General features: G+C 66.2%; 57 protein-coding genes (1 of these 57 running past the window's edge). 17 read left to right on the top strand and 40 right to left on the bottom strand.

What is annotated here, in order from left to right; all coding sequences use genetic code 11:
• Positions 1 to 81 precede the first annotated feature (81 nt).
• Entirely contained in the window at positions 82 to 438 is a 357-nt protein-coding gene (locus tag BN996_RS17630) for a hypothetical protein (RefSeq protein ID WP_089781251.1), read from the bottom strand.
• Positions 439 to 528: 90 nt separating this feature from the next.
• Positions 529 to 1,308 (bottom strand): DICT sensory domain-containing protein, encoded by a 780-nt coding sequence (locus BN996_RS17625; RefSeq protein WP_089781249.1) that lies wholly within the window; start codon positions 1,306 to 1,308, stop codon positions 529 to 531.
• Between the two features lie 164 nt (positions 1,309 to 1,472).
• Between BN996_RS17625 and BN996_RS17620 the strand changes: the two genes are divergently transcribed.
• On the top strand, positions 1,473 to 1,703 hold the full coding sequence (locus tag BN996_RS17620; RefSeq protein ID WP_089781247.1) for a harpin-binding protein: 231 nt from the start codon (positions 1,473 to 1,475) through the stop codon (positions 1,701 to 1,703).
• Positions 1,704 to 1,742: 39 nt separating this feature from the next.
• Here BN996_RS17620 and BN996_RS17615 read toward each other — a convergent pair whose 3' ends face one another.
• From BN996_RS17615 to BN996_RS17595, 5 genes are all read right to left on the bottom strand, one after another.
• Entirely contained in the window at positions 1,743 to 2,300 is a 558-nt protein-coding gene (locus BN996_RS17615) for a helix-turn-helix domain-containing protein (RefSeq protein WP_089781245.1), read from the bottom strand.
• 188 nt (positions 2,301 to 2,488) lie between these two features.
• Positions 2,489 to 4,306 (bottom strand): glutamine--fructose-6-phosphate transaminase (isomerizing), encoded by a 1,818-nt coding sequence (gene glmS / locus BN996_RS17610; protein WP_089781244.1) that lies wholly within the window; start codon positions 4,304 to 4,306, stop codon positions 2,489 to 2,491.
• The gene (locus BN996_RS17605) at positions 4,306 to 5,475 is read right to left on the bottom strand and encodes a sugar phosphate nucleotidyltransferase (protein WP_004967814.1); all 1,170 of its coding nucleotides are present in this window, start codon (positions 5,473 to 5,475) and stop codon (positions 4,306 to 4,308) included. The genes glmS and BN996_RS17605 overlap by 1 nt, the downstream gene beginning before the upstream one ends.
• Positions 5,476 to 5,941: 466 nt before the next feature.
• The gene (locus BN996_RS17600; protein WP_089781242.1) at positions 5,942 to 6,589 is read right to left on the bottom strand and encodes a DUF7344 domain-containing protein; all 648 of its coding nucleotides are present in this window, start codon (positions 6,587 to 6,589) and stop codon (positions 5,942 to 5,944) included.
• A 471-nt stretch (positions 6,590 to 7,060) separates the two neighbouring features.
• Positions 7,061 to 7,594: a DUF7344 domain-containing protein gene (locus BN996_RS17595; protein WP_007276256.1), complete on the bottom strand. Its 534-nt coding sequence runs from the start codon at positions 7,592 to 7,594 to the stop codon at positions 7,061 to 7,063.
• 346 nt (positions 7,595 to 7,940) lie between these two features.
• Here BN996_RS17595 and BN996_RS17590 point away from each other — a divergent pair, with 346 nt between their 5' ends.
• A complete protein-coding gene (locus BN996_RS17590; protein ID WP_089781238.1) occupies positions 7,941 to 8,219 on the top strand; it encodes a PadR family transcriptional regulator in 279 nt (92 codons plus the stop codon).
• A 645-nt stretch (positions 8,220 to 8,864) separates the two neighbouring features.
• Positions 8,865 to 9,284 carry a lactonase family protein gene (locus BN996_RS17580; RefSeq protein ID WP_089781234.1) on the top strand — a complete coding sequence of 140 codons (420 nt, stop codon included), beginning with the start codon at positions 8,865 to 8,867 and terminating at the stop codon, positions 9,282 to 9,284.
• A gap of 81 nt (positions 9,285 to 9,365) precedes the next feature.
• Here BN996_RS17580 and glmM read toward each other — a convergent pair whose 3' ends face one another.
• From glmM to BN996_RS17530, 10 genes are all read right to left on the bottom strand, one after another.
• Positions 9,366 to 10,691: a phosphoglucosamine mutase gene (glmM, locus tag BN996_RS17575; RefSeq protein ID WP_089781232.1), complete on the bottom strand. Its 1,326-nt coding sequence runs from the start codon at positions 10,689 to 10,691 to the stop codon at positions 9,366 to 9,368.
• Between the two features lie 183 nt (positions 10,692 to 10,874).
• A complete protein-coding gene (locus BN996_RS17570) occupies positions 10,875 to 11,189 on the bottom strand; it encodes a HalOD1 output domain-containing protein (RefSeq protein ID WP_089781229.1) in 315 nt (104 codons plus the stop codon).
• Between the two features lie 176 nt (positions 11,190 to 11,365).
• A complete protein-coding gene (locus BN996_RS17565) occupies positions 11,366 to 12,007 on the bottom strand; it encodes an NADPH-dependent F420 reductase (RefSeq protein ID WP_089781227.1) in 642 nt (213 codons plus the stop codon).
• A gap of 323 nt (positions 12,008 to 12,330) precedes the next feature.
• Positions 12,331 to 13,641: an MFS transporter gene (locus BN996_RS17560; protein WP_089781225.1), complete on the bottom strand. Its 1,311-nt coding sequence runs from the start codon at positions 13,639 to 13,641 to the stop codon at positions 12,331 to 12,333.
• Positions 13,642 to 13,689: 48 nt separating this feature from the next.
• Entirely contained in the window at positions 13,690 to 14,127 is a 438-nt protein-coding gene (locus BN996_RS17555) for a chemotaxis protein CheW (RefSeq protein WP_089781223.1), read from the bottom strand.
• Complete coding sequence (locus tag BN996_RS17550; protein ID WP_089781220.1) at positions 14,128 to 15,168, bottom strand: methyl-accepting chemotaxis protein; 1,041 nt, start codon at positions 15,166 to 15,168, stop codon at positions 14,128 to 14,130.
• A gap of 261 nt (positions 15,169 to 15,429) precedes the next feature.
• The gene (locus BN996_RS17545; RefSeq protein WP_089781218.1) at positions 15,430 to 16,416 is read right to left on the bottom strand and encodes a metal ABC transporter permease; all 987 of its coding nucleotides are present in this window, start codon (positions 16,414 to 16,416) and stop codon (positions 15,430 to 15,432) included.
• Positions 16,413 to 17,210, bottom strand: a complete 798-nt coding sequence (locus BN996_RS17540; RefSeq protein ID WP_089781217.1) for a metal ABC transporter ATP-binding protein — start codon at positions 17,208 to 17,210, stop codon at positions 16,413 to 16,415. The genes BN996_RS17545 and BN996_RS17540 overlap by 4 nt, the downstream gene beginning before the upstream one ends.
• Positions 17,207 to 18,325, bottom strand: a complete 1,119-nt coding sequence (locus BN996_RS17535) for a metal ABC transporter substrate-binding protein (protein ID WP_089781214.1) — start codon at positions 18,323 to 18,325, stop codon at positions 17,207 to 17,209. The genes BN996_RS17540 and BN996_RS17535 overlap by 4 nt, the downstream gene beginning before the upstream one ends.
• A gap of 251 nt (positions 18,326 to 18,576) precedes the next feature.
• Positions 18,577 to 18,783 (bottom strand): cold-shock protein, encoded by a 207-nt coding sequence (locus BN996_RS17530; RefSeq protein ID WP_004040969.1) that lies wholly within the window; start codon positions 18,781 to 18,783, stop codon positions 18,577 to 18,579.
• 285 nt (positions 18,784 to 19,068) lie between these two features.
• On the opposite strand from BN996_RS17530, the gene BN996_RS17525 reads away from it, so the two are divergent.
• Together BN996_RS17525 and BN996_RS17520 are read left to right on the top strand one after the other, a co-directional pair.
• Positions 19,069 to 19,365 (top strand): hypothetical protein, encoded by a 297-nt coding sequence (locus tag BN996_RS17525; RefSeq protein WP_089781296.1) that lies wholly within the window; start codon positions 19,069 to 19,071, stop codon positions 19,363 to 19,365.
• A 3-nt stretch (positions 19,366 to 19,368) separates the two neighbouring features.
• A complete protein-coding gene (locus tag BN996_RS17520) occupies positions 19,369 to 19,884 on the top strand; it encodes a winged helix-turn-helix transcriptional regulator (RefSeq protein ID WP_089781212.1) in 516 nt (171 codons plus the stop codon).
• Positions 19,885 to 19,917: 33 nt separating this feature from the next.
• Here the strand turns inward: BN996_RS17520 and BN996_RS17515 are convergent, their stop codons facing one another.
• From BN996_RS17515 to BN996_RS17480, 8 genes are all read right to left on the bottom strand, one after another.
• Entirely contained in the window at positions 19,918 to 20,457 is a 540-nt protein-coding gene (locus BN996_RS17515) for a hypothetical protein (RefSeq protein WP_089781210.1), read from the bottom strand.
• Positions 20,457 to 20,771: a hypothetical protein gene (locus BN996_RS17510; RefSeq protein ID WP_089781208.1), complete on the bottom strand. Its 315-nt coding sequence runs from the start codon at positions 20,769 to 20,771 to the stop codon at positions 20,457 to 20,459. The genes BN996_RS17515 and BN996_RS17510 overlap by 1 nt, the downstream gene beginning before the upstream one ends.
• Positions 20,761 to 21,636, bottom strand: coding sequence for an FAD:protein FMN transferase (locus BN996_RS17505; protein ID WP_089781206.1), 876 nt, complete (start codon positions 21,634 to 21,636; stop codon positions 20,761 to 20,763). The genes BN996_RS17510 and BN996_RS17505 overlap by 11 nt, the downstream gene beginning before the upstream one ends.
• Positions 21,626 to 21,961 (bottom strand): hypothetical protein, encoded by a 336-nt coding sequence (locus BN996_RS17500; RefSeq protein WP_089781204.1) that lies wholly within the window; start codon positions 21,959 to 21,961, stop codon positions 21,626 to 21,628. The genes BN996_RS17505 and BN996_RS17500 overlap by 11 nt, the downstream gene beginning before the upstream one ends.
• 155 nt (positions 21,962 to 22,116) lie before the next feature.
• Entirely contained in the window at positions 22,117 to 23,034 is a 918-nt protein-coding gene (locus tag BN996_RS17495; protein ID WP_089781202.1) for a DMT family transporter, read from the bottom strand.
• Between the two features lie 185 nt (positions 23,035 to 23,219).
• A complete protein-coding gene (locus tag BN996_RS17490; RefSeq protein WP_089781200.1) occupies positions 23,220 to 24,647 on the bottom strand; it encodes an FAD-dependent oxidoreductase in 1,428 nt (475 codons plus the stop codon).
• Between the two features lie 111 nt (positions 24,648 to 24,758).
• Positions 24,759 to 26,114 carry a hypothetical protein gene (locus BN996_RS17485; protein ID WP_089781198.1) on the bottom strand — a complete coding sequence of 452 codons (1,356 nt, stop codon included), beginning with the start codon at positions 26,112 to 26,114 and terminating at the stop codon, positions 24,759 to 24,761.
• 1 nt (position 26,115) lies between these two features.
• Positions 26,116 to 26,727, bottom strand: coding sequence for a hypothetical protein (locus BN996_RS17480; RefSeq protein ID WP_089781196.1), 612 nt, complete (start codon positions 26,725 to 26,727; stop codon positions 26,116 to 26,118).
• A 110-nt stretch (positions 26,728 to 26,837) separates the two neighbouring features.
• On the opposite strand from BN996_RS17480, the gene BN996_RS17475 reads away from it, so the two are divergent.
• Entirely contained in the window at positions 26,838 to 27,410 is a 573-nt protein-coding gene (locus BN996_RS17475; protein ID WP_089781194.1) for a hypothetical protein, read from the top strand.
• Positions 27,411 to 27,448: 38 nt separating this feature from the next.
• On the top strand, positions 27,449 to 27,907 hold the full coding sequence (locus BN996_RS17470; protein WP_089781192.1) for a hypothetical protein: 459 nt from the start codon (positions 27,449 to 27,451) through the stop codon (positions 27,905 to 27,907).
• Positions 27,908 to 27,931: 24 nt separating this feature from the next.
• On the opposite strand, the gene BN996_RS19860 is transcribed toward BN996_RS17470, so the two are convergent.
• The 6 genes from BN996_RS19860 to BN996_RS17440 all read right to left on the bottom strand — a co-directional run bounded on the left by BN996_RS19860 (position 27,932) and on the right by BN996_RS17440 (position 35,781).
• Complete coding sequence (locus BN996_RS19860) at positions 27,932 to 29,314, bottom strand: ApeA N-terminal domain 1-containing protein (protein ID WP_139043142.1); 1,383 nt, start codon at positions 29,312 to 29,314, stop codon at positions 27,932 to 27,934.
• A gap of 218 nt (positions 29,315 to 29,532) precedes the next feature.
• Positions 29,533 to 30,021: a high-potential iron-sulfur protein gene (locus BN996_RS17460; RefSeq protein WP_089781188.1), complete on the bottom strand. Its 489-nt coding sequence runs from the start codon at positions 30,019 to 30,021 to the stop codon at positions 29,533 to 29,535.
• 165 nt (positions 30,022 to 30,186) lie between these two features.
• Positions 30,187 to 32,862 carry a heavy metal translocating P-type ATPase gene (locus tag BN996_RS17455; protein WP_089781186.1) on the bottom strand — a complete coding sequence of 892 codons (2,676 nt, stop codon included), beginning with the start codon at positions 32,860 to 32,862 and terminating at the stop codon, positions 30,187 to 30,189.
• A gap of 95 nt (positions 32,863 to 32,957) precedes the next feature.
• Positions 32,958 to 34,367, bottom strand: coding sequence for a hypothetical protein (locus tag BN996_RS17450; RefSeq protein ID WP_089781184.1), 1,410 nt, complete (start codon positions 34,365 to 34,367; stop codon positions 32,958 to 32,960).
• Complete coding sequence (locus BN996_RS17445) at positions 34,364 to 34,621, bottom strand: hypothetical protein (protein ID WP_042662007.1); 258 nt, start codon at positions 34,619 to 34,621, stop codon at positions 34,364 to 34,366. Before BN996_RS17445 ends, BN996_RS17450 begins: the two co-directional genes overlap by 4 nt.
• A 95-nt stretch (positions 34,622 to 34,716) precedes the next feature.
• A complete protein-coding gene (locus BN996_RS17440; protein WP_089781182.1) occupies positions 34,717 to 35,781 on the bottom strand; it encodes a DUF7350 domain-containing protein in 1,065 nt (354 codons plus the stop codon).
• 190 nt (positions 35,782 to 35,971) lie between these two features.
• Between BN996_RS17440 and BN996_RS17435 the strand changes: the two genes are divergently transcribed.
• A complete protein-coding gene (locus BN996_RS17435) occupies positions 35,972 to 37,618 on the top strand; it encodes a PAS domain-containing sensor histidine kinase (RefSeq protein ID WP_089781179.1) in 1,647 nt (548 codons plus the stop codon).
• Between the two features lie 78 nt (positions 37,619 to 37,696).
• Here BN996_RS17435 and BN996_RS17430 read toward each other — a convergent pair whose 3' ends face one another.
• Entirely contained in the window at positions 37,697 to 38,113 is a 417-nt protein-coding gene (locus tag BN996_RS17430; RefSeq protein WP_089781177.1) for a VOC family protein, read from the bottom strand.
• A 189-nt stretch (positions 38,114 to 38,302) separates the two neighbouring features.
• Here BN996_RS17430 and BN996_RS17425 point away from each other — a divergent pair, with 189 nt between their 5' ends.
• From BN996_RS17425 to BN996_RS17400, 6 genes are all read left to right on the top strand, one after another.
• Positions 38,303 to 38,671, top strand: coding sequence for a DUF7964 domain-containing protein (locus tag BN996_RS17425; protein ID WP_042662003.1), 369 nt, complete (start codon positions 38,303 to 38,305; stop codon positions 38,669 to 38,671).
• Positions 38,672 to 39,086: 415 nt separating this feature from the next.
• On the top strand, positions 39,087 to 39,518 hold the full coding sequence (locus BN996_RS17420; protein ID WP_089781175.1) for a type IV pilin domain-containing protein: 432 nt from the start codon (positions 39,087 to 39,089) through the stop codon (positions 39,516 to 39,518).
• A 238-nt stretch (positions 39,519 to 39,756) separates the two neighbouring features.
• The gene (locus tag BN996_RS17415) at positions 39,757 to 40,197 is read left to right on the top strand and encodes a type IV pilin domain-containing protein (RefSeq protein ID WP_089781173.1); all 441 of its coding nucleotides are present in this window, start codon (positions 39,757 to 39,759) and stop codon (positions 40,195 to 40,197) included.
• Between the two features lie 161 nt (positions 40,198 to 40,358).
• Positions 40,359 to 41,702, top strand: coding sequence for a M20 family metallopeptidase (locus BN996_RS17410; protein WP_089781171.1), 1,344 nt, complete (start codon positions 40,359 to 40,361; stop codon positions 41,700 to 41,702).
• Between the two features lie 38 nt (positions 41,703 to 41,740).
• Positions 41,741 to 42,856 carry an aminotransferase class V-fold PLP-dependent enzyme gene (locus BN996_RS17405; RefSeq protein ID WP_089781169.1) on the top strand — a complete coding sequence of 372 codons (1,116 nt, stop codon included), beginning with the start codon at positions 41,741 to 41,743 and terminating at the stop codon, positions 42,854 to 42,856.
• Positions 42,857 to 42,973: 117 nt separating this feature from the next.
• Positions 42,974 to 43,450, top strand: a complete 477-nt coding sequence (locus BN996_RS17400) for a YbaK/EbsC family protein (RefSeq protein WP_089781167.1) — start codon at positions 42,974 to 42,976, stop codon at positions 43,448 to 43,450.
• A gap of 204 nt (positions 43,451 to 43,654) precedes the next feature.
• Here the strand turns inward: BN996_RS17400 and eif1A are convergent, their stop codons facing one another.
• Positions 43,655 to 43,939: a translation initiation factor eIF-1A gene (gene eif1A / locus BN996_RS17395; protein WP_013035036.1), complete on the bottom strand. Its 285-nt coding sequence runs from the start codon at positions 43,937 to 43,939 to the stop codon at positions 43,655 to 43,657.
• 940 nt (positions 43,940 to 44,879) lie between these two features.
• On the opposite strand from eif1A, the gene BN996_RS17390 reads away from it, so the two are divergent.
• Positions 44,880 to 46,130 (top strand): orc1/cdc6 family replication initiation protein, encoded by a 1,251-nt coding sequence (locus BN996_RS17390; RefSeq protein WP_042661998.1) that lies wholly within the window; start codon positions 44,880 to 44,882, stop codon positions 46,128 to 46,130.
• 580 nt (positions 46,131 to 46,710) lie between these two features.
• On the opposite strand, the gene BN996_RS17385 is transcribed toward BN996_RS17390, so the two are convergent.
• The 3 genes from BN996_RS17385 to msrA all read right to left on the bottom strand — a co-directional run bounded on the left by BN996_RS17385 (position 46,711) and on the right by msrA (position 49,394).
• Entirely contained in the window at positions 46,711 to 47,280 is a 570-nt protein-coding gene (locus BN996_RS17385) for a DUF7970 domain-containing protein (protein ID WP_089781165.1), read from the bottom strand.
• Entirely contained in the window at positions 47,273 to 48,097 is an 825-nt protein-coding gene (locus BN996_RS17380) for a ParA family protein (protein WP_089781162.1), read from the bottom strand. Before BN996_RS17380 ends, BN996_RS17385 begins: the two co-directional genes overlap by 8 nt.
• 763 nt (positions 48,098 to 48,860) lie before the next feature.
• Positions 48,861 to 49,394 (bottom strand): peptide-methionine (S)-S-oxide reductase MsrA, encoded by a 534-nt coding sequence (gene msrA, locus BN996_RS17375; RefSeq protein WP_089781160.1) that lies wholly within the window; start codon positions 49,392 to 49,394, stop codon positions 48,861 to 48,863.
• A gap of 208 nt (positions 49,395 to 49,602) precedes the next feature.
• Here msrA and BN996_RS17370 point away from each other — a divergent pair, with 208 nt between their 5' ends.
• Complete coding sequence (locus BN996_RS17370) at positions 49,603 to 50,007, top strand: CBS domain-containing protein (RefSeq protein ID WP_042661993.1); 405 nt, start codon at positions 49,603 to 49,605, stop codon at positions 50,005 to 50,007.
• A 26-nt stretch (positions 50,008 to 50,033) separates the two neighbouring features.
• Here the strand turns inward: BN996_RS17370 and surE are convergent, their stop codons facing one another.
• Both surE and BN996_RS17360 read right to left on the bottom strand, forming a co-directional pair.
• Entirely contained in the window at positions 50,034 to 50,909 is an 876-nt protein-coding gene (gene surE / locus BN996_RS17365) for a 5'/3'-nucleotidase SurE (protein ID WP_089781158.1), read from the bottom strand.
• Between the two features lie 30 nt (positions 50,910 to 50,939).
• On the bottom strand, positions 50,940 to 51,875 hold the full coding sequence (locus tag BN996_RS17360) for a DUF6920 family protein (RefSeq protein ID WP_089781155.1): 936 nt from the start codon (positions 51,873 to 51,875) through the stop codon (positions 50,940 to 50,942).
• 442 nt (positions 51,876 to 52,317) lie between these two features.
• Between BN996_RS17360 and BN996_RS17350 the strand changes: the two genes are divergently transcribed.
• Entirely contained in the window at positions 52,318 to 52,614 is a 297-nt protein-coding gene (locus tag BN996_RS17350; protein ID WP_089781153.1) for a winged helix-turn-helix domain-containing protein, read from the top strand.
• A 40-nt stretch (positions 52,615 to 52,654) separates the two neighbouring features.
• Here the strand turns inward: BN996_RS17350 and BN996_RS17345 are convergent, their stop codons facing one another.
• Complete coding sequence (locus BN996_RS17345; RefSeq protein WP_089781151.1) at positions 52,655 to 53,692, bottom strand: lipid II:glycine glycyltransferase FemX; 1,038 nt, start codon at positions 53,690 to 53,692, stop codon at positions 52,655 to 52,657.
• A gap of 52 nt (positions 53,693 to 53,744) precedes the next feature.
• Positions 53,745 to 54,766 carry the 3' portion of a lipid II:glycine glycyltransferase FemX gene (locus tag BN996_RS17340; protein WP_042661988.1) on the bottom strand. The gene runs 67 nt beyond the window's last position, so the window shows 1,022 of its 1,089 coding nt (coding positions 68-1,089); the start codon falls outside the window, past its right edge; the stop codon is at positions 53,745 to 53,747.

The raw sequence follows: 54,766 nt of genomic DNA, 5'->3' as shown, positions 1-54,766 counted from the left end.
CCTGCTTTCGAAACGTTACCTGATTCGGCTTCGGACCGACAGGCTGACCGGCTGACCGGTTCGACCGGAGCGCCGGTCGGCTCAGGCGAGCAGACGCGAGAGGAGGAGGAACACGCGCTTGAGGTTCTTCGAGAGGCTCGTCTGGTTCTCCGAGAAGAGCGTCACTCCGTCGTCCGGCCCGTGAATCTGTAGACAGCGGCCCCGGTCCGAGAGGTCCTTCAGTTCGATGCCCCGGACCGAGTCGAGGGGGACGACGAGATAGCGGAACTCCTCGTCTTGGATGTCGGCGTTACAGTGGTCGCCGTAGACGTGGATACTCCGTTCCGTGACCGCGAGTTCGTAGCCGATGTAGCTCATCCCGGCGATTTCGGCCCCGGCGCGACCGCCCTTGACCTTGCCTTTCAGGTGCGAGGCGTCGAGGAGGATTCCGTCAACCATACCGCCCGGTTCCGGGCGGGCGGCCCTAAGTATTCGCGCCCAGTTCTCCGAATTGATTCTGCGAACGGGGCGCGAACCGGCGCGGTCGAGTCAGCGCCGGGGGTTCGGTCGAGCGGTCATCTGCCGACGGCCGTCAGCGCCGTCGCCGGAGCCGTCGGATTCGATAATCGAGTACGACGAGACGAGGTGGTTGACGATGTAGTCGACCGTCGAGGGGTCGTACGTCCAGAAGCCGGTGAAGCCGAACCCCGGTTCGGTCTCCTCGGCGACGAGCGCGCACTTGTAGTCGCCGACGCCGTTGCCGTCGTAGGCGACGAACCAGGAGTTCCGAATCTCGTCGGTGCGCGCGAGGTGGAGTTGGAACTGGTCCGCCTGCGGGACCTCGCCGTTCGGGTAGATGTACGCGTGGACCGAGAGGTCGTCGCGGCCGCCGAGACGGCGGTACGTGTCGAGTTGCGGGCGGAGGTTGCCGCCCGACTGGAAGCCAGAGTGAAGTTCGCCCGCGCCGACGCGCCACGCGCGGTCCTCGATTTCGCGGGTGGCGTTGAGCATCTGCTGACGGTCGTACGAGGTAAACAGCGTCTCGTCGAGATGGTCGAGAATCGGCGCGTACGAGTCGCGTTCGAAGCCCGGTTCGACGTTCTCGGGGGGCCTGAGGAGGTCGTCGACCGAGACGGCCGTGTGGAATTTGTCGCCGGTCCCCAGCACGGCGTAGTTCGAGGGGCCCTCGTCGGAACTCGCGGACTCCACCGAGACGTTTCGGTCCGAAAAATGCTCGGCGAGTCGCTCGGCGACGCCGGGGGCCGGATTGAACACCGTCAGAGTTCGCTCCGCGGCGGCGACGCCGGAGATGAGTTCGCTGAGAGACATTACCGGTCCAAGGAACGCTACAACAGGTTATGATTCTTTGCAATAATGTGGCATGAGAGACTCAATGAGAGAGTACGCGAAGCCGAGTGACTCCCGGCGGGTTACGAGGCCGTTACCGGGGCGCACAGATTCCTAACTATCCCCCGCGAGCGTGTACATTCAGTATGATTTCCGACGCGCCCCGATCTCGGTCGTCCGCGGAAGTCGGCGACGGACCCGGCACGGACGTTGACTCGTGGTTCACGACCGAAGTACCCAACATCGTCGACGGACTCGCGTCCTCGCAGTCCATCGGCCCGCTCACCGCCGCGGCCGCCCGCGAACTCATCGCGGTCGGCCGAGCGAAGGACGCGCTCGCGCTCGTCCTCGGCGAAGTCGACGGGTCGTGGCGGTGAGCGGACGACGGTCGAACAACCCGTATCGCGGCCGGCCGACTACTTCTCGCGCGAACTCGTGTCTCTGACGTACAGTTCCACGAGCGAGTCCAGCAGATGCGGGGCCAGTCGGAACCGAACGTCCACGCTGTTTTGCTCGCGGTCGTACGCGAGCTGTTGGACGTCGATGGCGGTCAGAAGCGTGCGCATCGCGTCGACGACGTAGTTGCTCGGTCCCGCCTCGACGCGGAGGCTGTCGCCGAGGTGAATCGAGAGGCCGTCGACGACCGTCTCGTAGCACGTCTTGCTCGGCGCGTCGACCCGCTGGGTCCGCTCGACCAGCCCGAGGCCCGAAAGCGTTTCGAGCCGACGGTAGATGGTCGATTCGGAGACCTCGCAGCTCTCGGCGAGTTCCTCCGCGGTCATCGGCGCGCGATTGCACGCCAACAGCACGCCCCGGGAGACGTCGTCTCCGAGCGCGTCGAGGAGGTCGTCGTCGGACGACTCCGGGGGGATGTCGGTCTCGTCCGTCGCGGCGGCGTCGCTCTCGTCAGTCAGCGGTCCGGGGGGCTCGTCCGAGGCCGAAAGAACGTCGTCCACGAGGTCGCGTCTGGTCATCGCGTGTTACCTGACGCGGGCGGGTAATATGTAATCGGTGCCTACAGTCGAGATAATCTCCGCTTATCTCCGGACGGTCTCGAACACCTGAGAATAACTGAGGGGCCGCCGAAATCGGACGTCGGCGGCGGATTAATGGGAGTGAAACGCGGGTGCGCGGCGGCACCCGCCGCACCGCTCGCCGACGCTCACTCGACGGTGACGCACTTGGCGAGGTTGCGCGGCTTGTCGATGGGTCGTTCGAGCAGGTCCGCCGCGTGGTACGCGACGAGCTGGAGCTGGACGTTGGCGAGGACGCCGGCGATGTCGGGGTGGGTGTCCGGGATTCTGAGCACGTGGTCGGCGAACTCGGTCACCTCGCCCGAGCGGTCGCTCGTGATGGCGATGACCGGCGCGCCGCGGGCCTGTACCTCTTTGACGTTGCTCAGCGTCGCCTCGTCTTCGTGGCCGGTGAAGATGGCGAACACCGGCGACAGCGGCGTGACGAGCGCCAGCGGGCCGTGTTTGAGCTCCGAGGCGGCGAAGCCCTCGGCGTGCTCGTAGGATATCTCCTTGAACTTCAGCGCGCCTTCGAGGGCGACGGGGTGGGCGACCCCGCGGCCGATGAAGAAGTACGCGTCGCTGCCCTCGTACTCGATGGCGATTTCGCGGGCCATCGAGGTGTCGAGCACCTCCTGTACGTCGCCCGGGAGCCGCGACAGCGCCTCCATCAGGTCGCGCGCTTCGGGCGACTTCGCGCCGGTCACGTCCTCGACGAGGCGCTCGGTGAGGAGCGTCAGCGCCGTCACCTGCGACGAGAACGTCTTGGTGGCCGCGACGCCGATTTCCGGGCCGGCGCGGATGAGCAGTTCGTCGTCGCACTCGCGGGTTATCGACGAGCCGACGACGTTCGTGACCGCGAGGGTCCGCGCGCCGGCGGCGCGGGCGCGGCGCACCGCGTCGAGGGTGTCTGCGGTCTCGCCCGACTGGCTGACCGCGACGACGAGCGTGTCCGGCGTCACCGGCGGCTTGATGACCGAGTACTCGCCGGCCATGAACGCGTAGGCGGGGATGCCCCGGGAGTTGAGCAACGACGCCGCGTACATCCCGGCGTGGTGCGAGGTGCCCATGGCGAGGAGGTGGACCTGCTTCACGTCGGCGAACGACTCCGGCGGGAACTCCTCTAATTCGACGCCGCCGGCGTGGGTGTTCAGCCGGCTCTGGGTGGTCCGCCGGAGCGCGCCGGGCTGTTCGTGAATCTCCTTGTACATGTAGTGCTCGTAGCCGCCCTTCGTCGCCGTCTCGGGGTCCCACTCGACGTGTTCGACGGGGCGGTCGACCGCGCGGCCGGCCGAGTCGGTGATGTCGTAGCCGTCCGAGCGAGTGACGACGAAGTCGCCGTCGTGGAGGTAGACGACGCGCGCCGTGTGCTGGATGAACGCGGGCACGTCGCTGGCGAGGTAGTACTCGCCGTCGCCGACGCCGAGGACCAGCGGCGACCCCGAGCGGGTGGCGAAGATGGCCTCCTCGTCGCCGATGATGGCCGCGATGGCGTAACTCCCCGAGAGACTGCCGACCGCGGCGCGGAACGCCTCCTCGGGGGTCGCGCCGTCGCGGAGGTTCTCCTCGATGAGGTGCGGGACGACCTCGGTGTCGGTCTCGCTACTGAAGACGTGCCCGCGGGCTTCGAGGTCGCTCCGGAGCGACTGGAAGTTCGAGATGATGCCGTTGTGGACGACGGCGATACGGCCCGACTCGTCGGTGTGGGGGTGGGCGTTGCCGTCGGTGACGCCGCCGTGGGTCGCCCAGCGGGTGTGGCCGATGCCGTAGTCGCCGGCGATGGGGTTCTGCTCGACGGCCGCGACGAGTTCGGAGACCTCGCCGACGCGCTTCGTCAGCGAGATGCCCGAGCCGTTTTTCACGGCGATGCCGGCCGAGTCGTAGCCGCGGTACTCCAACCGCTGGAGCCCGTCGACGAGCGAATCGACCGAGTTGTCCGCGCCGATGCAGGCGGTGATTCCGCACATCAGTGAGTCACCTCCACGCGCTCGCGGACGTCGCCGTGTAAGACCGTGCCGGCCCCGACGACAGCCTCAGCGCCGACGCGACTGCCCGCCGTGAGCGTCACGTTCGCGCCCACCTCGGCGCGGTCGCCGATGATGCTCCCGAGGCGGCGGTCGGTGTACAGCCGGCCTTCGAGGATGACGTCCGCCCGGCCGCCGGGTGAGACGACGCCGTCGCCGACGGTCGCGCCGGGGCCGACGACGGAGTCCCGGAGGACGACGCCCGCGCCGACCCGCGCGTCGGTCGAGAGGATGGAGCGCTCGATGACGCTGTTCGCGCCGACCGAGACGTTGTTCTGGAGGCACGAGCCGGCGCTGATGACCGCGCCCGGTCCCACGTCGCAGTCGTCGCCGACGACCACGTGGTCGCCGACGACCGCGCGCTCGTGGATTCGTGCCGAACCGGCGACGGCCGAGCCGTGCCTGCGCGCGAGGAGCGTCTCCGTCACGGAGAGGAGTCCCCACGGGTGCGAGGGGTCGAGCCAGCCGCCGTTGACGAGGACGGACGTGACGTTCCCGTCGAGGTAGTGAATCACGTCGGGAAGCCGCGTCTCGCCGTCGTGCGGCGGGGTGAGCCGGAGCGCCTCGAACACCGCGTCGTCGAAGACGTAGACGCCCGCGTTGACGAGGTAGCCCTCGCTGTCGACGGCGTGTTCGTCGATGTCGGCGATGCGGCCGTTGTCCTCGACGACGACGCCGTACTCCTCGGGCGTGTCCGACTCGGCGACCGCGACGGTCGCCACCGAGTCGGTCGTCGAGAAGCGTTCGAGCACTGTCGTGACGATGTCGGCGTCGATGACGTTGTCGCCGTTGCAGACGACGAACGGGCCGGAGACGAGTTCCTCGGCGAGGAGGAGCGCGTGCCCGCTTCCGAGTCGGGCGTCCTGGTGGACGAACTCGATGTTCGCGTCGGGGTACGTCGCAGAGAGGTGCGACTGGATGCGGTCGGCGCGGTGGCCGACGACGACGACCGCGCGCTCGATGCCCGACTCGAACAGCGCGTCGAGGACGTACTCGACGACCGGCCGGTTGGCGACCGGGAGCATCGGCTTCGGTTGGAAGGTGGTGAGCGGGCGAAGCCGTCGCCCCTCTCCGCCCGCGAGGACGACCGCCTCGGTGATGCGGTCGTTCATTCGCGCCCTCCCGCGAGCGACAGGCGTTCGGAACGTGACCGTGACGGTATGTAAGTCATGAAGGAAACAGGGAGGGCGACGGGGATTGTTATACAGCGCGTTCCCCGAACCGGTCTCGCGTTAGGGTCGCGTGTGAGACTGTTGCAAGCGGAGACCGCAGTCCGAAATCGGCGGAGTAGACGGTTCGGACGCGCCTAATCTGGGGGCGCTCCCCCGACAGTGTCGCGGCGCGGCGAGCCGCCGCGTCGGTCGCACGGACTGCGAACCACACCGCGGGGTGAGAACGGACCTCGGTGGAGGAGTCGAGGAGAGTTGACCTCGGTGGAGGAGTCGAGGAGAGCAGATGTCGGCGGGCGGAAAGAAGGGAGGGACCGAATGCCGCGGCTGTTCGAAAGCGGAGCGAAGTAAAATCCGGGTGCAGTCGTTGGAAATCGGTATCGTCGCGGACGCGTGAGAACCGACCGACTCAGAGGTCGAGGCGGTTCTTGTACGACTCCATCGCGGTGATGGCCATGAGCGTCGCGGTGCTCAACACGGCCCAGCCGGCGGCCGGGACCTGTTCGAGTCCGGGGACGCCGAGCAGTCCGGCGGAGACGGTCGCGGCCACGCCGGCGGCGATAGCGAGGTTCCGCTTCGGCGACGCGGCGAGCGACGCCGACTGCTCGTCGTCCTCGGTGCTGACGATGTCGCCGTCGAGGTACTGGTCGAGCTGTTTCGCGGTGTCGAGAAGCGTGATGTCACCGCGGTTCTTCTCGAAGTCGACGATGCCCGCCGAGTCCATCTTCGGCAGGTGACACTGGTACAGACCGATGTACACGCGCTTTCGTTGACTCGACGACAGCGCCTTGATCTCGATGCCGTTTTCCTTCGCGGCGATGAACTCGGCCATGTCGCCGAGCTTCGCCTCGCCGTCGTTCTCCTTGAGGTACCGGAGCGCGTCGCGCCGGCGTTGGTTCTTCAGAATCTCGAAGACGACGTCCTTCGAGAGCGCTTCGATTTCGGGTTGTTGTTGCTGTTCTGCGAGCGCGTGAGACCCACCAGTCGTCTCCGCGGGCTGTTCATTCGTCGTCTGGTCGACAACGCCGGTATCGGCTTGTAGTGAATCGGTAACCATTGTTCCTTCCTCCCCCACTGTGTGGTCGGGTGCTACCGTGTCACGTGGTCGGTCGAGAGGGAAGACCACGAGGCGTTTGCACAGACCACAACCTTTGGATGCGCCCCACCAAGCGCGCCCCAGATACAGAGGGTCAGTGAGCTAATAGGTTAAGCGAGGATATATACTTGTCTGACAATCCCACACTCTGATTTCTCCGACTGTTAGGGTTGCAAAATCTGCGAGTAAAGTGACTGTAACAATCTATACTAACTCAGACTTTCAATAGTTCCGACAGTAAGAGAATCCTACCAGAGAGCCGCGAGGGACGCCGTTTTCACTCTCATTTATCTCGGTTCTGAGAAATATATAAAACACAGTTGGTAGTTAGGTTCACGGATACGTCGATTCAGCAGTAGCATCCGTTGAGAATACGCGAGCGCTTCGGAGCGGGTGTTTGCGACGGCCGCGAGGAGACGAATTATTCCGCGGTTATTCCACGAGCGCTTCGAAGGCGTCGGCCGATGTCCCCGCCCGCCGCTCGGAGCGGTACTGCGCGAACACCAACACGAGGAGCGCCGCGGAGACGAACACCGCGACGGCGCTCCACGAGACGAGCGCGAACCCGGGGAGGCCCGCCCACAGGCCGAGAATGAGCGCCCAACTGAGCGCGCCGAGGAGCGCGTAATACCGGCTCCACGGCTCGTTCGTCTCGGATTGCATCCAGAAGAACCCCCGCTTTGCGACGTTCGAAACGAGCTCGACGGACCGCTCTTCGTCGTCGTAATCGACCAACCCGGCGCTCTCCAGTTTCGGGAGATGCGTCTGGTACAGCGAGATGTACACGCGCTGTCGCTCTTCGTCGGTCACGTCTTCGACCGCCGTTCCGTTCTCCCGTGCGGCGACCATCGCCGCGAGTTCCTTCAGCGAGATCGCCTCGCCCGCCCGATGGAGGAAGTAGAGAATCTGCCTCCGCCGGGAGTTACTGAGGATTCGGAATAGCTCGTCTTTTGATAGCGTTGTCATCGTCGTGTGCGGGGGTGGTCCCGCACGCGGTGTGAAGAGGGACCCTACCCGGTTGGGTCGTACTACACCACACCCGACCTTTGTTATCGTGACGTTTCCGGGAGGCACCGAGTCGGTCGCTACCGGATATTAAGCTCATCTTCACGCGATTGTTACCGGGGCGCAGACCGTCAGCGGGAGGGGGTTATCTCGGTCTCAGAGATGATTACATATCTCAACGGTTTCGAGAAAAACCCTCGGGCCGAAACGTGAGCAAACTCGCGACAACGGCGGTAAGGAACCCAATTGTCCAGTATAGAGGTGGCTAACAATACCCGATGACGGCGATACTTAGATTCGAGACTACATGTTCGAACTGACTGGCTTCCAGCGCGACCTGCTGTACGTGATCGCCGGCGCAGAGCGCCCGTCCGGGCAGGAGATTAAAGAGATGATCAGCAAAGACGTCGGGGAGGTGAACCACGGTCGCCTCTACCCGAACCTCGACGCCCTCGTCGAACAGGGGTACGTCAACAAGGGACAACACGACCGTCGGACGAACTTCTACGAGATGTCCGAGAAGGGACGTGAGTCCATCGTCGAGCGCCGAGACTGGGAAGACCGACGCGTCGGGTTCCTCGGATAACACGCCGTCGTCCCCGCAGAGAGACGAACCGTCCGTTCGAACGCCCGCGGGCGAGAGTGGGACGCTCGCCCCGGAAGAAACCGAAGACGAGAACTGCTCGTCGCTGGTGGCCGCATCGGTCCCCGCGGTCTCGTTCGGTCCCTCCTCCTTCCGCAGCTGCGTCGACCCAGCGACCGCGTCGGTGCTGGACCGGCGGCGACCGTGGTCGTCGGCGCCCCGTCGCTTGTCCCACCGGAGACCACCGACGACACGCCACGCGACGGGGTGACGCTCGACGCCGCCCTCGCCCGTCTCACCCGGCGAAATTTCGAGGTGTGAGCCGACGTGCGGGCCGCGGACGGCACGGATTCGACGCACATCCCGGAGAGATATATCAGAACTCATTACACTCGGTTATCGTGGAAAATGTCACATCCAATATGTGCATTCCAGCACCGAGAATCGGAGATTAATTCGAGAATAAGAATCGGATTAATTCGAGAATAAGTCGACGCTTTCGGGCGTTTTTGTACGTTGTCCGAACCGCGAGAACACGTCGGTGATGCGAACAGTAACAACGGCAATAATATCATCGATAGACATTCATGTATTCCAACTAATGTAATTATCGCAACATTTATGGGCATAATCCGCAACCCCTGAGACATGGTAAGAGAACGGTCCACCGGGCAGGACCCAGAAACGGCGACTGACGACGACGTCGGTAGACGCAAGTACCTCGCGCTGTGCGGGTCGGTATCGGCCGCCGGTGCGATCGCGGGGTTCTCTGGGGTCGGCTCGGCGACGGAACAGGTCGACGAGTCGGTCGACGCCGACGGACACACACTCGTCGTCGCCGGCACCGGCTCCGTCTCTTCGTTCGAAGTGACGGTCAGCGGGTCCATCTCACCACTCCAGCCGAACGGCGCGCTCAGCACGACCGGGACGGTCGGTCCCGCGGCCGAGGGGACCGTCAGCGACGGCTCGCGGCGCTACCAGTTCGCGGGCGACGTCACCAACTTCCAGTCGACGGACGCCGTGTCGGTGTACGTCGACGGTGTCCGCGTCCCCGACGACTCCTTCTGAGCGACCCGAGCGTCCGTTGTTTTCGAACCGACCGAAAGCGGCGGCACCGCGAGCGCGAGGGAGACGACAAACGGCGGTGAGTCAGGCGACGACGCGTGCCCCCTCGACGAGCGAGCGGACGTCCTCGAACAGGCGGTCGGCGTCGCCCTCGTCGCGGGCCTCCGCGGTGATGCGGACCAGCGGTTCGGTCCCGCTGGCGCGGACGAGGAACCAGCCGTCGTCGGTGTCGACGCGGATGCCGTCGATGGTGTCGACGTCGTCGTACGTCGCGTGGATGTCGCGGGCGATGCGGTCCATCGCCTGGTGTTTGTCGTCGAACGAGAGGCTCGCGCGGCGGGTGGCGTAGCCCGCCCCGCCGAGGTCGGCGACCTGTTCGGACAGCGGCGCGCCGCGGGCAACGAGGTCGGCGAGCGTGAGCGCCGCGTAGTGGCCGTCGGGCGCGAGCGTCTCGTCGGGCCAAATCCACGCGCCGGAGGGCTCGCCGCCGAAGACGTAGCCCGCCTCGGCGACCGCCTCGGCGACGTGGACGTCGCCGACCGGCGTGTAGGTGACGCGCCCGCCGGCGGCCTCGACCACGTCCTGCACGAGGAGGCTCGTGTCGACGGGGACGGCGACGGCGTCGCCCGGGGAGACGGCGTCCCGCGCGAACAGCGCGAGGAGCGCGTCGCCGGGGACGTACGCACCGGTCTCGTCTACCGCGACGAGTCGGTCGGCGTCGCCGTCGTGGGCGAGCCCCACGTCCGCGTCGAGCGCGGGGACGGTCCGGCGGAGCGCCGTGAGCGTCTCGGCGTTCGGCTCGCTCTTGCGGGCGGGGAACCGGCCGTCCCGCTGGCCGTCGATGGTGTTGACCGTCGCGCCGAGTTCGTAGAGCGCGTCGACCGAGACCCGGCCCGTGCCGTTGCCGAGGTCGAACGCGACGGAGACGCCGTCGAGGTCGTCGAACGACGAGACGAGGTGGCTCACGTGGCGGTCCGCCGCGTCGGGCCACTCGCGCTCTTCGCCGTGTTCGTCCCACGCGGCGAGCGACACCTCGTCGCGGTTGAGCCGGTGGACGATGTCGCGCGTCTGGGCCTTGTCGAAGGCGCGGCCGCTCGGCGTCCAGAGCTTCAGGCCGTTGTCCGAGGCGGGGTTGTGAGACGCGGTGATGCCGATGCCGGCGTCCGCGCCGGCCCAACCGACCGCGCGGGCGACCGTGGGTGTCGAGGCGACGCCGAGTCGGACCACGTTCGCCCCGCACTCGCGGACGCCGGCGCTCACGGCGTCCGCGAGCACGTCGCCGCTGAGTCGAGCGTCCTGTCCGACGACGACGGTACAGGCGTCGCAGCCGACCGCGCGGCCGATTCGAAGGGCGAGTTCGGCGGTCACGGTTCGGCCAACCGGACCTCTGATTCCACTCGTTCCGAACATACCGTGTGAGACGGTGACGGGACGTTTTGGTATGTTTCGCCTACTGTCACGAACGGGCGGTCAGGCGACACCTACTGCGGGCGCGGGGGGACCGCAGTGCCGGCGCATCGAACCGCGGGACTGCGCTGCCGCTCGCCGGGGTGAGTGAGCGGTAAGTGGTCGGCGGTTACGCGGCGCGTCGCCTCACTGAAGGGGCTGGATGTCGCCGATGGGGACCACTTCGATAGAACCGAGGGCGTCGAGCGTCACGCGGTAGCCCGCGTACGAAAACGAGAGGAGCGCGTCGTTAGAACAGTCGAACACCGCTTCGAGCGCGTCGGGGTCGATGGTCTGTGCGAGCGGTGGGAGTTGCGTCGGTCGGACGCCCTCGATTGCCGCAATACTCAGTACAATATTCGTGCTTAGGAGTTCGGAAGTATCGCGGTCGACGCGGTACGACCCGGTCGCATCGTCGTACGTCACGCGCGAATCCCTCCAGTCGTTCGTCTGTACCATCATGGGTGCTTAACAGGCGTCTGTGTGCGACGGTGCCCCTTAAATCCATGCTATTTGTGAACAGTTGTAATTCGTGAACGTCACGAAATCGAACGGATACGGGAGTGGTACATCCGCGAGAGCAATCTGGTGGCCACCATACACAACCAAAAATCGTGATAGTTTCGCGGAGGCGACGGTCAGCCCTGTCGAGCACGAAGCGTTCGGACGGTTTCCCGCGCCTCCTCGACCGTGATTTCGCGTTTGTAGAGGGCCGACCCCGGTTCCAGTAGTTCGCCGCCCGGAACGAGACCGCCGACGTCGACGGGGCCGAAGCCGATATCGCGGATGAGGCCGGCGACGCGCGCCTTGGCGTCCGAGTCGTCGCCGGCGAGGAACACCGCGAGACGCTCCGATTCGGGGAGGTCCGGGTGTCCGAGGTCGCGTAACGTCTCCCAGTGGATGGTGTTGAACGACTTGACCAGTTTCGCGTCCGGGAGTTGGGCCGCGACGAGCTCCGAGGAGGTGTCGTCGCCGAGGTCGATGACGTGGAAGTTCTCCGTGTAGGGGTTCATCGCGTCGACGACAATCTTCTCCGCGAACTGGTCCGCGTCGGGCAGCGAGTCGCGCTCTCGGAACGGAATCGCGAGGAAGACCACGTCGCCGAACCGAATCGCTCGCTTCGGTTCCACCGCGCGCAGTTGCGGGCCGAGCGTCTCCGAGAGGTCTGCCATCGACTCGACCCCGCTGTCGTTGGCTATCGCCACCTCGTGGCCCGCCTCCACGAGGAGTTGGGCCAACGTCCCACCGAGTCGGCCAGCGCCGAGTATTCCGATGTCCATGAACAAAGATGTATGTTATTCAAGTTGAATCTTTGCGTGGTCAAAGCGGGGCCGACGACCCCCTCGTCTCGGCGGGGTTCGACTCGTAATGTGCCGCAAAATCGCGTCGAAGCCCACCCCACTCCGGAGATTGGGAGATTCAGTTCACTCAACGAGGCGTCGTGGGTCGAGACGCCGCGGGCGACGAGCAGTCGGCGGGGCGGGTAGCCGACTCGTCCGAGCCGACCTCGGGGGCGATTACCCGGCAGGCCGCCGAACGAACACCCGAACGGACCGCCGAAGCGACGACCGACCCGACACCGAACCGATGCCCGAACCGAGCGTCAGGCCCCGCCGGCGTACGCCTCGAACTCCTTCCCGCGCAGGGCGAAGTAGGCCACGCCGACGGTTCCGACGAGCGACGCGACCGAGAACGCGAGCGTCGGGTCTCTCGCGTAGAGCCAGCCGCCGAGCGCCGCGCTCGGGATGACGATGGTGTTCCGCAGGAGGTAGTACGCGCCCGTCACCCGCCCGCCGGCGTCGCGCTCCGCCGGGCCGACGATGAGCGCCTTATGCGCGGGGAGACCGGCGAACCGGAGCCCGGAGAAGGCAAACAGGGCGACGACGACCCACTGGTCCGCCGGCGCGAAGATGAGAAGGACCGGGAAGACGGCGTACACCGCGAACCCGAGGCCGACGACCGGTTTGAGTCCGGTCCGCTCGGCGAGCTTCGAGACGGGGAGCTTCGTCAGGAGCGCGACGACCATCTCGACGCCGAGGAGGACGCCGAAGAAGGCGTCCGGCCGGAGCGAGACCCCGAACCCGGTGAAGCCGACGGCGAGGAACTCCGTGACGACGATGACGAAAAAGACGTACACCATCCCGTTGGCGAACCGGACGAGCGTATCCGCGACGAGGAGCGGGCGGAGGGTCTCCGGTAGCGACCGGAGGTCGTCGCGGAGCTGTGCAAGCCCCTCGAACGACTTGCCCAGCGAGTCCTCTCGCGCGTCGTAGAGGACGTGCTGGGCCACGGTGGCGACGATACCGAACGCCGCGGCGACGACGAGGACGTACCGGAAGCCCTCGACGAACGTCGCCGTCGCCGCCAACAGCGCGGCCGCGATGAGCGGCCCGAGGAGGAAGCCGACGCGGCGGAAAATCTCGGTGCTCGCGAAGCCCATCGCCAGCCGCTCCGGCGGGACGCTCTGCTTGACGATGGCGAACGTCGCGCCGAGGCCGAACGACTTCCACGCCTGCGTGAGAAAGAGGCCGACGAAAATCCAGAGCCACGGTTCGAGCGAGACGCCCGCGAGCGTCACCTCGGGGACCTGCGGGGCGACGAACCAGAACAGAAAGCCCGCCGAGGAGACGGTGCCGAACAGCGTGAGCGAGAGGCGCGACCCGAGTCGGTCGGAGAGCGCGCCGCCCGGATACGGGTACAAGGCTCCGATGAGGTTGCCGACGCTCCCGTAGAGGCCGACGACGGTCGCGCCGGCCCCGAGCACCCGGAGGTACTCCGGGACGTACCGCCCGGTCATCTGGAACGAGAGGCTGAACGCGAACATCGCAACCGAGAGGACGAGCACGTCGCGTTCGAGTCCGACGAACTGCCGGAAGGAATCGAAGCTATCGACGGCGTCGCGGCGGGTTCCCATCGTCAGACTGGTTCGCGGGAGCGCCCAAGAAAGTACGGTGCAGTCGGTCTACTCGCCCGACGGCGGCTCGACCCAGACGACGAGGCCGTCGTCGCTCCTGACGACGCCGCGGGTGAGTTCGTCGCCGAACGGCGCGTCGTCGACGGTCTCGGGGTCGATTTCCGTCACGCGGTCGACCTCGTCGACCAGCCAGCCGAACACGGTCGCCTCCTCGTCGGCGGCGTCGAAGACGACGACGCGGGAGGCGTCGGGGTTCGAGCCCACGCCGAGGAGCGAGGCCGTGTCGACGAGCATCGTCGTCGCGCCCCGGTAGTCCATCGCGCCGACGACGTGCGGCGGCGTGTCCGGCAGCGAGCGCGCGGACTTGCGGTCGATGATTTCGGTGACTGCGTCGAGGTCGACGCAGTACCGCTCCTCGCCGAGTTCGAATTCGAGCACCTGCGTCGGCTCCGCGGGCGCGCCGTCGGGCGCGTCGGTGAGCGACATCTACGCGCCCCGGGCGGAGAGCCCGTCTTCCGCCGCGTCGAGTTCGTCTTCGAGGTCGTCGACCTCGTCGTCGATGTGGTCGACGAGGAGCGCGACCTCCGAGATGTTCGCCGTCTGCTCTTCGGTGGCCGCGGCGACCTGGTCGATTTCGCCGGCGACCTCCTCCGCGCCCCGAGCGGTCTCGTCGACGAGGCTCGCCACCTCCTCGGTGCTCGCGGCCTGCTGGTCTGTCGCGCGGGCGACCTCCTCCGCGCCGGCGGCGGCCTCGCCGACCGCGGCGTCGATGTTCCGGAGCGCGGAGACGGCCGCGTCGACCTCCGAGATGCCGTCGTTGACCTCCTCGTTGGCCTCCTCGATGTTGCCGACGGTCGTCTCGGTCGTCTCCTGGATGTCGCCGACGACCGCCTCGATTTCGGAGACGCTGTCGCGGGACTGCTCGGCGAGGCTCTTGACCTCGTCGGCGACGACGGCGAAGCCGGCCCCCGCCTCCCCGGCGCGGGCGGCCTCGATGGAAGCGTTGAGCGCGAGCAGGTTCGTCTGGTCGGCGATGTCGTTTATCACCTCGACGACGCTGTCTATCTGGTCGACCTTCGCGCGGAGGTCGGTGATTTCGTCGTACACGTCGGTGGTCACGTCGTCGACGGTCTCCATCGCGTCCGCGGCGTTGTCGGCGGAGCTTCGACCCTCGGCGGCGAGGTCGCGCGCCTGGTCGCTCATCGCCTTCGTCTGGTCGGCGCTGGAGGCTATCTGCTCGACGCTGGCGCTCAGGTTCGACACCTCGCCGGCGACCTCCTGCATGTTGGTCGACTGGTCGCCCGCGAGGTCGCTTATCTCCTGTGCGCTGACGGCCACGCTCTCGGAGGCGCGGGAGAGTTCGGCGACGGCCGTGCCGATTTCGTCGGTCGCGTCGTCCACGTCGTCCACGTCGTCGAGAACTTCGTCGGTCGCCGCCGCTGCGGCACCGCCTGAATACGCGTCGTGCTGTCGGGAGACGTCCCCGTCTCCGGCCGCGGACTCCCGTTCATTTCGCTCGATTTCCATACGAAAACGTGTGGGAGTAAAGTGATAAGTATTCGCAGAAGGTATCAATGTGGATAATCCCACATTGCCGCTATTCGGTTCGAAACGCCCGAAATTTACGGATTTGATTCGGATATTGCAGGATAGATACCACACCGCGGCGACCGACGGACCCAGCGGCGGTCGGCCCGGTGGAAACCCTCCTATCCGGCCCCTGTCGCCGACCGCCGCGAGACGGCTGTAGCCGACGCGAGGGGGAGGGAGCGGGTCGAAACGCGGGAGTCAGGCCAGTCGGCGGCCGGCGGCGACGACGGCGAAGCCCGCGAGCGCGACGAGGACGATGGACCCGCCGGCGGCGAGCCCGTAGAGATACGCCACGGTGACTCCGACGATACCGGCGAGTTCGCCCGCGAGGACGCCGTAGAGGAGCGATTGCTTGAAACTCCGGCCGAGTCGGGAGGCGGTGACGACCGGGACGACGAGCAGCGCCGCGACGAGGATGACGCCCATGATTCGCATCGCGCTGACGACGACGAAGGCGGTGAGGACCGACAGGAGGGTGTTGACGGCGCGGACGTGGAGCCGCGACGCGCGGGCGGCCGTCTCGTCGAACGTGACGTACACGAGCGGCCGGTAGGCGACCGCGACCGAGCCGACGACGACGAGCCCCATCGAGACGAGGAGACCCACGTCGGCCCGCGAGACGGTCGCCAGCGAGCCGAACAGGTACTGGTTGATTCCCACCGAGATGCCGCCGCCGGTCAGCGAGATAAGCACGCTCCCGAGGGCGAAGCCGCCGGTCAGGACCATCGCCAGCGCGGCGTCGCTCCGGGCGTCGGTGTACTCGATGAGCGCCTGCACGACGAGCGCCGCGACGACCGCGACGACGAGCGCGCCGAGGAGCGGCGGGACCGCGAGGCCGAGCGTCGCGTCGAGGAAGAGCGCGAGCGCGACCCCGGCGAAGGCGGTGTGGGCGAGCGTGTCGCCGACCATCGAGAGGTCGCGGTAGACGAGGAACGACCCGACGAGCGGGCCGACGACGCCGATGCAGAGCACCGAGAGGTACGCCCGCTGCATGTAGGGGTAGCCGAGGAAGTCGAGGCCGGTGACGCCGGCGAGCCACGAGAACGCGCCGCCGACGACCGCCGTCAGGAACCAGTCGAAAACCCCCGTGAACGCGTCGACCACGAGGAGCGGCGCGAGGGAGTCGGCCGCGGAGAAACCGACCGCGAGGAGGTCGGTCGCCGCGAGCGCGACGGGTCCGGTCACGACGCGTCCTCCGGTTCGTCGCGGGCGCGCCCGTGAGACCCCGCGTGGCGGCCGTGCTGGTGGTCGTGGTCCAGCACGCGCTGATTCGCGCCGTAGGCCGCGGCGAGCGCGTCGCTGTCGGCGAAGTCGTCGGGAGAGCCGTGGAAGTACAGCCGCTTGTTGAGACAGGCGATTCGGGACGCGCGGGCCGTGACGACCCCGATGTCGTGTTCGACGAGGACGACCGTCATCCCCCCGTCGTTCAGGTCGCCGAGAAGGTCGTAGAACGCCTCGCGGGACTCGGCGTCGAGGGCGACCGTCGGTTCGTCGAGCGCGAGCAGGTCGGCTTCGGCCGCGAGCGCGCGAGCGACGAAGACCCGCTGGCGCTGGCCGCCGGAGAGCGCCCCGACCCGGCGGTCGGCGAGGTCCGCGATGCCGACTCGGTCGAGCGCCGCGGCGACCGCCTCGCGGTCGTCTGCGGAGAAGCGGCTGAACAGGTTCCGCGGGTAGCGACCCATCCGAACGACCTCGCGGACGGTGACGGGCATGTCGCGGGCGGTCTTCGTCACGTCCTGTGCGACGTAGGCGACGCGCTCGCCGTCGGCGAAGTCGTGGGCTGGCCGGTCGAACAGTCGCACCTCGCCGCGGGTCGGTCGCCGGAGACCGAGCATCAGCGTCAGGAGCGTGCTCTTTCCCGACCCGTTCGGGCCGACGAGTCCGAGGAACTCCCCTTCGGGCACGTCGAGCGAAATCCCGTCGACGACGGGCACGTCGCCGTACGAGAAGGCCACGTCGGACAGCGAGACGGCCGTCATTGCGCGCCGAGGGCGGTCCGGAGCGACGGGAGGTTCACCTCGCGCATGATGTCCACGTAGCCCCAGTCGCGCTCCTCCCACTCAGTCGTGACGCCCGGGAGCGGCGTGAGCGGGAGCACGTCCTCGGCGTCCGTCTCGGAGACGAGTTGCCGCGCGGCGCGGTCGGACTCCAGCGGGTCGGCGAGGACGTGTCGGATGTCGTGTTCCTCGATGGTCGCCTGCGCCCGCTCGATGTCCCGCGGCGACGGTTCCTCGTCGGGGGAGATACCGGTGAGCGCGACGATTTCGAGGTCGTAGCGGTCGGCCAGATAGCCGTAGGCGTCGTGGCCGGCGATGAGAACCACGTCGCGCTCGCGGTCCGCGAGGCCGTCCTCGAACGCCGCGTCGAGGTCCGAGAGCGTCTCGCGGTAGGACTCGGCGTTCGCGGCGTAAGCGTCGGCGTTCGCGGAATCGACCGACTGGAAGGCGTCGCGGAGCGTCTCGGTCGCGGTGACGACCCGCGTGGGGTCCAGCCAGAAGTGCGGGTCGAGTTCGCCGTGGTCGTGGGTCTCCGACTCCTCTGTGTGCTCGTCGTCGTGGTGCTCGGTCTCCTCGTGGTGCGTCTCGTCGGCGTGTTCGGTCTCTTCCGCGTGTTCCGTCTCGTCGGCGTGCGTCTCCTCGTCGTGATGCGCCGTCTCGTCGTGGGACTCGTCGTCGTGGACGTGGCCGTCAGCGCCGATTGCGTGGAGTTCCACGTCGGCAGAGGCATCGACTTCGGCGACGCCCGACCCGTCGGCTTCGAGCGAGGCGCGGATGTCGTCGGCCCACGGCTGAAAACCGGGCATCCCGTGGACGAACAGGTCGGATTCGAGCACCCGGCCCTGCACGTCCGGACCGGGCTCCCAGCCGTGACCGTGTTGACCGATGGGGACGAGCGTGTCGACTGACGCGGCCTCGCCGGCCACGCGTCGCGCCACGTCGCCGAAGACGAAGAACGAAGCCGTCGCCGCCGTCTCCGATTCGGCGGACGAGTCGGTCGAATCGGACGAGTCATCACCGCCGAGACAACCCGCGAGGCCGACGGCGGCGCTTCCGGCGACTGTCGCGAGGAACCTGCGTCGGGTTTTCGTTCGCATGTTATTAGAAACTCCCCAATAGATAATAAGGGCTGTTATTTCTCTCTCTTATTTTATTATCCAGTGCCAGCGGCGGATTCGCCGGCGAACGCCGCCGCTCTCGGTGGTGAACGGGTAGGCGGCGGTATTACCCCGAGGAGGGCAGCGGCTATCCCTACGGGTAGCGTGTACAGAGAGCGCCTGCTCGGCGTGTAATCGTCTGAAAAGTCGAGGTATCGTCTGCCGCTATAAACAGCAGTCGTGTCTCGGTATTACTGCCGGACGACGTTCGCCGCGCGGGGGCCCTTGGGCGAGGACTCGATGTCGAACTCGACTTCAGTGCCTTCCGTGAGGTCGTCGCCGCCGACGTCTTCCATGTGGAAGAACACGTCTTCGTCGTCGTCGAGGTCGCCGTCGTCAGTAGAGATGAAACCGTAGCCGCCAGTGTCGTTGAAGAAATCAACTTTGCCGTGTGCCATTACGAACAAACCGATGGGTGGGCGACGGATAACCCTTCCGAGGGTCAAGGTACCACGACCCTTCGGAAGACATCCGTGCATCCACTAACGGCCGTTTCGGCAGACAAGTGCCGGACCGAGCGAGGGCGGCACGGAGTCGGCGGGCATGATGAGTGAGTGTTCACTCGCTCGACTACTCGTGCCCGTTGTTCCGCGCGACGACGATTCGATTGGTGTACGAAAACGGCTTTGTCCGAACGGTCCGTCGACCCGACAACGCCGGGCAGTCGCCCGCGGGACACCATCATGGCCACCCTCGCACAACAGGTCGAACAGGCGACGAGTCTCGGAATCCTCCTCCTCGGAACCACGCTCGCGGTGCTCAGCCTGCTCGCGTGGCGGCGGGAGCGCGACGCGCGGATGGCCATCGTCTCGGCGTCCTACGCGATGTTCTCGTTGTACGGACTCGCCGTATTTCTCGAATACTACCTCCTCGACTGGGGCTTGGCGACCGCGGCGACCGTCGAACTCCTCGAACACGGGTCAGCGGCGCTCATTCTCGTCGGACTTGCCGGCTTCTTCGCCGCGCTCTCGCGGGACTGACGCATGGACGAGTTCGAACTCGACTCCCGGCGGGACATCTACGCCGCGGTTTCCGACCAGCCGGGAGTCCACTTCCGCGGGCTGTTGGACCGGCTCGATTTCGCGCAGGGAACGCTCCAGTATCACCTTCGAGAGCTCGCTGACGCCGGCCTCGTCGAGGTGTCCGACGACGGGAAGTTCACCCGCTACTACCCCGCCGACGAGTTCGACGACGAGGACCAACGCCGGATGAACGCCCTGCGCCGGCAGTACTCCCGGCGCATCATCGCGCACCTCCTCGCCGACGGCCCGCTCACCACGTCAGAACTGAGCGACCGCCTCGAACGGTCCGCCTCGACGATATCGTGGCACCTGTCGAAGCTGGACGACGCCGATCTCGTCAGCCGCCGGCGCGACGGCCAGCGCGTCTACTACGCGGTTCGAGACCCCGACCGCGTCCGCTACCTGTACGTGGTCCACCGGCGGAGCTTCACCGACGGCGTGGTCGACCGACTGCTCGGGCTGTGGGACGCCTACTGAGAGCGAGACGCGGTCCAGAACCGCCCTCGCCTCCTAGGACTCTCGTGCGGTCACTCGCGCCGCCTCGTGGCTGAGGGCTCTGAGCGCCAGCACGTACGCGAGGAAGCCGACCAGCGCGACCAGTCCGGGGACGACGAAGCCCGCGAGGTCGGTCCCGACCGCGGCGGCGTGGAGCGTCGCGAAGCCGAACCCGGCGTAGGCGAACGCGTGGACGACGCGGGGCGACCACGGGCGGGCGAACCGCCGCGGGTCGAGAAACCCGAGGACCGCGACGACGAGCACGACGAGCGCGCCGACGCCGACGGCCGACCCCGCGAGCAGGTACGGCAGGCCGTAGTCGGGGACCGGCGCGGCACCGTCGAGAACGGTCCACACGTCGGCGACGCCGACGACGCCGTGAGCGAGCACGAGCATCATCGCGAACACGGACACTTCGACGTGGATTCGCCTCGCGGCGTCCCGGAGCGGGCCGAACGCCTCCGCGTTGTACAGGATTCCGGTCAGGACGGCGAGGTACAACGCCGGGTAGGCGACGAGCGCCAGCGCCCGGTCGAGATACCAGACGAGCGCCATCAGGAGGCCCTCGTCGTCGCGACCGCGTCGGGACAGCCGTCACCGTCCCGAAAACCGTTCTGCGTCTCGGCGCGCGTCGGGCACGCGTCGGCGTCGTCGGCGAGGCCGTCGCCGTCGTAGTCCGCGGGAGCCTGTCGGTCTGCGACTGCGGCGACCTGTCGATCCGCGACTGCGGCGGCCGGGTCGTCCGCGACGGTCGGCGATTCGAGGTCGGCCCGGGCGTCGGCGACGGCCCAGACCGCCGCCATCGACGCGACGAGGACGAACACCGCCGCGAGCGCGACGAGTCGGTCCGTCCGCTTCCTACGCGACATGGTCTGAGAACCCCGTCGTCGCGTGGAACGCGCCGTCGTGAACGACGAACGCTTCGAGCCCCGACCAGTCCTCGGCGAGCGAGAGCGCGTCCGCGAGCGGCAGGGCCGCGAGCGTCGTCGCCAGCGCGTCGGCCTCGGTGCAGTCGCGCCGGGCGACGACCGTGACGAGGTCGTGCCGCGCCCCGACCCGCCCGCCCCGCGGGTCGTAGATGTGGTCGACGCCGTCGCGGCCTCGCCGGTGACCCGACGAGGTTGCGACGTTCCACGAGGTGTCGAGGACGCGGAGCGGGCGGTCGCCGCCGAACGGACTCTCGACGGCGACGGGACCGGTCGGGGCGCTGATGTCGCCGCCGCCGTCGACGAAGCCGGTCCGGGCGAAGCCGTCGAGTTCCGCGGCGGCTCGGTCCACGATGAACCCCTTGGCGAGCCCGTTGAGGTCGAGTCGACCGTCGACCTCGACGGTCGTGCCGTCGACGGAGACCCGCGCCGACTCCTCGGGGACGTCACCGCCGGGGCGCGCAGAGGACTCGCCGGCGATGTACTCCTTGACTCGGGCCTCGGTCGCGCCGGCACCGATATCGAAAGCGCCGTCGGTCCGCTCGCGGTAGTCGAGGCCGCGACGGACGACCGCCGCGACGGTCGCGTCGTCGACTCGGCCGGTCCGGTTGAGCCGTGAGACGGCGCTCCGGGAGTCGAAGGCGTCGAGCACTCGTTCGAGGTCGAAGGCGGTGTCGCGGGCGCGACGGGCCGCCGCGGGCGCGCCCCGGCCAACCGCGCGGACCAGAAACGCCGTATCGCAGCAGTCGAACGTCACCGTGGATTCGCCGAGCGCCGAGCGCGCCCGCGAGACGACGTCAGTCGTCATCGCCCTCGTGTTCGACTTCGTGTTCTTCGTCGTCGCGGTCCTCGTGTTCTTCGTCACCGCCGTATTCCTCGTGTTCCTCGCCGCCCTCTTCGTGTTCCTCGTCACCGTCGCCGTCGCCGTTCGACTGGACCGCGGGCGTGAAGTCGGGGTTCGGCGTCGGCGCGTCGCTCGACTGGGCCGCGGCGTGGTCGCCGGCGGCCGGCGTCTGCGTGTCGGTTCCGGGGAGGAGCGTGGGCGATACCAGCCCCGCCGCGACGACGGTCGTCAGGAGCGCGCCGACGAGCGCCAGCGCGACGAGGGTGTGTTTCGGAAGCGGGATTCGCATCGTGTCGAGGCGTCGCGAAGGGCGGATAAACGGATTCGCGTCCAACGCTCGAATACTCGGTCAATCGTCGAATGTTCGTCCAACCGTCGAATCGTCGGCTCGCGGGGGCAGAGAGTCGGTCAAGGCGGGCCGGAGCGAGGCGAGCGCCCTCGCCGTCAGTCTGCCGCCTCGCCGAGCGCTTTCGCGAGCGACTCGCCGAGCGCCCGGCGCTTGATGAGCGCGAAGCCGGCGAAGATGGAGACGAAGCCGAGCGCGGTCACGGAGTCGATGAGCTGGCCGAGGAACGCCCAACTGAGGAGCGTCGCGGAGACGGGTTCGAGGTAGCCGATGAGGTTTATCTGCGTCGGGCCGAAGCGGCCGAGCAGTTCGAAGTAGATGAGGAACGCGCCCGCGCCGCTGACGACGGCGAGATAGAGCAGGGAGCCGACGGCGACGCCGGACCACTCGACGGCGGCGAGCGACTCGCCGGTGGCGACGCCCGCGACCGACAGGAGCGCGGCCCCGAACAGCATCGCCCACGCCTGAAGCGTCCGCGCCGGGATGTCCGAGGAGAAGGGCCGCGTCAGGACGGCACCGAGGGCGAAGCACGCCGAGGCGACGAGGACGGTCGCGACGCCGACCACGTCGCTGGAGAGGAGCGCGCTCGGGTCCGGTCGGGCGACGAGACCGACGCCGATGAAGCCGAAGCCGAAGCCGAGGACCCCGAGCGGCGTGATGCGGTCGCCGAGGATGCCGGTCGCGAACAGCGCGGTCAGGACCGGCCCGAGGCTGATGACGATGGCCGCCACCGCGCCGGGGACGTGCTCCTGTCCGAGGTAGAGAAACGCGTGGTGCGCGCCGATGAGGAGGCCGCCGGAGACGCCGACGAGCGTCCAGTCGGTCCGGCCGTGCGGCCGCCAGTAGTCGGTCGAGACGGCGGCGTAGCCGAGGACGATGAGCCCCGCGAGAAAGAACCGAAGCCCCGCGAACTGCAGCGGCGGGAAGTACGCGAGACCGATTTCGATGGCGACGAACGAACTGCCCCAGAGGAGCCCCAGAAGCACGAACAGCCCGGCGGCGACCCGGCCGTTCACCGACACCACGCTCCGCTCGGCGGTCGCCGACGCGGCCGCGCCCGACTCGGCGGCTCCGCCGGCTCTGCCGGCTCGGTTTCGATACGCCCGCGTTCAGTTGGAGGAATATCCAGCACGTGAGCGTATCGTTACCACACAGTCGATAATAGTCGTTCTGTTCGGTTCGAATTTCGAACCGCCGCGGCCTACAGCGAGCCCCGGAGGACCTTCGCCGCGGTCAGAATCGGGTCCCAGACGGGGCTGAAGGGCGGCGCGTAGCCGAGGTCGAGGCGCTCCACCTCGGCGACGGTCAACTCGGCCGCGAGCGCGGTCGCCACGGTGTCGATTCTGACGGCGGCGCGGTCGGCCCCGACGATGGTCCCGCCGAGCAGTCGGCCGGTGTCGCGGTCGGCGACGAGCGTGACGGTCGTCTCGGCGGAGCCGGGGTAGTAGCCCGACCGCGAGCCGGCGGTGATGGTCTCCGAGACGGGGTCGAAGCCGGCGTCGCGGGCCTCGTCGGGGTCCGTCACGCCGGCACGACCGCATTCGAGGTCGAACGCCTTCACGACCGAGGTGTCGGCGACGGTCCCGATGGGTTCGGGGTCGCCGGCGACGGTCTGCCCGATGGCGCGCCCGGCGCGGTTCGCGGGCAGGCCGAGCGTGTTCCACGTCGGCTCGCCGGTGACGACGTGGTCGATTTCGGCGCAGTCGCCCGCGGCGTAGACGCGCTCCGCGCTCGTCCGCCCGTAGTCGTCGACCGCGATAGCGCCCGTCTCGCCGAGGTCGACCGCGTCGGCGACGAGGTCCGCGTTGGGGCGGAGGCCGATGCCGACCATCGCGGCGTCGACCGCGAGTTCGTCGCCCTCGCAGACGACGGCCTCGACCCGGTCCGCGTCGTCGCCGCGGAGTCGCTCGACCGACGCGCCGAGGTGGAGCGTGACGCCGTGGGCTTCGAGATGTTCTTCGACCCGCTCGCCCACGGCGTCACCGAACGACTTGAGGACGTGGCCGGACCGCTGGAACAGATGTACGTCGAGGCCGTGGGCGGTGAACGCCTCCGCCATCTCGACGCCGACGAACCCGCCGCCGACGATGGCGACCGACTCGGGCGGTTCCATCGCGCCGAAGCGGGCCGCCCGCGCCTCGTCGACGAACCCGCCGCCGCCGAGGTCGGCCACCGAGGCCTCGTCCGGGTCGGTGAGGAACGACCGAATCGCCGCCGCGTCGTCCAGTCCGTGGAGCGTGAACGCGCCGTCGAGGTCGATGCCGTCTATCGGGTCGCGGAGCGCCCGCGCGCCGGTGGCGACGAGGAGGTCGCCGTAGGGCTGGTCGAACGTCCCATCGGGACCCTCGACAGTGACGACTCGCTCGTCGGTGTCGACGGCGACGACCTCGTGTTCGCGCCGGAGGTCGATGCCGCGCTCGGCGGCCGCCTCGGGCGACAGCGAGAGCATGTCGGTGAGCTTCTCGACCTCGCCTTTGACGAAGTAGGGCGTGCCGCAGTGGGCGTAGGAGACCCACCGGCCCCTCTCGAAGACGACGACGTCGCGGTCGGTGTCGGCGCGGGCGAACTTGCTCGCGGCGGAGAGTCCGGCGGCGTCGCCGCCGCCGACGACGAATGGTTCGGCAGACATCGTGAGAGAGTGGTACGCCCGCCGACACGTAATTTCCCCGGCCGGGCGGGGCGGGCGCACGGACGCGCCGGCGACGGTCGTGAACGTGCCGGGACGGACAGAATCGACTCGTCAGCGGTCGACGCCGCCGCGCTCGGCCGCGAGCGTCCCGAGCACCCACGCGCTCGCACCCGGCGTCTCGCGCGCGGCGAACTCGGTGGTCGCGTACTGCGCGAGCGCGTTTCGCGCGGCCCGAGGGTCGCCGTCCTCGTAGTAGTCGTCGCGGAAGTAGCCGTCTCCGCGGCCGATCTGGTAGGCGATATCGACCAGCGCGCGACGCGTCAGGTGCGGGTTCGACCCGTCCGAGCGGGCGGCTTCGAGGGCTTCGAGCGCGCCGAGTTTCGCGTCCCTGACCGCGGCCGCGGACTCGACGGAGTCGTACCGGCCTCGCTTGACCGCCGTGACGGCCTCCTCGAACGCGCGGCGGTGCGTCTCGGCGGTGTGGACACCCACGAGGGCGGTGGCGAACCGCCCGCTTCGGAGGCCCTCACGGGCGTCCTGAAGCCCGCGTTCGACTTCGACGAACGTCTCCACCAGCAGGTCTTTGGCCGGCATGGATTCGAGTTTCTCGGTGTCGAACCCCTCGGCCGCGACGACGGATTCGAACCCCTCCTGGGGGTACTCGGCCCGGCGGTCCTCGGTGATTCCGGCGAGCGAGGACGCGGTCGACTCGAACGCGTCGGTGAACTCTATCGGGTCGGCAATCGACGCCAAGTAGCGGTCGCGGACGTGGCGCGCGCCGTCGAGCGACGCCCGTGCCGACTCCACTGCGTCGAGGAGTTCACCGACTCGCGGGGCGCTGTCGGCGTAGCGGCCGTACTCGCCGGCGTTGTCGAGATACCGGACCGCGGCCGCGACGAGGTTCTCGACGGCCTCGTACACGACGAGCGCCCGGTCGGGTTCGTCGCCGAGGTAGCGCGTGCCGAGCCGGAACGACTCGATGTCGGCGCGGACCTCCTCGGCCTCGTCACGCACGTCCGACTCGGTGAGGTCGCCGACGGCGGCGTCGTAGGTCCCCTTCGCCATCGCCGCGGCCCCGCGAACGTAGCGCAGTCCCCGAAGCGCCTCGAAGGGCGACTCGTCGGCATCCGAGGGGCCGAGGTCTCCGGCGGCGTCCGCGTACGCCTCGGCGTAGATTTCCCGGACCGCCTCGTTCGGCACCTCCTCGGGAGACATCGTCTCGGGGACGGAATCGAGGAGTTCGCGGGCGCGAGCGCGGCCCCGTTCGAGGAACGACTCGGAAATCGGGGCCGGGACGCGGGCCGGAAACGCCGGCGACCCGAGTTCCATGACCTCCCGGAGCGTCGCCGGGTCGAGCGTCGGACTATCGGAGTCGGACCCGCTCGAATCGAGCGCGGTACAGCCCGCGAGTCCGGCGACGCCGACCCCGGCGAGCGAGGCGAGCACGTCGCGTCGCGTTCGGGGCATCTCAGGCGTCCTCCGTCTCGGTTCGGAGCGACGGCGGGAGGCGACAATGGCTTCCGCCGCCGCGTCCCCAACTCGACTCGCCTTCCGAGGAGTAGGGCAGTCGCACCAGCGAGGCGACGACGTGGCGGTCGTCCACGGAGCACTCGACCGACGCGGCGCGCAGCGAGCGACAGAAGTCGAGATGGACGACGCTGTCCGGCGGGTGCGTGACGTACAGCAGTTTCACGCGGTGACAGGCGTCCGTCCGGTGCTGGGTGATGACGAGCGTCTGTTCGTCGAAGTCCGTCTGGTCGATGAACGCGCGGGCCTCGTCGACGCCGTCGGGTTCGGCCGCGAACTCGACGTCAGCGAGTTCCTCGTCGGTGCTGACGAGGAAGTCGCCGAAGTACGACGACTCCGCGTCCTCGTCGTCGCGGGCGGCGTTCCGGAAAATCGCGCTCTCGGCGTGGTTGCGGAGTTGGAGCTGGTCGTAGTCGGTGACGAGTTCGTCCGGGGAGGGACCGGACGGCACGTCCGAACTATAACTGGACCCCTCGCCGGAACAGCCGGCGAGCGCGGCGACGAGAGACGCGCCGCCGGCGTGGAGGACCTGTCTGCGAGTCGGCAGGGACATGTGTCGGTTTCCCAACCGAACGCCGGCGGTATGTGTTTTCCGATGCACCGGGTCGCCGCCGGCCGAACCGCGGGACATTTCCCCGACCGTCGCCTCGACTCGACCGACAGATGCGCGAGGACGAGTTGGCGACGCGGGTGGTCGAGCACTTCCGGGCGGCCTTCGACGACGTGGAGATTCACCTCGAAGAGCCGTACGACCACTACGGGAACCGCGGCGTCGCCGACGTGTACGTCAGGGTGCGGACGCCCGAACCGGTGGACTACCTCATCGAACTCAAGGCCGACGCCGCCGTCCGCCACGCCACCGGCGCGAACGAGATACTCCGCCAGTACCGCCGCATGGAGCGCTACTTCTACAAGGACGACGAACACGCCATCCGGACGAAACTCGGCCGCGAGGGGCCGGGCGTCCACGCGCTGTTACTGTTCGCGCCGACGAAACGCTGCGTCGAGCACGTCCGCGAACACGCCGCCCTGTACGAGTCGGTCGACCCCGACGCGACCGTCGAGGGCGTCGAGGCCGCCCGCAAAGTGGCCTTTCTGACCAACCTCGACCGCGCGCCCGAGGGCGAACTCGGCTTTCTGTCCCTCAACGGGCCGCTCGCGTTCGACTCGGCGGCCTTCCGCGAGGCCGTCCCGTCGGGGTCGCGCCTCGCCGACGCCCTCTGGGGCGACGACTAGCGGACACGCTCATACACCCCCCGTTCGTAGGGGCGGGCATGGGAACGATTCGAGAGTCGGTTCGAATCCCGTTGGGGGACCTCCGTCAGCAGGTCGCTGACAGCTTCGGCGTCGCGGCGTCGCTGGTCGAGATACACGGTATCCGGCTCGAAGACGGGGCAATCGAAGTCGAGGCGAGCTACCCCGACGGCGAGGACGTGCCGGTGGTCGAACTGTTCGTCACCGACCCGACCGGGCACACCGAGTCGTACGTCACCGAGTTGGACGGCGCGAAGAACCTCCTCATCGCCGGCGAGGACGTGCTCGTCGAGCTCGTGGACTACGACCCCGAGCGCGGCGAGGTGTTCGTCTCGGTGAAACACCGACAGGACGGCGAGATGGTGACCGTCCTCGGCTGCGGCGAGAAGTGGGTGGTTCCGGTCGAGCGCGACGGCGTCGAAGAGTCCATCCGCTGTCGGATTCAGAGCGCCGTCGGGCCGACGGACGAGGAGTCCTAAAATAATCTAGTTATATCCCAGTATTCATCCAATTTTATGCCGTGATGCTAACATACTTAGCAATACATCTTCTTCGACTCCAATTCTTCTAGCCAAGATAGCCTCTAAAACTAATTGAAGTTTTTTTGAGAGGGCATAGAACTCTTTGGGAGTGGCGGCTGAGGTTCCATGTGCAACGGAGTTCCGCTGGTTTCGAGCTTCTGACGCTAAGTCGGAGATATTAAAGAACACTTCAATTAGGTTTTGTTCAGACTCCATGAGAATAGTCAACTTAGATTTGATCGATGGAGTATTGGCAACATTCTCAAGCAACCCGTACATCTGATTTTGTAAGTTGTTATCATCAGGTAGTAATTGGAGAATTTCAGATTTTAGATCGTTGAACTCTTCTTCTGGGATGTGCGTCTCGCTCTGATATTCTGTGTCATAGTACGCCTCAAGGGCAATCACAATAATTAGGAACCGAAGCCGAGGAGGAAGATTAGAACGGTTAAGTAGCAGACTATAATTATCATGTACTTCAGGAGCGGTTTCGCGGTTATCTACCCAGCTTCGAAGTGCTGTCTCAAAGTCTACATCAGCTGGCCGGAATAGATACTCAGACTTTGATGGAGATCTAACTGTGCCGTGGTCGAGGATAGAGTAATAGATATTAATCGGCTGTTCATCTATATCAGTATATAACTTGGCTTTATCTGGATAGATCCGGGTTCCGACAGCAAAAGATAGAAACGCCAGAGCGTGGTTTCCATATTCAAAAAATGTTCGGAGAGGTAGTTTACTCCCCGAGCCTATCTGGAGAACACCTACTGTTTCCATCTCTACCGAATTAATTTTTGATGAGATGCGACTACTGTTCGAAAATTTGACTTGTAGTTCTTCGAATTCTGCAGTATATTCTTTCGATTCAGTAGAAGCGTATACTGCTTCAATATCGTCTATAATAGTTGATTCTTCTATAGATTTTTTATCAATTATTGGCCTAATAGTTGATTCTTCTATAGATTTTTTATCAATTATTGGCCTAATAGTTGAATCACCAGTCCAATCCGGGATCTCATCCACATGAAGGTTGAGTCTAACAAAAGATTCACTATCAGAGATGTGATCACCGACAAACATTCGGTTAGCAGAATAGGACTCAGATTCGCTACCGCCAAAGCTAGCAGAAGATATAGTGGCACGATGTATAGTAACAGGACCATCACGACCAAGGTCGCCATACAAAATAGGGTAACTCTTTGATAGACTCTGACGGGAAACGCTCTGAGATACCTCGTCCTCAACGGGCAATTTCCCGTTTAGGTCTAATGTGACACCCTCAACAGGAGAAAAGCTAACTTCCCCACTGATTTTCTTCGGGGAGCCAGGAACCCACCAATCACCAATACCTTGGAAAGACTCCATACAAACGGAGATGTACCGCTCAATTAAAATGTTACTCCGGACCACTTTTTATTCGAAATCTCCACAGATTGGTTAGTACAGCGTTAGATAGCGACTCAGACTATTACTAACTAAAAGGCACAGTCTAAACAGATGTAGTTATATTAACATATAGAACAGTATAATTCTAACACACATCTAATTTGAATGGCTCTCAAAAATCAAAGAGCCATGTCAATTCACTCCTCGTACTCGACGTAGGAGACGCAGTAGCCCTCGGGCAAAATCTCGCCCGCGACGATGGCGCACGCGCCCGCGCCGTCCCCGTTTTTGTCCTCGATGTAGTACCGGCAGGTCGAACACTGCCTGCCCTCGCTCGGCTCCTCTTGATACGAGACGGCCTCCTGCGACGAGAGGCTGTCGGGGTTGCGCTGGGTGCCGTCGAGCGACGTGGCGGTCGCGTACGCCTCGGGGACGCCCCCGGTCGAACCCGACGACTGCGTCGTGGTCGCGGTCGTCGTCTCGGTCGCGCCGCCACCGCCGCCCGAACAGCCCGCCAACCCCGCCATCGCGGCGGTCCCGGTGAGCCAGATGAACCGTCTCCGGGTGCGGGCGCACTCGCCGGCGTCAGCAGTGTCGACGGTATGGTCGGCATCACTATTGGCGTCTCGACCGCGCGTCGCTCGCTCGCTCGCGTCTCGGCGTGGCGTCCGCTCGTCGTCTTCCATGCCAATCTCTGACGCGCGGCGTCGGGAAAACCGAGCCAGCCGATTCTCATGTGGCAAGAACTGCGGACGCGTTGATGGTGTCACGCCACTAAGTGGCACGGATACGCGAATCGGGCGACGAGAGAGCGAAAATCGGGGAATGGAGAGCGACGAGCCCCGCGAGCCTCACTCGTCCGGGCGAATCCGGGCGAGTCGCATCGCGTTGCCCGTCACGCCCATGGTCATCCCGGCGTCGCCCGCGAGCACCGCGAGCGCGACCGAGACGTAACCGAAGGGGACGCCGACCGCGAGGACGGCCTTGATGGCGAGCGACGCCCAGATGTTCTGCCGGATGACGTTGTTCGCCCGGTGGGAGAGTTCGTAGAGGTACGGGAGCTTCGAGAGGTCGTCGGCCATGAGGGCGATGTCGGCCGTTTCGAGGGCGGTGTCGGTGCCGGCCGCGCCCATGGCGACGCCGACGGTGGCCGTGGCGAGCGCGGGGGCGTCGTTGATGCCGTCGCCGACCATGGCGACCGAGCCGTACTCGTCGAGCAGGCCCTCGACGGCCGCGACCTTGTCCTCCGGGAGGAGGCCCGCGCGGAAGTCGTCGACGCCGACCTGCTCGGCGATGGCGCGGGCGGTCCCCTCGTTGTCGCCGGTGAGCATGACGACCGAGAGGCCGGCCTCGCGGAGCTTCGCGACCGTCTCGCGGGCGTCGGGGCGAACCTCGTCGGCGACGGCGACGAGGCCTTCGAGGTCGTCTTCGGTCCCGACGACGACGACCGTCTTGCCCTCCGACTGGAGGCGCGGAATCGTGTCCTCGACGAGGTTGAGACAGCCGTGGCGGTCACAGAGCTGTCGGACGTCCTCGGAAAGCTCCTCGCCGGGGCCGGTGACGTGGACGTGTTCGAGGTCGAAGCCGAGCTCCTCGAAGAAGCCGGGCTTGCCGGCGAAGTGCGGGACCCCGTCGAGGTCGGCGCGGACGCCCTTGCCGGTGACGCTCTCGAAGTCGTCGACCTCGCGGCCGGCGACGCCCGTCCCCTCGGCGTGGGAGACGATGGCCTCGCCGATGGGGTGTTCGCTCCGGGATTCGAGGCCGCGGGCGCACCGGAGCACGTCCTCTTCGGAGTTGCCGTTGAGCGGGACCACGTCGGTGACGGTGAGTTCGCCCTTGGTCAGCGTGCCCGTCTTGTCCACGGCGACGGCCTCGACCGACCCCATCGCTTCGAGGTGCGTGCCGCCCTTGATGAGCACGCCGTTCTTCGCGGCCGACGTGATGCCCGAGACGACCGAGACGGGCGTCGAGATGACGAAGGCGCAGGGGCAGGCGAGCACGAGCATCGTGATGCCGTAGACGAACCACGTCACCCAGTCGAGGCCGAACGCGATGGGCGGTATCGCCGCGACCGCGACCGCGACGACGACCATGACGGGCGTGTAGTACGACGAGAAGCGCTCGACGAACTGCTCGCGTTCGGTCTTGTTGGACTGGGCGTCCTCGACCATCGAGACGATGCGCGAGAGGGTGTCGTCGCCCGCGGCGGACTCGACGCGGACTTCGAGGTAGCCCGCCTCGTTGACGGTGCCCGCGAACACCTCGTCGCCCTCGGCCTTGTCGACCGGGACGGACTCGCCGGTGATGGGGGCCTGATTGACCGCGCTGTCGCCCGCGACGACCGTGCCGTCGACGGGAATCTTCTCGCCGGGCTTGACGGCGACCACGTCGTCGAGTTCGAGTTCCTCGACGGGAACGACCGTCTCCACGCCGTCGCGGAGGACCGTCGCCTCGTCGGGAGAGAGGTCCATCAGCTCGCGGAGGGAGTCGCGCGTGCGGTCCATCGAGTAGCGTTCGAGGAGTTCGGAGACGCTGAAGAGGAACGCGAGCGTCGCCGCCTCGAAGTAGAGGCTCGTCGGCCCGGAGATGAGGCTCGCGGCCACGGCGCTGAGAATCGCCGTCGACATCAGGAAGTCGATGTCGAGACTGCGGTTCTTCGCCGAGTAGTAGCCGTTGCGGAGGATGGCCTGCCCGCCGACCGCGGCCCCGAGGAGGTAGAGCACCTCCGCGACCGTGAACGAGACGCCGAGGACGCTCGCGACGACGAGTTCCAGCCCGAGCAGGTACTCGGCGGCGATGCCCGCCGCGAGGAAGCCGCCGCTCACCCACGTTTTGACCGCGCGCGTACTGCGCCAGACGCTCTCGCGGTCCGCGTCGGAACCGCCGTGAGAGTGGCCGTGACCGTTGTCGCCGTCGTCGCCGTCGGTCCCGGTGACCTCGTACCCGGCGGATTCGACGGCCGAGACGACCGAATCGAGGTCCGCGTCGGCCGCGAGCGTGACGACCGCGGTTCCGGCCGTCGGGCGCGTCTCGTAGGAGAGCACGCCCGGCGCGTCCCGGAGCGCGTTCTCGACCTTCCCGGCGCAGGAGGCGCAGTCCATGTCCGGGACGGAAAGCGACACCTCGCGCGTCGAGGGGCCGCCTTCGACGGCGTAGCCCGCGCCCTCGATGTTTCTCCGGATGTCGTCCGGCGTGGTCCGGTCGGGGTCGTAGTCGACGACGAGCCTTCCGGTCGTCACCCGCGGGTCGATGTCGCCGACGCCGTCGAGTTTCCGGACGCTCGTTTCGACCTTGCTCGCACAGGAGGCGCAGTCCATATCGGGGACGCCGAACTCCGCGCGGGCCGAACCGGTGGACTCACCGGTGGGGTCGCCGGTCCCCGTCTCGCCGGTCGCTCCCGACGCAGACGCGGACTCGACCTCACAGGCGTCGCCGCACCCGCATTCGTCGCCCTCCTGCGGGTCCGTGGACGCGTCCGCCTCGTCACCGGTACCGGGGTCGGGGTCGCGTCCGTCGTGTTCGCTCATACTCGGCAGTAGCCGGTGACGGATTAATAATCCACCTGTTAGAAACGGGGGGTTTGATATTGTAAATTCACAAATTGACTCCGCTTAGTTGTTAATCAGAGGAACGGCGGGGACGCGGTCGGCAGCGAGATGAGCCACAGGCTGAGAATCGTGTAGAGAATCATCACCGCGACGAAGGGGAACTGACTCCGGACGGCCTGCAGTCTGCTGGGGAAGGTCCGGTAGGCCTGCGAGTGCGCCACCCACACCGCGAGCAGGTGGCCGAGGAGGACGAACCCGACGTTCAGACCGCCGAACCACGCGGGGAGCGTGAGCACGACCGGGTTCGCCGGCGACGACAGCGGCGACGACAGCGCGTGGACGAGCATCGGCGACAGCGAGACGAAGAAGCCGAAGTAGTGCGCGAGGTGGTAGCCGGCGGCGATGACGAGAAGCGGGGGTGCGAATTTGACCGCGAGGTCGAGCGGCGTCTCGAAGGTGTCGATGCGGCTGGCGGTCACCCGCGCCGCGAGGACGTAGAGGCCGAGGAAGACCCCGAAGCCGCCGAGGTAGAGCAGTCCGTAGACGAGAAGCGGCGGGAGGCCGACGCCCACCAGCGACCGGACGGCCGCCGCGCCCTGCTCGGTCGTGACGAAGCCGCTGAAGGTGAGTTCCCAGACGAGGACGACCGCGACGGCCACGTCGCCGAGGTCCGTCAGGTCGTCGTCGGTGACGAGTCGCATCCCCGGCAGGCGGAACGAGAGGCCGTCGCCGTCGAGGCGAACCGGCGCGACCCGGCCGTAGAAGTGCAGGAAGACAGAGACGGGGTCTACCTTGTCGAACCACGCGTCCGCGCCGACGACGACCGCGCCGACGAGGGTGACGACCGAGTAGACCACGAGCGCGGTCGCGAGGACCGACGGCCGGGTCGTGACGGCGGTCGCGGTCTCGACCCAGACGAGCGCGAGAATCCCCGCTACCGCCGGCCAGCGGCCGAATCGCTCGGGGTAGGCGACGAAGCCGTTCGGGACCGCCGAGACGACGGTCCGCCACGGGTTCAGCGCGCGCCACGTGTCGGCGACGAGGTACGAGAGCATCGTGTAGCCGGCTCGGAGTCCGGCGAAAACGACGATAACGGCGAAGCTGACGGTCGGAATCTGCGGCCCGGTGTAGCCGAGGTAGACCGCGAGCGCGAGGAGCGCGAGGCCGAGGACGCCGCCCACCGCCCGGAGCGCGCGCAGGAGTCCGTCGGAGACGCCCGCTTCGGGGCCGGTCCGCCACAGGTGGACGCGCTCGATGAACCGCCGGTCGGTGACGAAACTGGCGAGGAGCGCGGACGCCCCGACGGTCGCGCCGCCGGTGGCGAGATAGAGCCACCGCGGGACCGCGAGGTTGTCCTGCGACGCGCCCGCGAGACCGACCGCGGCGTTGCTCGCGGCCGCCGGGTCCGCGAGGAGCGACAGCAGACTCGCCACGAGGAGACCGAGGCCGAATCGCCTGAGGGAGATGGGTCGGAGTCGGGTCATGATGCGAAGACGATAAACAGCATGAGGAAGCCGAAGTACAGCAGCACGATGACGCCGAGCGCCCGGATGCGGAACGACTTGAGTTCCGCGTCCTCCTCGTAGTACGCCTCGCGGTACGCCTCGACCTCCTCGGCGTCGAGGGCGTCGGGGTGTCTCGCGCCCCGGTGGAGGACCAGCAGTCGCTCGGTCGGATACGCCTCGCCGCACGCTGTGCAGGTGTGGCGGTCGCGCGTCGCGTCTGTGTCCGTGGTCATCCGAGAGTCACTCGAAGTTCGGTGGGGTTGGCTTCTGAACGTTTCCATCGCGGGCGTCCGCACGGGATGAGGGTCGAGAACATCGAAGCGACGCCTCAACCATCGAACTCCATCGGTTCGAACGTCATGAACGCCGTCTCGTAGCCGTCGTGGCGCGCGACCTGCGGGGGCACGTCCACCGAGAGCGTCAGCGCGTCGCCGGGTTCGACGCCCTCGACGCCCGCGCCGTAGTGGTAGCTGAGGTCGGGGTCGAGCGTCCGGGCGAGTCGCGCGCCGTCGAGGACCGCGGTGCCGCCGCGGTCGAGCGTGGCTCTGAGACCCATCATCGGCAGGACGAACTCGTTGTGCGGCGTCCGCGCCGAGACGTAGAGGTACGCGCCGTCGACGCCGAACCGGGAGCCGTCGTCGACGACGAAGGCGTCGAACAGGGCGTCGGCGCTTGTCTGTCGCCCGAGGTGACGACCGGGCAGGTCGTCGACGGCGGGGGCTTTGCCGGTCGGGACGCCCATCATCTCCATCGCCGGAATCGCGCCGCGCGAGCCGGCCTCGTCGCCGAGGCGTCGCAGCTCCACGTCGTAGAGGTCGTCGGTCTCGAACGCGAACTCGAAGGTCGCCGTCTCGGCCGACTCGAACCGCCCGGCGAACGAGCCGGTTCGGGAGAGCGAGGTGCCGCCGATTCGGACGCGGGCCTCGTAGTCGCCTTCGCCGTCGAGGACGTAGTTCGCCCCGTAGTGCATCCCCATCTGCTGGGAGAGCATCGGGTAGGCGACCTCCTCGCTCACGAGGTCGCCGTCGCGGAGAATCTCGATGGAGACGCCGGCGTCCAGCGGGAGGACGGTCCCCGTCTCGGCGTCCCACAGCGACGCCATGAGGTGAATCGAGTCGTCGGCCTCGACGACGGTCTTCTGGAGCTCCGAACTGGCGGCGGTCCAGAATCGATGCGGGTACGAGTAGGTGAGCGCGACGCCGTACGGTCCGGCGGTCGTCTTGCCGTACATCATCATTCCCTCGGTGATGGCGGGCAGATAGACCGCCGCCGGCCGGTCTTCGACCAGCGGCGGGTCGCGCCACGCCGACTGTCGTTCGAACCCGCCGAGACACCCCGCGGTAGCCGCGAGAGTGCCGATTCCGAGCGTCTTGATGGCGTCTCGTCGTTTCATGGTATCTCGAACCTCGGCGGCCCGTGGGTGTGCCGCCGCGCGTCTCCCGCGAGACGGTGATTGGCTCCCCTAGCGGCCCGGTGCCAATGTCGGTTGCGCTTCCGAATCGGCTTTCGATGGGTGGTGTCACCGTTATCGACCGCGGTTCGCCGCATCACGTTTATATCTCCGGTCGCGCTCCGTTCGAACGATGAACGACTCGCCGCTCGACGGTCTCGACGCCCGCGCCATCGCGCTGGCGTACCTCGGTTTCGGGGTCGCAGGCATCCTCGGCGGCGAGTTACTCCTGTCGGTCGCGTTGGGCGCGCCGCGCGCATCCGAAGCTGAACTGGTGAAAGGACTGGCGTTCGTCGCCGTCTCCACGGCGTTCGTCTGGTTTCTCGTCTCCCGAAAGGACCGACGAATCGAGCGCCAACAGGCGTCGGTTCGGTCGTCGCTGGAACAGCTTCGAACGGTGGTTGCCGCGTCACCAGTCCCGATTATCGCGGTTACGCCCGACGGACGCGTGACGAGATGGAACGACGCCGCCTCGGAAGCGTTCGGCTGGGAACGCGACGACGTGCTCGGCGAACCGCTCCCCTACAGCGCGGGCGAGAACAGCGAGAGCAGCGAGGAGATTATCCGGCGGACCATCGCCGAAGACGGCCTCTCGGACGTTTCGGTCGAGCGACGGCGCTCGAACGGCGACCTCCGGGAATTTCGCCTCTCGACGGCGGTCATCCGCGACGCCGACGGCGAGGCCACCGAAATCGTCGGCGTCTTCGTCGACGTGACAGCACAGCGGCGTCGGGAGCGCCGACTCCGCGAGTTCGAACTGACCGTCGAGCAGGCGGGTCACGCGATTTACCTCACCACGCCCGACGGGGAGATTACGTACGTGAACCCGGCGTTCGAGGAGATAACCGGCTACGACGCCGCGGAGGCGGTCGGCGAGCCGGTGTCGCGGCTCAGTTCGGGCGAGATGCCGGAGGCGTACTACGAGCGACTGTGGCGGACGATTCAGGCCGGCGAGACGTGGCAAGAGCGAATCATCAACCGGCGGAAGAACGGCGAACTCTACACCGCGATACAGACCATCGCGCCCCTCACGCACGACGGCGACATCGACGGCTACGTCGCCATCCAGTCGGACATCACCGAATCGGAGCTAACCAGACAGCGGCTCGTCGTCCTCAACCGGATGTTCCGGCACAACCTCCGAAACCGGATGAACGTCATCGAGGGCTACGCGGAACTGATTCACCGAGACGCGACCGTGGCCGCCGACGAGGGACTCACCGACGCCGCGGAGGCCATCATCGAAGCGGCGGACGAACTCGTCGCGCTCTCCGAGAAGGCCCAGACGGTCTCGGACGCACTCGAATCCGAGGGGACGCCGCGGCGCGTCTCGACGCTCGTCGAGGACGCCGTGTCGAGGGCCGAAGCGACGTATCCGGAAGCGACGATGCGGACGGACATCGAGACGGGACTCAACGCGCGGGTCGATAGCCGCGTCGGCGCGGCGCTCGACGAGCTAATCGCGAACGCGCTCAAACACGGCGGCGAGACGGTCGACATCGACGTGTGCCGAACCGAAGACGACGACTCGAAACTCGTCGTGCGAGTCGCCGACGACGGACCGGGCATCCCCGACGAGGAGTGGCGAGTCATCAAGCGCGGCGAGGAGACGCCGCTCGAACACGGGACCGGGATGGGCCTGTGGCTGGTCCACTGGGTCGTCAAGAAATCAGGGGGAAGCATGGAGTTAGAAGCGTCTCCGTCAGGGGGAACCGCCGTGACGCTGAAGCTCCCGGTCGGAGCGGAGCGGCCGCGGACGTGGTTCCCGAACGGGGAGTGACCGCAGTCAGTATTGCTGAATGAGAACAATCCTAACGTCGATCTCCGGGTGACGACGCCGGCGAGCGGAGCGGCCGGGTCAGGCGTCGAGGAGTTCGACGAGGTTCCCCTCGGGGTCGCGGACGAACGCGATTCGCGTGCCGCTTTCGGTCGTCTGCGGTTCGCTGAGCGTCTCGGCGTCGGCCGGGAGGTCGGCGACCGCGGCGTCGACATCGTCCACCGAGAGTCCGAGGTGGGTCGCGCCGGGGCGGTTGAGCGTCGGTTCGTCGGTGTCGGCTCCGACCGGGTCGTACTCGACGAGTTCGACGCGCACGTCGCCGCCGTCGAGGTGGGCGAACCGCGCCGACGCGCCGTCGACGGAGACGGCGGTTGCGAACTCCTCGCCGCCGACTTCGAAGCGGGAGACGACCGGCAGGTCGAGCACGTCGCGGTAGAACGCGAGCGTGGAATCGAGGTCGGAAACGGTGAGGCCGACGTGGTGGGCGTTGGTGTTCACGGTTCGTCTGCGCGCGCAGAGCCTCAAAGGCGCTTCGCTCGGACCGCGGGGCGACGTGCGCGAGGCGCGCGTTCGGAACCGCGCCGCCGCCGGAGTGCCGCCGCCGGAGACCGTATCGCATATACCCGCTCGGCCGCCCACGTAGGATACGATGGAACCGAGAGGTGCGCGACGCGAGGTGGTGCGACCGTGAGCGAACCGTTCGTCGAATCGCTCCCCGGACGGGCCGTCCCCAAATCGTTCGTCGCCGAACTCGAAACGAAAGAGGCGATTCAGCAGGCCGTCGCCGTCCGCGGCTACAACATCGAACGCGACGGTGAGACGGTCCAGCACGCCTACCAACTGGTGGTGAACGTCCGCGGGAAGTACATCCTCGGACTCCACCTCTCGAACGGGACGTGGCGCGTCGTCTTCGACACGCGCGACCACCCGAAACTCGCACAGGAGGGCCCGAGGGCGGCCTACGAGGCCGTCCACGACGCACTCTACGAGCGCGCGCCCTCCGACGCGAAGATAGACTTCGAGTCGACGCCGCGGTTCTGGAACGCCCCGCAGTAGGCTCTTCACCGACGTTTTCGGTCGCCTCCCCGTTTTCTACTCCCGCGAGCGGCGCGCGCCGCGGCCGACGACCCACCCGACCCCACACCACCGTGTCCGCAGAAACACGGGGTGTGACGGTTCGAACCGCCGTGGCGTGCGGGCGGGAGAGTCAGATTCGGGCGTGCCGAACGCCAACGGGCCGGTTCGTCACCGGCTGCACCCCCGATGGTACGCAGATGGGATGGAACGGCTTAAATCCCGAATTCTGGCGTTAGGAGCGCCCTAACCCCTCGAATAGACCGGTAAGTCGCTGCGAAATTAAATATATCCGGAACATACGGAAGGCCAACAGGAGCCGGAACATGTGGCCGCTCGAAGTCCCGTGCAGGTGGGCACGAGGTGGGTGGGTCTGAGGCCGGTCCTGGGTAGAACAATGGATATCAAGAAATTCCTTAGCGAATCACGCGCAGTCTCGCCGGTCATCGGCGTCATCCTCATGGTCGCGATTACAGTCATCCTCGCGGCCGTCATCGGCACCTTCGTCCTCGGTCTCGGCGACCAAGTCGGCGACACCGCCCCGCAGGCGAGTTTCACGTTCGACTACGACGGTGCACAGGAAATCACGATCACGCACGAAAGCGGTGACTCCATCGCCAGCGACCAACTGAGCGTCGTCATCCCGTCGGACTTATCGACCCCAACCGTTTCGAAGAATGATGGCTCCGACGACAACATGAACGCCGGAGAGACCATCGTCGTTGACCTTATAACCGGTGAAACCCTCGACGACGGCGACGAAGTGCGCCTCGTCTGGACCTCCGAATCCGGCTCCAACTCCGCGACCCTGCAGACGTACACGCACTGAACGGTCCGCGGCGACACGGCCAACCGAACCTCGATTTTTCGAACGTCACTCCGTGAGCGACAGCACCAGCCGATTCTGGTACGAATCACGCATGAGACGTGAAACACCTTCTCAGTACTAGTTTATAGCTTCGGAGAACGTCAGACTATCTGTTAGGTTGGAAAGCAGGCGTCGAGGACCGATTCGAATTTTTCTCAACGGTCGCCTCTCGTCCGGCACACCTAGGAGAAACACGAATATGCAAATCAAGAGAATCTTCACGGAATCACGCGCAGTCTCGCCGGTCATCGGTGTCATCCTCATGGTCGCGATTACAGTCATCCTCGCGGCCGTCATCGGCACCTTCGTCCTCGGTCTCGGCGACCAAGTCGGCGACACCGCCCCGCAGGCGAGTTTCACGTTCGACTACGACGGGACGGAACTAACCATCACGCACGAAAGCGGCGCACAGATTGACGGCGATTTAGTCACCATCGCTGGTGATGTCAACGTCACCGATACTGGCGACGCAAACAAGTGGTCGACGCTCGGCTCTGACACCATCAGCGCGGGTGAGTCCGTTGTCGTCAAGGACTCTGGTGAAGACGGCTTTGCCAACGGCGACACCGTCCGCGTCGTCTGGACCTCCGAATCCGGCTCCAACTCCGCGACCCTGCAGCGATGGACCTACAACGCCTAAGCGGGCTGGCTGAATCGGCACCGAGCCCCACCAACCCCCGTTCGGACTAACGATTTCTTTCGGAACTACTCCGCAGAGGTACCCGTATCTCGCCCCCGCCAATATTGTATTTCTAGCACAAACTTATTCGTCCGCGGTGCGTACGCTCGGACAGAGCTCCAATGTCCGCACCCGAGCCGACAGCCGTCGTCGCCTCCCTCCGCGAGCACCGCGAGGTCGACGACGTCCTCGCGGTGGCGCTCGTCGGCCACGACACGCAGAACCCGCCGGGAGACACGCGGGAACTCGCGTCGTGGCTGGAATCGTTCTTTTCGGAACTCGGCATCGACACCGAGCGCGTCGCCTCGGACCCCGAGAAACCGAATCTCGTGGCGACGCTCCCGGGTGCGACAGACCGGACGCTCGTCCTGCTGGGGCACCTCGATACGGTCCCGTTCGAGGCCGGCGAGTGGGCGCGCGACCCGCTCGGCGAGCGCGTCGGCGACCGGCTTTACGGGCGCGGCGCGACCGACATGAAGGGGGCAGTCGCCGCGATGCTCGCGGTGGCGAAGGCGCACGTCGAAACCGACACGGTGCCGGCGACGAACCTCGTGTTCGCGTTCGTGAGCGACGAGGAAGTCGCCGGGAGCGCGGGGATGCCGACGCTTCTCGACCGGCGCGGCCTCGACGCGGACGCCTGCGTCATCGGCGAGACGACCTGCGAGGGCGACCGCCACTCGGTGACCGTCGCCGACCGCGGGAGCATCTGGCTGGAACTCGAAGCGACGGGGACCGCCGCCCACGGCTCCCGGCCGATGCTCGGCGAGAACGCGATTCACCGACTCTACCGCGCCGTGAGCGACATCGAATCGACGCTCGCCGATTCCCGGTTCGACTTCGACCCCGCGGTGCGGGCGCTCGTCGACGAGTCCGTCGAGTACTACGCGCCGCGGTTCGGCGCGGACGCGGCGCGAGAGCTGTTCGAGCGGCCGTCGGTCAATCTGGGCGTCCTCTCGGGCGGCGACCGGGTGAACGTCGTCCCCGCCGCGGCGCGGGCGAAACTCGACATTCGCGTGACGGCGGGCGTCGAGACGGCGGCGGTGCTCGACAGCGTTCGGGAGGTCGTCGCCGGTCACGACGGCGTCGAGATTTCGGACGCGGACTGGTCGGTCGGGACGTTCGAGGACCCCGACGGCCCGCTGGCGAACGCCGTGGTCTCGGTCGCCGAGAGCGTCACCGGCGGGCGCGTCTACCGCCGGAGCGCGACCGGCGGCGGCGACGCGAAACGGATGCGGAACGCCGGCGTTCCGACCGTCGAGTTCGGTTTCGGGACCGAGACGGCCCACGCGGTCGACGAGTTCACCACGGTCGGGGCGCTCGTCGGTAACGCCGAGGTGTACGCCCGCCTCCCCGACGAGCTGTTGCGGCAATTCGATAGCGGTACCAGAACGTTTGATTCGACGGGCGCATCACCAGCAGACACGACTCCTTCGCGGCGCGACCGACGAGAAGATCACTCGCAATGACACCCGATGATTCACACGACGACACCCAATAACGCACTATGACACCCGACGAACTCCGAACGACGATTCCGGCCCTCGACGACGTCACGTATCTCAACACCGGCGCGCACGGCCCGAGCCCGCGCCCCATCGTGGAGCGCGCGACCGACTTCCTCGAATACCACGAGTACGAGTCGCCGGGCGACGACGGTCCCTATCCGACCGCGTTCGACGCCTACGAGGCCGTCCGCGAGGACGTGGCCGCGTTCATCGGTGCCGAGACCGAAGAGGTGGCGCTGACCCAGAGCACCACCGACGGCATCAACCGCATCGCCACCGCGCTCGACTGGGAACCGGGCGACGTGGTCGTCCGGACCGACCTCGAACACCCGGCCGGAATCCTCCCGTGGCGGCGACTCGAACAGGAGGGCGTCGAGGTCCGCGTCGTCGAGAGCGACGCGGGGCGGCTCGATATGGACCAGTACGCCGAGGCCGTCGCCGACGCCAAACTCGTCTGTTTCAGCGCCCTGACGTGGAACTACGGGACGCGGCTCCCCGTGCGCGAGCTCGCCGATATCGCCCGCGACGCCGGCGCGCTGTCGGTGGTCGACGCGGTCCAGTCGTTCGGCCAGTACCCCGTCGATGTGGAGGACTGGGGCGCGGACGTGGTCGCCGGTGCGGGTCACAAATGGCTACTCGGGCCGTGGGGCGCGGGCTTCCTCTACGTCCGACGCGAGGCCGCAGAAGACATCGAACCGCACGCCGTCGGCTACCGCGGCGTCACGGAGCCGAACGCCGACGGACTCGACTTCGCGGCGGGAGCCAAGCGCTTCGAGGTCGGAACGACCAATCCCGCGCCGCACGTCGCGCTCCGGGAGGCCATCGACGTCGCCGGGCGCGTCGGCCTCGACCGGACCGAACGACACATTCGAAATCTCGCGAGCCAGTTCATCGAAGCCGTCCCGGAGGGTCGGCTGTTGAGCCCGCACGACCCCGAATCGGGACTCGTCTCGTTCGAAGTCGCCGACCCGGAGGGGGCGGTCGAGCGTCTCAAGTCGGCCGGCGTGGTCGTCCGGACGCTCCCCGAGCCGAAAGCGGTCCGGGCGTCGTTCCACAACTTCAACGACGAGTCGGACGTGGCGGCGCTTCGCGACGGACTCGACGGGGAATGGTAGCTCCGTAGCTCGCGAGGGTCGTCGAGAACGTCCGTAGCTCGCGGGAGGTCGTTGACTCCCCCGCAGAATCTGCCTCGTCAGTGAACGTTCATATCCGGCGAGGGGGAACCGCAGGGCATGCATCCCACGGCACGCAAGTTCGCCGACAGAGTACGCGATTCTCACGGGTTCGAAGTGACCATCGAGGAGTTTCCGGAGGGAACCAAGACGGCCGACGACGCGGCCGCGGCCGTCGGCTGCGACGTCGGCCAAATCGTCAAGAGCATCGTCATGCGCGTCGGCGACGAGACGGTTGTCGTCCTCACGAGCGGTGCCAACCGCGTCGATGAGGGCTCGCTCGGCTCCGAGTTCGGCGTCGAACAGGGGGCCGTTCGCAGCGCCAACCCCAGCGAAGTGAAGGACGCGACCGGCTGGAGCATCGGCGGCGTGCCGCCGACCTGCCACGCGACGGACTGCCCCGTCCTCGCGGACCCGACGTTCGAGTCGTTCGACCGGATTTGGGCCGCCGCGGGGACGCCCGAGGCGGTGTTCCGACTCACGCCGGACGACCTGCGGACGCTCTCCGAACCGCGGTTCGTCGACGTGTTCGAGTGAGGCGTGTTCGAGTGAGGCGAACACCCGGCACGCTCCGCCGCTGACCGGACGAGAACAACACCACTATGTCCGCTGTTCTTCACCGTCGGAACGGGGTCCGAACTACCGAAGAGAAACCGTAAGACCCCGCAAAACCACTTCGAGACGACCCCAGCGCCGCGGCTGTTCGTCAGGCGAGATAAACTCTCCTTTCGGAGAAAATGATTACTGAATGTGGCCTTCGCGCCGGAGCTGGTCCGCGTCCTCGCCGGTGTAGCGCCATTCGATGTTGGCTTTCTCGTCCTGCCAGTCCCACGGTTCGACGAGCACGACGTCGCCCTCGTTGATCCACGTGCGGTACTTCATGCGGCCGGGGATGCGGCCCATGCGGTTCTTTCCGTCTTCACAGCGGATTCGGACGTGATTGCCACCGTTGTGCTCTGTGACGACTGCGAACAGCTCGTTGTCGTTGGGCATTCGAAGGTTTCGACGCCCTTGATTTTCACTCACAGTCTTGCTCGGGGACGGAGACGGATAACTTATCGGATACTCGTGATACCAAATGTCATGGAATTGAAACAGGGTGACCGTAGCCTTGAACACCACGTTGTCCGCTGTTTTCGATAGATTGGCCGCCAGCAGAGGAGGATGGGTCGTAATAACAGTCCACACGGACTGTTCGAGGTCCGCTGGAGACCTCGTTCGTGGTCGGTCGCATTCGTAGTCGGCCATCATCGGGTCGTCACTGAGAGCGGGTGGGCGTGACGTGGGTCTCGATGATTCCCCTACAACACCACTGTGTCCGCAGTTATTCACCGTTTCAGCCCCCTAAAAAGACGCTTTTGTCGATTCGTGGGGGCTTCGTAGAGCCACGGAGAACAGCTTTCGTCGGGGTCGAGGACGAGCGAAGAAGTCGGTTCGACTCGACCGGACGAAACTAACCACGGTTGTGTGACGACCCGTGTCAACGAGTGGTCGAGAAGCGTTCGGTGAGTGTTGACACAGACACCATGTTGTCCGCTGTTCTCGACGGATGCGAACGTGAAGACGAGACGGTGTGAGGCGGGGAACACTCACACCACTTTGTCCGCTGTTCTCGGTGTGAAGCGGTACCCCCCGTCGTCGTGAGCCGGCTCTCTCCCGTCGGGTTCCAACCGGGCGAGTTATTTCACCCCCGTTCTAGGGCGAATGAAAGTAACCATCCTCAAACAGTCTCCATCTAACTAGTATAGTTGCCTGTATTACGGACTTAGTTTAAATTATAGTCTAATAAATCTTTCTCTATTTCAGAACAAATACTTTCGTCCACTTGTTCCATCGGTTACCCTCGTCTCCCAGAACAGCGGACAAAGTGGAGGGGGTGTGTTCCCGCCTAAGTATATAAACCGAGAGAACAGCGGACACTCCGGACACGGTGGTTTTATGAATGAAGTGGTTGAACCGTGGTAGTATGCCCCTATTCGAGCGGGACACCGAGATCTATCGGGACCGGGACGCCCTCCGCGAGGATTACCAACCCGAGGAACTCGTGGGGCGTGACGAGGAACTCCGCACCTTCCAGGCCGCGCTGCAGCCGGTTATCAACGGCGAACAGCCCAACAACATCTTCCTCTACGGCAAGACCGGCGTCGGCAAGACCGCCGCGTCGAGGTACCTACTCGGTCACCTCCGCGAAGACGCGAGTCACTACGACGACATCCACCTCACCGTCGTCTTCCTGAACTGCGACGGACTCACGAGTTCGTATCAGATTGCGACCCGTCTCGTCAACGAGTTCCGGTCGGAGTCGAACCAGATCAGCACGACGGGCTACCCGCTCGGCTCCGTCTACGAGATGCTCTGGCAGGAACTCGACGACTGCGGCGGGACGATAATCATCGTCCTCGACGAGATCGACCACGTCAACGACGACAGCATCCTCTACCAACTCCCGCGGGCGCGGGCCAACGGGAACCTCGACGCGGCGAAAGTCGGCCTCATCGGTATCTCGAACGACTTCTCGTTCCGCGACGACCTCTCGCCGAAGGTGAAAAGCTCCCTGTGCGAACAGGAGATTCACTTCCCCGCGTACAACGCGAAGAACCTCCGCGCCATCCTCGAACAGCGCGCCAAGGTTGCGTTCCGCGAGGGCGTCCTCTCCGACGAGGTGATTCCGCTCTGTGCCGCTTACGGCGCGAAAGACGCCGGGGACGCCCGCCAGTCCATCGACCTGTTGATGAAAGCCGGCGACTTGGCCCGCGACGACGACACCGACCGAATCGAGGAGGAACACGTCAAGCGCGGTCGGCGCGCCCTCGAACGCGGCCGCATCAAAGAGGGAATCAACGGCCTGACCGAACACGGCCACCTCGTCCTCTACTCGCTTTTGACGCTCGAACTTGAAGACGAGACGCCGATTCGCTCCCGCGACGTTCGCCCCCGCTACACTCGCTTTACCGAACTCGCCAACCGCGACCCCCTCGTCCCGCGACGGATGCGCGACCACCTCAGCGAACTCGCGATGCTCGGCATCGTCTCGGTCACCGAGCGAAACGAGGGACGACGCGGCGGGACGTACCGCGAGTACGCCCTCGATATGGACGTCGGGCTCATCGTCTCGGCCATGCGCGACACTATCGAACTCGTGGGCGTCCACGAGACGGTCGAACCCTTCCTCGACGGAGAGAAGACGAGCACGCTCGACGACTTCATCGAGCAGTAGCCCACTCCGACACGGATTACTGCGGACATCGTGGTGTACCCGGTCCACGACGCCTTTTCGTCACGTTTCGGGAGAACTGTCGCTTTCGTCGTTCCTCAAAATGCCCGTTCGGTGGGACGCACTCATCCCTTCGTTGTCAGTACCCGACCGCTCGGAACACCACGATGTCCGCAGTAAATCGGCGATTTTCGCCGCTTGTCTGAACAGCGGACATTGTGGTGTTCCAACCCGTCCACGGCGGACTATCGTCCCGGTAGCGGTCCTCTTCGTGGCTCGCTATCGGCACAACAGCGGACATACTGGTGTTCGGTGACGGGTCTTTCGACGTGAGGAATCGCCCCGTCATACCGTGTTTGCGACAACAGCGGACGCCACGGTGTTCGACCGATTGATCGCCCCGGCTCTGGAACTAATTGTCACCGGCTGTTTCGGCGATCGGGGGCCGAGCCCTCCGTCTCGAACACCACGTTGTCCGCTGTTCTTCGGGCGTTCGAGCGGTTTCCTCGGCCTCGATTTCGCTCTGCTCTCCGCGCGCGCCATCGTCAATCGGTCTCTCGCCGTCGGTGTCGGTCGCTGCGAATCACTCGTCGCGGGTTTCGAGGACGGCGTCGGCGATTTCCTCGGGGAACTCGGCGGCGACGCGGACGAGTGCGTCGTGGAACTCGCGGCCGGTCAGGTCGCGCACGTCGTGTTCTCGGCGGAGGAGCGACTCGACTTCGAACTCGGCGTCGTCCAGTCGGTCGAGCGTCTCGGTCCGGACGTAGATGCTCTTCGCGGTCGTCGCTTCGAACTCGAACGCCGGACCGCCCTCCGATTTTGTCGCTTGTTCCGCGTCGTCGTCGCGCTCCGCGCCGTCTGCTTCCGCGTTCGATTCGGTCGACTCACGAGATTCGTCGCCTTCGCTCCGCCCATCGCTGTCGACGCTTTCGCTGTCGGGTTCTCCCTCGCTGTCGGGGTCTCCACCCGCGTCGTCCGAGTCGGACTCGGTCTCCGGTTCGGACTCGGTTTCGGGCCCGGCTTCGACCGTCGGTTCGGAACGCTTTGACTCCGACTCGTCGGGAGCGGCTTCGTCCGGTGTTTCTTCGTCCTCGGGTTCTGACTCCGATTCCATCGCCTCGCCGAGGCCGGCGAATCGGTTCTCCTTAGGCATCGTCGGTTCCTCCGCGTTCGACGATTTCCGCAAGCTGGTCGAGTCGGTCGAGCATGTCGTTCGAGGGGTCGTACTCCCGGAGGGTCTTCCCGTCGCGCCAGGCGCGACTGAACGCGATTCGGTGTCTGATACCCGGTCCCTTGGAATCGGTGTCGTCGAACAGCTCCGAGCGGGCGAACGGCGGGATGAACTGTTCGAAGGGGGAGTCTTCGAGGTCGCGGATGATGCGTTTTTCCTCGTTGTTCCCGGTGAGGTCGTTCGGAACGATAGCGAGGATGTCGAGGTCGACTTCGCGCCGAATCGGGCCGATCTGCTGTTCGAACATCCGCTCGAAGCCGCTCACGCTCGGCTCGCTCATCAACAGCGGGACGACGACGTTCCCGGTTCCGATGAGCGCCGCATCGGACAGCGGGCCGAGGCTCGGCGGCGAGTCGATGACGATGTAGTCGTAGTCGTCGTCGAGAAGCGGGTCGACGATTCGGCGGCGGACCCAGAGCACGCCGAACGTCGAGTTCCGGACGCGGTCTTCGATGTCGTCGAGGTCGACGTGGGAGGGAAGCACGTCGAAGCTCTCGCGGTCGCGTATCACCTCGTGTACGTCGATTGGGTCGTCGTCGGTCAGCACGTCGCCGATGTTCGACTCCGACGATTCGTAGGCGTCTTTCAGTCCGACGCCCTCGGTCGCGTTCCCCTGCTGGTCGAGGTCGACGAGCAGCACGTCGTTGCCCCGCGCGGCGAGCGCGTCGGCGAGGTTGATCGCAATCGTCGTCTTTCCGACGCCGCCTTTCTGGAGCGAGACGCTCACGGCCCGCGACATCTATCGGGCCTCCGCCGCCGAGCAATTTCCACAATTTGTACACAGTATACGCTGTGTCTGCTGTCTGAGCGGTGCAAACTCTGCCTGAATTGCGAGCTGTGCGGACATTTGAGGGCTCGGACGGACCTTCCGCGTCATGCCACATAATTTTATCCACGACTTTTGAACCGTCGAAGATGTGTTTACATTTTGCACTCTCTGAAGTTTTCACACTTTCTAAAAATTGTAAAATTTGTAGACTATCCGCGGTCATTGATCGGCTCCTCGCCCGCGTTCCGGCCACCTCGGAGGGGTTCACCCGCGCGAAGCGCCCGATTCCCGAACAGCGCTCGCAGTTCGTACATTTCTCACACTGGGCGAATCTCTCGCAGCGCGAGCAGTCCACACTTTCTACAATTTTTGCAAATTCTACAAATTCTATGCTGTCCTCGACTTCTAAAACTCATGGACAGTCCGAAATCCGCTGACAGTGCAAACACCGCCGACAGTTTCGACTGTCCGGGGTGTTCGCGCCGTCTGAACCGCTCGGGCTGTTCGAACTCCCCTCGCGGTTTACGCCGTTCGCACACTCCGCGCCGCTTCGACGGTCTATACCGTCTCGACGGTTCACACCGTCCGCACGGCTCGCCCGGTTTCGACAGCTCGAACTCCGCTTCCGGACGCCGTCCGATTCCGACCGCCATCCGAAAAATATCGGTAATTCAGCGTTGCTGACCAGCAGATACTGCGGACATGGTGGTGTCGGGTCGGCAGTCCGCTCGGTTCAGTTGGCGAGTTTGTCGGCGAACTTCTCGCGGACCTTCTCGATTTTCGGGCTCGCGTGGAACTGGCAGTACGCGTCGTTGGGGTTCTTTTCGAAGTAGTCCTGGTGGTGCTTCTCGGCCTCGTAAAACGTCTCCAGCGGGACCAACTCCGTGACGACGTCGTCGTCGTACTCCTCGTCGAGCGCCTCGATGTAGGCCGACGCCTGCCGCTCCTGTTCGTCGTCGTGGAACAGGACGATAGAGCGGTACTGCGTCCCCACGTCCGGCCCCTGTCGGTTGAGTTGGGTCGGGTCGTGGACCGCGAAGAACACGTCGAGCAGTTCGTCGTAGCCGACGACTGCGGGGTCGTACTCGACCTGCACGACCTCGGCGTGGCCGGTGTTCCCCGAGCAGACCTGCTCGTAGGTCGGGTCCGCAGTCTCGCCGCCGGCGTAGCCCGACGTGACCTCGCTGATGCCGTCGAGTTCCTTGAACGCGGCTTCGACGCACCAGAAACAGCCGCCGCCGAACGTCGCAGTCTGTGTGCTTCCCATAGTCCCGGTTACGTCGCCGAGGAATTAAGCCCCGCGGCGGGGGCAGTGGGAACCGAGAGCTCCGTCCGCGACGAGGCTTCCGTCCGCCCCGACGACTGCGAACCCGAACTCATAGCGCTTCGAGAACGAGTTCCGACGAGCCCGTGGATTTCCCGACCAAACTGTACGCGAAGCCAACATTTATCCGCCCTGTCTGTCAGCAATTACCATGGAAGACGTATTCGTTGCGAGAGTGATGTCGACGGCCCTCCACACGGTCACCCCGGACACGCTCGTCGAAGACGCGGCGCAGTTGATTCTCGACAACAACATCAGTTCGGTCGTCGTCGTCGACGAGGAGAACCGACTGAAAGGCATCCTGACGACGACCGACTTCGTCGATATCGTCGCCAAGAGCCAGCCGAAGGCCCAGACAACCGTCGAGCGGTACATGACCACCGACGTGATTACCGCGGGCGCACAGGACTCCATCCTCGCCGTCGCGGAGTCGATGACCGAACACGGCTTTCACCACATGCCGGTCGTCGACGAGGAGGAAGGCGTCATCGGGATGATAGCCACGTCGGACCTCGCCGCGTACCTCTCGCAGACCGGAAAGCTAGCGCGGTCGTAACGCGGTCTCTTCTGCCCGACTCCGCGCTACTCCACCTGCTCGGAGAGGCTCTCGACGATGCTCGCCAGCCGCGGGTCCGTCGCGTGGCCGTGGTGGACCGCCAGCGGCGAGACGCTCACCTCGCCGTCGACCATCGCGCGGCGGTCGCTGCCGACGGGGTAGCGCTCGCGGTGTTCGTCGCCGAGCGGGAACGGGTTCTCGAAGCCGACGGCGTCCGGCCACGAGACGTCCTGCAGGCGGACGTAAACCTCGCCGTCGTCGAGGTCGTGCTCGCGGTCGCCGTCCGGGAGCGCGCCGGCGTCGGCGTGGTGGTCGACCTGCTGGTCGTAGTCCGCGAAGGGGCGGGTCACGCGCATCCGGGGGCTCGGAACGTCGGCGGGGGCGTTGACGTTCAGGAGGTCGACCTCGTCGAACACGTCGGTGCCGAAGACGCGCTCGGTCAGGGCGCGGGCGACCCGCGCGGGGCGGGAGAAGTCGTACTCCTCGGGCGGGTGGCAGAAGAAGTCCCGGGCGTGGTAGCTGGAGACGGCGATGGCGGGCGTCCCGAGGAACGCGGCCTCGACGCCCGCGCCGACGGTGCCCGACCGGCCGACGACGTAGTTGCCGGCGTTCGGGCCGTCGTTGATACCGGAGACGACGATATCGAAGTCGGCGTCGAGACCGCGGAGGCCGTAGGCGACGCAGTCCGCGGGGGTGCCTTCGAGGGCGTACCCCCACGGGTGGTCGCGGCGGACCGCGTGTTCGTTGCGGGCGCGGCCGACGCCGCTTTGGTTCTCGGCGGGCGCGACGACGGTCACGTCGCCGACGGCGGTGAGTTCCTCGCGCATGGCGGCGATGCCGGGCGCGTCGATGCCGTCGTCGTTGGTGAGGAGGATTCGAAGCGGAGACGAGGAGTCGGTCATCGAGTCGAGGGTTTCCGCCGGTCGCCGTAGCTATTCCGGATTCTGAGCCGACAGCGTCGCCGACCCCTGTCCCGCCGTCGAAAATGGGTCGTACTCCACGGCGTCGATGGTCGCCCGCCAGTACGGCAGGTCGCCCGTCGGGAGGGTCCACGCCACTTCGGCCGCCGCGGGGACGCGAATCCCGTTCACTTCGCGGTAGTCGCTGAAGCGTCCCGTCCACGGACGCCGCTCGTACTCGCCGCCGCCCGTCTCGCGCCACCGGTCCGCGGTGACGCGCGCTATCTCGTCGTTCTCGTCGAAGTGGAACACGACGCTCGCGGTCGACTCGCGGTGGGCGAGCGTCGCGCGTGCCGAGCGGTCGTCTCTCGGCTCCCACCTGACGCCGTGGCCGGGGAGAAACGCGGTCGGAAACCAGACCATCTCGGCGAGGTAGCGGGCGAGTTCGCCCTCGTCCAACTCGGGCGACGGCGGGGCGTCCGCGACGGTGAACGCGGAGAGTAGCCTCGCTTCGAGCGTCCCCGCGCCGCCGACGAAGGCGTCGACGACCCGAACCGACGGGAACGGCACGAACGGCACGAGGTCGATTCGGGCGTCCCAGACGAACCCCGGCGGGTCGACCGTGTAGTGTTGCGTCGCCGTCATCGACTTCCACGGCGAGTCCGCGTCGCCGAGTCTGAACTCGCCGGTCTGGCGGAGCCGAACCGACCGAACCCGAGGGGGTTCGTCGGGGAGCACGCGTTCGAGATACCGCTGAACCGGGTCGGGAAGGGAGGCGGTCGCTGGCGTGGCGGCCTCGGTTCCGGCGACGTCAGGAGTCGATTCGGCGCGCTCCCGTCGGAGCGCATCGAGCAGTCGGCCGGCCGTCTCGTCGGCCCGCGCTCGGACTGCGGCGAGGAGAACGCCGACGGCGAGCGCGCCGCCGACGGTCACGACCCCGAGTCGTCCGAGCCTTCGATTCCGTGCCATATCGGTCGTACGGGCGAGACGGATATGAGCCTCGTCGTCGCTCTCAGGGGTCGGCACCGACCGAACTCCTGTCAACGCGACGTTCAAAACTTCGAGACTCTCACGAACGAGAGAATATAATTCAAACGGAGACTTTATGTAATTAAGTTCGTACTAACGAACGAATGCGCATCGAACCGATGCGGCCGGCACGCCGGGCACCCGCCGACATCGCGGTTAACCTCCCGTTAATGCGCCTGTTTTCGGTAGATACGTCTCCGCTACTGTCAGTGCTCCGCTCGTCGCCGACCGTCACGTCCGCCACGACCGCCGCCACCGCCCCGAGCGATGCGAACCGTCGCCTCCGCCGGGCCGCCGTCGGCGCTCGCCGCCTATCGACCCCGAGAGACCGCCCCGACTCGACCGCCTATCGACCCGTCTCCCCAAGCGAGGTGGGCGTTGCGTGAGTTCCGTCGACGGGACCGACGACGTACCGTGGGACGACGTGGGCTTCGTTATCAGCTCTCACTACCGCGTCTCCGTGCTTGAGAGGCTCTCCGAGGGCCCCGCGACGCCGACGCAAATCGCCACCGACTCCGAGAGCGCGGTCGCCCACGTCTCGCGGGCGCTGCAGGAACTCAGAGACCGTTCGCTCGTGGAACTTCTCGTCCCGGAACAGCGCCGAAAAGGGCGGGTGTACGGCATCACCGACGACGCCGAGAACATCTGGACCGTCATTCAGACACAGCAGATGGCGTGAGCGCGGTCGTTCGGTGACCGCGTCCGCGTTCGCGTCCCGCCTACTTCGTGGCGATTCGCTCCGACCCCTTGTTCAGGAGCTGGTAGGTCCGCTTTGCGAGGTTCATCCCGACGCCGGTCGACTCGACGACGTAGTACGGGACGAGCTCGCCGCCGAACTTCGACTTGTAGTTGCAGAGCCGCTCCGTGTTCGCGCCGACGAGGTCGTACTTCGTGACCGACGCGAGCGCTTCGTCCTCGACGATATCTTCGATGATAGTCCAATGGAGCAGGCTGTTGATGCTGACCCCGTCGTACTGCCCGCGAGCGCCGCCGAGCCAGAAGTAGCCCACCTCGGCGGAGAAGGGGACTATCATGCCGCTGAGGTACTCGCCGTCGGGGTCGCGGGCGACGTACACTCGACACCGGTCGCCGAGATTCTCGACCATCGACTCGACGAACTCCCAGGGCATCCCGAACGGCTCGTCCTGCTCGTCGTACCGCGAGACCACGTCGTCGTAGACGACGCGGGCCCCGTCGAGTCCCTCGTCCGCGATGGTGACGTCGAGTTCGCGCGCCTGCCGAATCTCGCGGCGGAGGCTACTACTGAACTGGGCTTGAATCTCGTCGAGCGAGCGCCCGTCGAGGTCGAGCCGATAGGTGAAGGAGGGCTTGACCGCGAAACCGGTCCACTCGAACGGGCGGGGGTCGAGGTACGCCGGCGAACAGAGCAGGCGGACGAACGTCCGGTTCGAGCGGATGCCGAGTTCCTCGACCACGAGGTCGGCGAACTCGCGGTTCACCGACTCGTAGGCGCTCTGTTTCGGGCTGTTCGGCATCATCACCGGGCCGATGTAGGGAATCGCCATCGACGGCGGCGGGGAGACGACGACCCGTCCGAGGGGGTTCCGGCGGACGAACGTCGGGAACAGCGCGACCGGCTCTTGGCCCTTGAAGACGCCGAACAGGTGCATCTCGCCGTCGAAGTGCTCGTCGATGGCGGCGAGCACTGCGGGGGTGTGGAAGACTTCGGTGCCCGACGGGGGAAGCGCGGCTCCCCACTCGTCGAGGCTCAGGGTTTCGATACGGAGTTGTGACATGTGTCGTGGTCGTGCGGGTTGGTGGTCGTCGGTCGGTGCGGCGGTCGGGTCGTCATCGGTGGAACAGCCCCGAAACGAGTCGCGACGAGAGGCTCGTCCCGTTTCCCCGGGACAACATCTCGATGCCGGGACCGAGGCGGCTCTTGTACAGGTGTGCGATGGTTCTGACCGGGAGCGCCCCGTGTTCGATCTGGTAGAACGTGACGAGTTCGGGGTTGTACTTGCTCTTGTAACGGTTGAGTCGGTGGTTGTTCGCGCCGACGAGGTCGTAGCGGCGCATCCCGGCGTCCATGCCGTCGCGCATGATTCGCCAGTCCAGCAGGTCGTTGACGTCGATTCCGAAGTCCCGCTGGGGCCGGACGCCGCCGAGCCAGCGGTAGAGCGTGTCCCCGTACTGGAGGGCGAGAATCCCGCTCACGAACGTCCCGTCGTACCGGAAGACGTAGGGTCGGACCTGCCCCGCCGGCAGCGAGTCGTACAGGTCCGTGACGAACTGCGGCGGTACGTCGAACGACAGGTCCTGTTCCTCGTAGCGGTCTTTGACCAGCGTGAGGATCGAACAGATGTCGTCGCGGTCGCCCTCCTCGATGCCGGAGACGAGCTTTCGGCCGTCGCGGATGTTCCGGCGGGCGCTCCGGCTGAACGACATGAGGAGCTCGTCCTCGTCGCGGGTCAAATCGACGTTGTAGGTGTACTTCGGCGACACGTCGCAGCCGCCCCACAGGAACGTCCGCATGTCGGTGTAGTAGTCGCCGACGCGGACGTGCGTGTAGTTCGGGCCGATGTGTTCGTCTATCCACGCGGTACAGCCGTCGATGAACTGGTTGCGGCGGCGCTCGAACTTCCGGCTCTTGATGTTGCCGGCGTCGAGCATCACGGGTCCGAGATACGGGACGCCGATGTGCGGTGGCGGCGAGAACGCCGTCTTGACCAGCCCCTTTCGAATCTCGAAGACGGGGAACAGCCCGACCGGCTCTTCGGTCTTGAAGCCGACGAGCAGGTGGAGCGTCGAGTTCGAGTGCTTCGCTTGGAGCCGCAGCGCTTCGTACTGATGGAAGAAGCTGGCCTGACTCG

The sequence above is a fragment of the Haloferax massiliensis genome, from assembly GCF_001368915.1.
GTDB lineage: Archaea > Halobacteriota > Halobacteria > Halobacteriales > Haloferacaceae > Haloferax > Haloferax massiliensis.
Note: the sequence above shows the minus strand (reverse complement) of the source record. Positions and strands in the feature narration are given on the sequence as shown.

Bases quoted from the DNA above. Each gene is read 5' to 3' on its own strand.
- BN996_RS17540 (WP_089781217.1), bottom strand. From the start codon at position 17,210: ATGACGGCCGTCTCGCTGTCCGACGTGGCCTTCTCGTACGGCGACGTG.
- BN996_RS17370 (WP_042661993.1), top strand. From the start codon at position 49,603: ATGGAAGACGTATTCGTTGCGAGAGTGATGTCGACGGCCCTCCACACG.
- BN996_RS17435 (WP_089781179.1), top strand. From the start codon at position 35,972: ATGAACGACTCGCCGCTCGACGGTCTCGACGCCCGCGCCATCGCGCTG.
- BN996_RS17410 (WP_089781171.1), top strand. From the start codon at position 40,359: ATGTCCGCACCCGAGCCGACAGCCGTCGTCGCCTCCCTCCGCGAGCAC.
- BN996_RS17345 (WP_089781151.1), bottom strand. From the start codon at position 53,692: ATGTCACAACTCCGTATCGAAACCCTGAGCCTCGACGAGTGGGGAGCC.
- BN996_RS17555 (WP_089781223.1), bottom strand. From the start codon at position 14,127: ATGTCGCTCACCGACGCGCCCGACGGCGCGCCCGCGGAGCCGACGCAG.
- glmM (WP_089781232.1), bottom strand. From the start codon at position 10,691: ATGTTCGGAACGAGTGGAATCAGAGGTCCGGTTGGCCGAACCGTGACC.
- glmS (WP_089781244.1), bottom strand. From the start codon at position 4,306: ATGTGCGGAATCACCGCCTGCATCGGCGCGGACAACTCGGTCGATTCG.
- BN996_RS17570 (WP_089781229.1), bottom strand. From the start codon at position 11,189: ATGATGGTACAGACGAACGACTGGAGGGATTCGCGCGTGACGTACGAC.
- BN996_RS17460 (WP_089781188.1), bottom strand. From the start codon at position 30,021: ATGGAAGACGACGAGCGGACGCCACGCCGAGACGCGAGCGAGCGAGCG.
- BN996_RS17400 (WP_089781167.1), top strand. From the start codon at position 42,974: ATGCATCCCACGGCACGCAAGTTCGCCGACAGAGTACGCGATTCTCAC.
- BN996_RS19860 (WP_139043142.1), bottom strand. From the start codon at position 29,314: ATGGAGTCTTTCCAAGGTATTGGTGATTGGTGGGTTCCTGGCTCCCCG.
- BN996_RS17440 (WP_089781182.1), bottom strand. From the start codon at position 35,781: ATGAAACGACGAGACGCCATCAAGACGCTCGGAATCGGCACTCTCGCG.
- BN996_RS17405 (WP_089781169.1), top strand. From the start codon at position 41,741: ATGACACCCGACGAACTCCGAACGACGATTCCGGCCCTCGACGACGTC.
- msrA (WP_089781160.1), bottom strand. From the start codon at position 49,394: ATGGGAAGCACACAGACTGCGACGTTCGGCGGCGGCTGTTTCTGGTGC.
- BN996_RS17475 (WP_089781194.1), top strand. From the start codon at position 26,838: ATGCGCGAGGACGAGTTGGCGACGCGGGTGGTCGAGCACTTCCGGGCG.
- BN996_RS17550 (WP_089781220.1), bottom strand. From the start codon at position 15,168: ATGGAAATCGAGCGAAATGAACGGGAGTCCGCGGCCGGAGACGGGGAC.
- BN996_RS17490 (WP_089781200.1), bottom strand. From the start codon at position 24,647: ATGTCTGCCGAACCATTCGTCGTCGGCGGCGGCGACGCCGCCGGACTC.
- BN996_RS17360 (WP_089781155.1), bottom strand. From the start codon at position 51,875: ATGGCACGGAATCGAAGGCTCGGACGACTCGGGGTCGTGACCGTCGGC.
- BN996_RS17510 (WP_089781208.1), bottom strand. From the start codon at position 20,771: ATGTCGCGTAGGAAGCGGACGGACCGACTCGTCGCGCTCGCGGCGGTG.
- BN996_RS17380 (WP_089781162.1), bottom strand. From the start codon at position 48,097: ATGTCGCGGGCCGTGAGCGTCTCGCTCCAGAAAGGCGGCGTCGGAAAG.
- BN996_RS17500 (WP_089781204.1), bottom strand. From the start codon at position 21,961: ATGCGAATCCCGCTTCCGAAACACACCCTCGTCGCGCTGGCGCTCGTC.
- BN996_RS17615 (WP_089781245.1), bottom strand. From the start codon at position 2,300: ATGACCAGACGCGACCTCGTGGACGACGTTCTTTCGGCCTCGGACGAG.
- BN996_RS17505 (WP_089781206.1), bottom strand. From the start codon at position 21,636: ATGACGACTGACGTCGTCTCGCGGGCGCGCTCGGCGCTCGGCGAATCC.
- BN996_RS17450 (WP_089781184.1), bottom strand. From the start codon at position 34,367: ATGACCCGACTCCGACCCATCTCCCTCAGGCGATTCGGCCTCGGTCTC.
- BN996_RS17470 (WP_089781192.1), top strand. From the start codon at position 27,449: ATGGGAACGATTCGAGAGTCGGTTCGAATCCCGTTGGGGGACCTCCGT.
- BN996_RS17385 (WP_089781165.1), bottom strand. From the start codon at position 47,280: ATGCCTAAGGAGAACCGATTCGCCGGCCTCGGCGAGGCGATGGAATCG.
- BN996_RS17605 (WP_004967814.1), bottom strand. From the start codon at position 5,475: ATGAACGACCGCATCACCGAGGCGGTCGTCCTCGCGGGCGGAGAGGGG.
- BN996_RS17420 (WP_089781175.1), top strand. From the start codon at position 39,087: ATGGATATCAAGAAATTCCTTAGCGAATCACGCGCAGTCTCGCCGGTC.
- BN996_RS17625 (WP_089781249.1), bottom strand. From the start codon at position 1,308: ATGTCTCTCAGCGAACTCATCTCCGGCGTCGCCGCCGCGGAGCGAACT.
- BN996_RS17415 (WP_089781173.1), top strand. From the start codon at position 39,757: ATGCAAATCAAGAGAATCTTCACGGAATCACGCGCAGTCTCGCCGGTC.
- BN996_RS17485 (WP_089781198.1), bottom strand. From the start codon at position 26,114: ATGCCCCGAACGCGACGCGACGTGCTCGCCTCGCTCGCCGGGGTCGGC.
- BN996_RS17600 (WP_089781242.1), bottom strand. From the start codon at position 6,589: ATGGTTACCGATTCACTACAAGCCGATACCGGCGTTGTCGACCAGACG.
- BN996_RS17455 (WP_089781186.1), bottom strand. From the start codon at position 32,862: ATGAGCGAACACGACGGACGCGACCCCGACCCCGGTACCGGTGACGAG.
- BN996_RS17515 (WP_089781210.1), bottom strand. From the start codon at position 20,457: ATGGCGCTCGTCTGGTATCTCGACCGGGCGCTGGCGCTCGTCGCCTAC.
- BN996_RS17565 (WP_089781227.1), bottom strand. From the start codon at position 12,007: ATGGACATCGGAATACTCGGCGCTGGCCGACTCGGTGGGACGTTGGCC.
- BN996_RS17535 (WP_089781214.1), bottom strand. From the start codon at position 18,325: ATGCGAACGAAAACCCGACGCAGGTTCCTCGCGACAGTCGCCGGAAGC.
- BN996_RS17530 (WP_004040969.1), bottom strand. From the start codon at position 18,783: ATGGCACACGGCAAAGTTGATTTCTTCAACGACACTGGCGGCTACGGT.
- BN996_RS17630 (WP_089781251.1), bottom strand. From the start codon at position 438: ATGGTTGACGGAATCCTCCTCGACGCCTCGCACCTGAAAGGCAAGGTC.
- BN996_RS17595 (WP_007276256.1), bottom strand. From the start codon at position 7,594: ATGACAACGCTATCAAAAGACGAGCTATTCCGAATCCTCAGTAACTCC.
- BN996_RS17390 (WP_042661998.1), top strand. From the start codon at position 44,880: ATGCCCCTATTCGAGCGGGACACCGAGATCTATCGGGACCGGGACGCC.
- surE (WP_089781158.1), bottom strand. From the start codon at position 50,909: ATGACCGACTCCTCGTCTCCGCTTCGAATCCTCCTCACCAACGACGAC.
- BN996_RS17480 (WP_089781196.1), bottom strand. From the start codon at position 26,727: ATGTCCCTGCCGACTCGCAGACAGGTCCTCCACGCCGGCGGCGCGTCT.
- BN996_RS17525 (WP_089781296.1), top strand. From the start codon at position 19,069: ATGGCCACCCTCGCACAACAGGTCGAACAGGCGACGAGTCTCGGAATC.
- BN996_RS17445 (WP_042662007.1), bottom strand. From the start codon at position 34,621: ATGACCACGGACACAGACGCGACGCGCGACCGCCACACCTGCACAGCG.
- BN996_RS17590 (WP_089781238.1), top strand. From the start codon at position 7,941: ATGTTCGAACTGACTGGCTTCCAGCGCGACCTGCTGTACGTGATCGCC.
- BN996_RS17560 (WP_089781225.1), bottom strand. From the start codon at position 13,641: ATGGGAACCCGCCGCGACGCCGTCGATAGCTTCGATTCCTTCCGGCAG.
- BN996_RS17520 (WP_089781212.1), top strand. From the start codon at position 19,369: ATGGACGAGTTCGAACTCGACTCCCGGCGGGACATCTACGCCGCGGTT.
- BN996_RS17620 (WP_089781247.1), top strand. From the start codon at position 1,473: ATGATTTCCGACGCGCCCCGATCTCGGTCGTCCGCGGAAGTCGGCGAC.
- BN996_RS17580 (WP_089781234.1), top strand. From the start codon at position 8,865: ATGGTAAGAGAACGGTCCACCGGGCAGGACCCAGAAACGGCGACTGAC.